Raw genomic sequence first — 56059 nt, forward strand, 5'->3', positions numbered from 1 at the left:
CGGCAGCGATCCTGGTCTTCTGGCTGAATGCAGCCGCCGCACGCCCTGTCGACGCCGGCGGCCGCTGAGCACGGTGGGCGACCGGCCGATGACCCCGAACGACCAGCGTCAGCGCGAGTTCGGGAGGTAGTTGCGCCCGACCGGTCCCGACCACCCGGTTCTGGCAGACTCGCCGGAGTGAGCGAAGACGTTGCCGCCCAGGCGGATACACCGGCACCGCGCCGTAGCCGGTGGCAGCAGTTCGGCGGTGTCGTGCTGCTGATAGCCGGCGCGATGGCCACCGGGCTCGGGTATTACATGCCGCTGGCCACCGTCAACGACGGCCGCCGCGACACCTATTCACTGGCCGACACCGCCCACTACGGCACGCCAGGGGTCTCACTCGTCGGTGGCGGTGCCCCCCTGCTGGGCTTGCTCACCGTGGTGGTGATCGTGGTGGGTGAGACCCGAGCCCGCTTGATGGGCATACTCGCGCTGGCGATCGCCGAAGCGATCGGGATGGCCGTGGTGGCCACTATCGGGGTGTGCATGCTGCCCGTCGCACGCGGCTACCACTACGAGGACGCGGTGTCGTTCGGTCCGGCACTGCTGGTGCTGGTCATTGCGACCGCGGCGGCGCTCACCGGCGCGATCTGGTGGTCACTGCAGACCTGGACAGGCGAATTCCTGGTGTGATCACCGCGTGAGCGCTGGCGACGGTGCCAGCCAGGCCCGCAGGGCCGGGCGCGCCAACAAGAACACCGCGAGCACCTGCAGGACGAAAGCACCCACGGCCAGCGGAAGCACCTGGACCGGCAGCAGCGCCACCGCGACCCACGCGCCGACGATATTCCAATCGATACCCCAGCTGCGCACCACCGGATCACCCGGACTCAGCCAGTTGTAGGCGTCCAGACCCAGACCCAACACCAGCAATGCCCCCGCGATCGCGAGGACAAGAACGAACACGACCACAGTCGGCGGATTCGGCGACGGTGTAACCGATTGATAGACACGCTGATTCGACGGCCTGTTCATGATCCCCTCCCAAAGCCTTCCCGAAAGCTCTACTCACAGTAGTGAACTCCGCCCCCGATTCCGACACCAAGGTCGGTCAGGTGCGAACCCGCCGCAACCGGCCCGGCGCGCACGGTGGGAAGCTGGGCATCAGTGGGAGAGGTCGCCTGTTTGCAGGAAGTGTTCCAGTCGAAGGGAATACGGGGTTGGGTCGATGTTCTGGTCGGCGAGCCAGGCTTCGGAGTAGTACTTGTCGAGGTAGCGCTCGCCTGGGTCGCAGAGGAGGGTGACGACGCTGCCGTGGCGGCCCTGGGCGAGCATTTCGGCGATGAGGCGGAATGCTGCCCAGACGCCGGTGCCGGTGGAGGCGCCGCATTTGCGGCCCAGGAGGCGTTCGAGCAGGTGGATGGTGGCGACCGAGGCGGCGTCGGGGACGCGCATCATGCGGTCGACGGAGCCGGGGATGAAGCTGGGTTCGACGCGTTGGCGGCCGATGCCCTCGATGCGGGAACCGTTGTCGGAGCTGGCGTTCCGGTCGGCGTCGCGCCAGCCGGCGAGGAAGGCCGAGTTTTCGGGGTCGGCGACGCAGATGCCGGTGTTGCGCATGGTGTAGTGCACGTAGCGGGCGATGGTGGCCGAGGTGCCGCCGGTGCCGGCGGTCGCGACGATCCATGCGGGTTCGGGGTAACGCTCCTGGTCCAGCTGGCGGAAGATGGATTCGGCGATATTGTTGTTGCCGCGCCAGTCGGTGGCGCGTTCGGCGTAGGTGAACTGGTCCATGTAGTGGCCGCCCTGCTCGTCGGCCAGGCGTGCGGCCACCTCGTATACCTCGCACGGGTTGTCGACCAGATGACATCGGCCGCCGTGGAATTCGATCAGGTCGATCTTGGACTGCACGGTGGAACGCGCCATGACCGCGATGAACGGCACCCCGATGAGCTTGGCGAAGTACGCCTCCGATACCGCCGTCGAACCGCTCGACGCCTCGATGACCGGACGTCCCGGCCGCAGCCAGCCATTGCACAGCGCGTACAGGAACAGCGAGCGCGCCAGCCGGTGCTTGAGACTGCCGGTGGGATGGGTGGATTCGTCCTTGAGGTAGAGGTCGATGCCCCACTCCGGCGGCAGCGGAATCGTCAGCAGATGGGTGTCCGCTGACCGGTTGCCGTCGGCCTGCACCTTGCGCACGGCCTCGCGCAACCACGCGCGGTACTCGGGGTCGTAACGGTCGATATCGGTCTCATCGACGACGGGCAGGTCGGACGCCGTGGTCATTTCGTTTCCCTCCAATTCATCGGAATTCAAACCTATCCGATGCATAGGCCCAGGAAATGTGACCTCGGGCGGTTGACCCCAACAGTCTCTAATGGGGGCTGAAACTATCGATAATGGGTGCACACCCGGCTAGCGTGCGGCGGCGGCCTCGATCAGCGGGGCGGTTGCCCGCAATTGGCGGATGACCGCGTCCACCGCGGGCACCGCCTCCAGTTTGGGCAGCGTCACCGCCAAGATGCGGCGCTCCATCGCGGGTTCCAGGGGCAGGGAACGCACCACCCCGGCGGCCGGGAGACCCGAAATGGCCAGTTCGGTTGCCAGCGCCACGCCCAGCCCCTCCGCGACCAGACCGACGACGGCTGCGAAATTCTCTGTCGTGTAATCGATTTCGGGGTGGAAGTCGGCTTCCTTGCACACGTCGATGAGATGGGCGCGGCACTGTGGGCAGCCGGCGATCCACCGCTCCCCCGCCAGTTCGGCGAGGTTCAACGGCTGGGTGCGCGCGGTGCCCGCCAGGCGGTGGCGCGGGGGCAGCAGGACGCGCAGCCGCTCGGTGAAGAGGGTGTGCACACTCAGGTCGGCGTAGTCGGGACTGCCTACCTCACCGGCGCTTTCCCCGTCGGGTACCCGGCCGGCGGGATAGTCGAAGACCAGGGCGATCTCGCATTCGCCGGTGCGCAGCATGCTCACCGCTTCCGGCGGTTCGGCCTCGATCAACGTCACGCGCAGTTTCGGTTGTGCCGCTTGCACTCCCGCGATGGTCTTGGGCAGCAGCAACGAATACGCGCTGGGGAAGGCCGCGATTCGCACCCGCCCGGCACGGAGTTCGGTGAGGGCGCGAATCTCGGCCTCGGCCGCGTCCATGGTCCCGAGAATGGTGGCGGCGTAACGGGACAGCGCGTCACCGGCCTCGGTGAGCTGCAGCTGATTGCCGGAGCGCATGACCAGCGCTGTGCCCAGCGTCCGTTCCATGGCCTTGATCTGCTGGCTGATCGCGGGCTGGGTGTAGCCGAGATTGCGGGCGGCGGCGGAGAACGAGCCGCTGCGCGCCACCGCCCGGAAGATCTTCAGCTGCCTGATCTCCAGCATGCGACCATCCTAGTCACGGCAACCGCGCGGCAATTCCACCCAGTATCCGGGCAGAGGGTGAGCCGCGATCGGCGGTGATGAACACGACCTGCTGGTCATCGTCGGGAACGGTGAGCACATCGCAATTGATGTGCAGGGTGCCGTAGACCGGATGGACCGCCGTCTTGACCCGATGTCCGGGCGCTCGCACCGGATTCGTATCCCAGATCTCGGTGAACTCCGCACTACCGGAACGCAACTCGCCCAGCAGGCCGGTCAGCCCGACATCGCGGGGATAGCGATCGGCGGCGGCGCGCAATCGGGCGACCACGATCTCACCGAATTCCTCGAAGCCACTGCCCGCCGCGACGGCATCGCCGCCGCTGATCTCGCCACGCAGGAACCGGCGCCGCGCCAGATTCGGCCGCGGCCCGAGATCGCCGAGCAGCGCCCGCGCCATCGGGTTGCATGCGAGCACGTCATAGGCCGCACTGGTCACCAGCACACCGGTCTCGGGCAGCCGCTCGAGCAGGGCGGTGATATGCGGTCGCACCCCGCGTGCGGGCCCGGCCGGGGCCGCGGGCACCACATTCGCCAGCCGGAACAGGTGGCGGCGTTCGGCCTCCGGCAGCCGCAGCGCGGTCGCGATACCGGTGAGCACGGCCGCCGACGGGCGCGGGCCGCGGGCCTGCTCGAGCCGGGCGTAGTAATCGACCGAGACGGCGGCCCGCTCGGCGACCTCTTCGCGCCGCAGACCCGGTGTGCGGCGGCGGCCGGCGGGCACTCCGAAATCGGCCGGGTGCAGTGCTTCGCGCCGCTCCCGCAGGAAGCGGGCCAATTCGTCCCTAGCCATGAGCAACCTCCGTAGCCAGGTATCGTCGAGTCCTGGATCGTGCCGTCCGTGCGGAGAATGGTCGATCGTATGAACGATTCTGTCTCCCCTCAGGATTCCACCGCTCTGGTGACCGGCGCGAACAAGGGCATCGGCCGGCATATCGCGCAGCAGTTGGCCGACCTCGGCGTCACGGTCTACGTAGGTTCGCGTGATGGCGGGCGCGGGCAGCGCGTGGTCGATGAGATCGGCGGCAAGGCACGATTGCTGGTGCTCGATGTCACCGATTCGCGCAGTACCGCCGCGGCGGTCGAGGAAGTATCGGCACTCGACATTCTGGTCAACAACGCGGGCATCTTCGTCAACGCCGACTCGGTCGCCGAGGTCGCGCTGGATGATGTGCGCCGTACCTTCGAGACCAATCTGTTCGGCGTGCTTGCGGTCACCAATGCGTTTCTGCCGCTGCTGCGCGCGTCGGCCCGGCCGCGCATCGTCAATATCTCCAGCGGCACCGGTTCGCTGACACTGAGTTCCGGCCCGGACGCGCCACACGGTACGGCAGGTGGCGTCGCCTATCGCTCTTCCAAGGCGGCCCTGAACATGGTCACCGTCCTGTACGCCCGCGAACTGACCCCGGCCGGTTTCAAGGTCAATGCGCTGGCCCCGGGTATCCGGGCCACCGATCTCAATGATCGCGCGGGCGAGCTGGGCGGTGATCCGGCCGAGGCCGCCGCCGCGGCAGTGCGCCTCGCGCTACTGCCGGACGACGGCCCGACCGGTGAATTCCATTCCTGGGACGGCACTCTCACGCCGTGGTGAGGCCTCGGAAATCCGTCAGGCGGACAGCTGGGCCTGGAACATCCAGCGGTGCTCCTCGATCTTGGCGGTAATGCCGATGAGCAGGTCCTGGGTGACCGGGTCGGGCGTCTCGGTGGCCGCGATGCCGCGACGTAGTCCGTGCACGGTGGACTCGAGGCGGGCCACGATCAGCCCGACGACGTCGCGGTCGGCGAGGTAGCCCGCGGGAAACGGCTGGGCGGCAGCGGCTACCGCCGCGGCCCGGCCGTCGGGCGAAACCGAGAGCGCCGCAGCCCGTTCCGCGACCGCGTCGGAGAATTCCCGAGCGCTGTCGACGAGTTCGTCCAACTGCAGGTGCAGGGAACGGAAATGCGGGCCGGTGACGTTCCAATGCGCCTGCTTGGCGGTGAGCGAGAGGTCGATGAGGTCGGTGAGCGCTTCCTGCAGGACCACTCCGACGACCTGGGTATCGGCTGCGGCGAGCGGGCTGGTGATGACGCCGCCCTTGGACAGTGTGCTGGTCACGACTACTCCTCTCAAGGGGATCACCCCGGTTTCGTTTTCTGGAATGATTCCAGATTAGTACCGGGTGCTTCGATTGGCCATGTTTCGCTCGCCACACTTGCGGGAACCATGAAAGGATCAGCATTCACCGGCCGCTCGGTTTCGTTCCCTGACCGTTCGGTGCCACGAATCGCTGGCCGCTCAATGTCGCGCGAAATCTCACTGCAGCAGATCACTCACTGAAATCGGTGGTGCACGAGCGTATTCCGGAGAGGGTGCGATGAACGAAACACTCGGAGCCCGCGAGCTGTCGACCGCGGAGGCGCTCCGGTTGCTGAGCGGGGTCCGGTTCGGGCGGGTCGTGTTCACTCGGCACGGTATGCCCACCATCCGCCCGGTCAACCACATCGTGCACAACGGCGCCATCGTCATTCCCGCCAATGCGAGCGCGCTCACCGGCGCGCGGCAGGTCGTGGCCTTCGAGGCGGACACCATCGACCACGACACCCAGACGGGCTGGTGTGTGATCGTGCGCGGCAGCGCCGAGGAGGTCACCTCGCCGGAGGAGATCGCCCGCATGCGGCTACTGCTGCGCGCGGCCATTCCGGGACCGCGCGACCGCATCGTGCGCATCCACCCGGACATCATCACCGGGGTGGAGTACCTGCGCAGCCCCGAGCAGTCGACCTACCGGTTCACACCGGCTCGATCGACGGTGGACCGCTGACCGTCAGCTCCGGAACCGAATCGGTGTACCGCTCGATCTCGACCAGCGACAACTGACCGGTGCAGCCCTGACTCAACCGCGAGGATCCCCGATCCGCGGTGACGGCATTCGGGTTGCCGTGCCGGCAGAACGACGGATCCCTCGGATCCGGGTCGTACCAGGCGCCCGTGGACAATTGCGCCACCCCGGGCCGCACCGCATCGTCGACCAGCAACCCGGCCAGGCAACTGCCCCGGTCATTGAAGATCCGCACGATATCCCCGGTATGCAGGCCACGCGCCGCCGCCTCGTCCGGATGTAGTCGAACCGGTTCGCGCCCCTGGACTTTCGTGGACTGACTGTGCGCGCCGATATCCAATTGACTGTGCAGTTTGGTGCGCGGCTGATTGGCCACCAGCTGGATCGGGAACGCGGCCGCCCGCGCGCTGCCCAGCCACTCCTCGGGCTCGAGCCACACCGGATGGCCGGGGCAGTCGTCGTAGCCGAAACCGGCGATGGTCTCGGAGAAGATCTCGATGCGCCCGCTCGGTGTGCTCAGCGGGTGCGCGGCGGGATCGGCCCGGAAATCGGCGAAGGCGACATGCTCCTCGGCCTCGATGGGCAGTTCGAGGGCCGCACCGGACCAGAACGCCTCGAAATCGGGCAGTTCATGGCCCTTTTCGGCGAGGCGCGCACGCCACTCGTCGTAGAGGTGGCACAGCCATTCCGTGGCCGTGCGGCCCTCGGTGAATTCCTTGCCGAAGCCCAGCCGTTCGGCCAGTTCACCGAACATCCAGTAGTCGTCGCGGGCGTCGGCGTGCGGCGCGGTGAGCGCGGGCATCGGGAAGAAAAACCGATCCCCCTCCCCCGCACCATAATCGTCGCGTTCGATGGTCATGGTCGAGGGCAGCACGATATCGGCATGCCGGGCGGTGGCCGACCAGAACGGATCGTGCACCACGACGGTGTCGGGCCGACCGAACGCGGAACGCAGCCGGGCCAGATTCTGGTGGTGGTGGAAGGGATTCCCGCCGGCCCAATAGACCAGCCGGATATCGGGATACACCCGATGCTCCCCGTTGTACTCGTAGGGCGCACCGGGATCGAGCAGCATATCGGCGATGCGCGCGACGGGAATGAAGTCGTCGACGCCGTTCTCGCCCTGTGGCAGCCGCGGCGGCGAAGTGGCCCGCACGGCCAGGCCGACATTCGCCGCCGAGCCGTAGCCGTGCCCGAATCCGCCACCGGGCAGCCCGATCTGGCCGAGCATGGCCGCGAGCACCACCCCGAGCCACAGCGGCTGTTCACCGTAGCGGGCGCGCTGCAACGACCAGCTCACAGTGATCATTGTGCGGTGCGCGGCCATGTCCCGGGCCAGCTCCCGGATCCGTTGCGCGGCAATACCGGTGATCTGCCCGGCCCACTCCGGATCCTTCACCACACCATCCACGTCACCGCGCAGATACTGCGCGAAGCGCGGGTAGCCGACCGCGTGCGTGTCCAGGAAGTCGTTGTCCGCCAGCCCTTCCGAGTCCAGCACCTGCGCCAGCGCCAGCATGAGGGCGGCGTCGCTGCCGGGCCGTGGCGCGATCCATTCCGCATCGGCCTGCGCCGGAATATCGTCGCGCAGTGGGCTGATGGTGATGAACCGGCAGCCGTTCTCCTGTGCCGTCTCGATCCAGCCGCGCGTATTGTGCCGCGACACCCCGCCCGGTGAGACGGCCGAATTCTTCGGCGACAGCCCGCCGAAGGACACGATGAGCTCCGAATGCCGTGCCAGCACCGATTTCGTGGTCGCTCGCGCCATGAGCGCGCCCATATCAGCCAGCACATGCGGCATCAACACCTGTGAAACGCCGAGGCTGTAGCTGTTGCGATGGGACACGTACCCGCCGAGCCCGTTGAGGAACCGGTGTACCTGGCTCTGCGCGTGATGGAACCGCCCGGCGCTGGCCCACCCGTAGGACCCGCCGTACACCGCCTGCGGCCCGAATTCCCGGTACACCCTGGCCAATTCCCCGGCCAGCAGATCCAGGACGGTATCCCAGGAGACCGGTACGAAGGTGTCGTCACCGCGGGCGGCCGGTCCGGGCCCGTGTTCGAGCCAGCCCTTGCGCACATAGGGCTGATCGATGCGCGCCGGATGATGCTGCGCGGACGCGACATTCTCGATGAGCGGAGTGGGTTCCGGGTCGCCGCGCCAAGGCCGCACCGCCGTCAAGCGAGTGCCGTCGCTGTCCGCCTCGAATGCGCCCCAATGGGTCAGATGCGTGACCATTCGACCAACATACGCCCGCCCTCCGACACCTTTCACCACCCCGATTGTGCTGTGGCCCTTACCTGTGCCGTGGCCTGCAGCCGAGCGCGGGCGTAGTCCCGGAAGGCGGGCAGCAGCGGGTTACGGTCCTCGGTGCGGGTGGCGAGCACGACGTGGCTGGGTTCCACGCCCTCGAGCAGGATCGTGATCAGATCGGGCCGTAGCGTCGTCGGCGCGGCCGCGACGGTGATCGCTTCGCCCGCGGCGACGGCCTCGAATCGGTCCTCGATGTTCTCCACGATGGGCCCGGCCGGGGCGGGCTGTCCGTCGGGCCGTGGTTCGAGGCGCCAGAAGGCACACCAGTCCGGATCGGCCTGCCGCACCCGGACCAGCGGTTCGTCCGCGATATCGGCCAGCGTGACCGATTCCTTGCCCGCCAGCCGATGATCCGCCGCGACCACGACCACCCGTGGTTCGTCATAAAGCGCAGTCACCTGCAGCTGGTCGGCGGGGAAGGGCATCCGCGACACCACCGCGTCCACTCGATGCTCGAGCAGCGCGACGCGCGGTTCACACGAATCCAGATGCTGTGTGCGCACTTCCGCCTCGGGAAACCGCTGACGCAATGCGCGTACGGCCGGGGTGATGATCAGCCCGGTGGTGAAACCGACGGTGAGGCGGCCGGGCGTGCCCGCGGCCCGGACCCGGGCCACCGCCCGGTCCGCACCGCGCAGCAACTCCTCGGCGAGCGGCAGGAAGACCGCGCCCGCCTCGGTGAGCTGCACGCGCTGCGGGGTGCGATCGAGCAGCCGCACCCCCAGATCCCTTTCCAGCCGGGCGATCTGGCGACTGAGCGAGGACTGGGTGAGGAACACCGAGTCGGCGGCGCGGCCGAAGTTCCGGTGCTCTGCCACGGCGAGGAAGCAGCGCACCAGCCGCAGATCGAGATCCGCCGCGGGAGCAGATACAGACGTCATATCCCGAGAGTAGCCGGATTTCATCGTAATGAGCTGCGACGATGCATATTCCGGGATGTGCCTTGCGGAACATTCATTGGACCGGGACCGCACCGCGGGGACAGAGTCGAGTCATGGGAATCTACGACAGCAAACGAGTGGTCATCACGGGCGGCACGACCGGAATGGGGCTGGCGACCGCCGAACTGCTGCTCGGGCAGGGCGCGCGCGTCCTGGTCACCGGCCGCACCGAGGCCACCCTCGACGCGGCCCGGAAACAACTGGGCGACAACGCCATCGTGGTGCACAGCGATGCCGCGTCGCTCACCGACATCGATGCGCTCGCCGATCGGGTGAAGACCGAATTCGGCACGGTGGACCTGCTTTTCGTGAACGCCGGCATCGGGCGCTTCGTCGCGTTCGAGGACACCGACGAGGCGACCTACGACGAGGTGCTCGGCATCAATGCCAAGGGCCCGTTCTTCACCGTGCAGAAGCTCGCCCCGCTGATCGAGGACGGCGGCGCGGTGGTGCTCACCACCTCGATCGTGAACGTGGCAGGCTTCCCGCTGGTCAGCGCGTATGCGGCCAGCAAGGCCGCATTGCGTTCGCTCACCCGCTCGCTGGCTCGCGAGCTGCTGCCCCGCAATATCCGGGTCAATGCCGTGAGCCCCGGCCCGATCACCACGCCGATCCTCGGCAAGACCAAGTTGGCGCCCGAGGCGGCCGAGGCCCTCACGAACAATCTGCGCGACAGCAATCCGATGCAGCGCTTCGGTACCGCCGAGGAGATCGCCAAGGCGGTGCGCTTCCTCGGCTTCGAGGCGACCTTCACCACGGGCGCCGAACTCGCCGTCGATGGTGGCGCTTCCCAGCTCTGAGACCGGTCAGGAATCGAGAAGCCCCGGACCCATGGCCGAATCTAGCGTTCAAACCATGGACATCAGCATTCACTGGATCTTCCTCCCGCACACCGATCCCGAGGCGTCCCTGCTCTTCTACCGGGACGCCCTGGGTTTCGAGGTCCGCAAGGATGTCGGCAACGGGACCAAGCGCTGGATCACGGTCGGTTCGGCCGATCAGCCCGGCACCTCGATCGTGTTGCATCCGGCCACCATCGAGCCGGGCATCACCGCGGACGAGCGGCGCGTCATCACCGAGATGATGGCCAAGGGCACCTATGCCCGCGTCGTGCTGGCCAGCAAGGATATCGACGATGCCTTCGCCCGGGCGCGGGCCGGCGGTGCGCCGGTGGTCCAGGAGCCGATGGTGCATCCCTACGGAATCCGCGATTGCGCCGTCACCGATCCCGCGGGCAATCAGATCCGCATCCAAGAACTGCTCTGAACCCCCGCCGACCCGAGGAAGGAACGATCATGTCGAACAAGCAGCAGACGAACAACAACGCGGGACGCAAGAGCGGTACGCCCGGAGCGTTTTCGCGGTGGATGCAGCGGAAGATGAACTCCCGCATGAATTCCCGCATCCGCCGCGGTGACGGCAAGTTCATGGGTATGGAGGTGCTGATCCTGCACACCATCGGCCGGCGCAGCGGTGCGCCGCGGCAGTCGCCGGTGACGTGGTTCGCCGATGGTGAGCGGGCCTGGCTGCTCGTCGCTTCCGGTGGCGGCAGCCAGAATCCGGATTGGTACGCGAATCTGGTGGCGCATCCGGAGCAGGCGTCGGTCCAATTGCCGGGTCGCGACCAGGTGGCGGTGACGCCGCACCGGCTCGAGGGCGCCGATCGGGCCGAGGCGTGGCAGCGTATTACCGCCGCCCAGCCTCGATACGGGAAGTACCAGAGCAAGTCCGAGCGCGAATACCCGGTGGTCCGGCTCAGCGCCCGGTGATCGCGCTCAGTCGACGGTCGGCCAGTCCCAGCCCAGCTGCAGGAACATGCCGAGACGGTCGCTGACGGCACGGATTTCGGCGATGCGGCCCGCGGCGAGGGTGAAGATCCAGATCTGCTCGACATCGCAGCTGCGGCCGGTGGGCTCGGGCATGCGGACGTGGTAGCCGGTGTGGGTGCCGACCACGCGCAGGCGCGCCACGATGCGGTCGTCCTCACCGATGAGTTCCTGCACCAGGATTCCGGAGTGCTCGGCCTCGGTGCGGCTGAACGCGGCGAGCTGCTGCCGGAAGCCCTCGATGGCGGCGCCGGGCTCGTCCTCCTCGCCGAAGATGATCTTGTTGTGGTCGATCACCTGCGGCGACAGGAACTTCACCCAGTCTTCGTCGCCGTCCACGCCGTGGTTGAGCGCCTCGATGAACGCGGTGATGGTGGCCTTGTTGTCGGTGACGGTGCTGCTCATCGGTCTCTCCCGTGAATCACACTCTTACGTCGTAAGAGCCGCTGTGGAGTACTATCCACTTACGACGTAAGAGTGTCAACCGTGGAGAGGGAAATCGGTGCCGCCCAAACGAACCCGAGCCGAACGAGCAGGGCTGTCCCGCGAGCAGGTGCTCGACGCCGCCCTCGCCATGGCCGACCGCGATGGTCTCGCGGCCCTGTCCATGCGCAAACTCGGCGCGGACCTGGGCGTCGAGGCCATGACCCTCTACCACTACGTCCCCAACAAGGACGCCCTGTTCGACGGCATCGTGGAACGCATCATGTCCGCGGCCGAAATCCGCGTCGCCGACGGCGACTGGCAGACCTCGCTCACCGATTACGCCCGCGCACTGCGCCTGACCCTGCTATGCCACCCCGGCGCCCTGCCCTTGGTCGCCACCCGGATCGCCGTCACACCACAAACCCTGCGCACGGCCGAACGCGGCTTATCCGTGCTCCGCACAGCCGGATTCGAGGTGGGCCGCGCCCTGGACATCGTGAATGCGCTGACCCTGTTCGTCATCGCGCACGCCACCTCCGAAGCGCACACGACACCCGTCAACGAGGCCCGCGGACCGGGCTCGGTCGACTACCTGAACACGCTGGACCCCGCAGAGTTCCCGCTCCTCACCGAAGCGGCCCGCACCGGCGCGGGCACCGACGACGAGACCCGCTTCGAATTCGCCGTGGCCGCCATGCTGCACGGCTTCGACGCCCTGCGCTGACCGCGCCGGCGGCTACACCCCCAGCGCCGCCGCGAACACCGGCCAGGAGTCGTGCAGATCGTCCTGCCAGTACGGCCAGGCGTGAGTTCCATTGCGGTACACCACGGTTGCCGGAATACCGAGCGCGCCCAGCCGATCGACCAGCGCGGTGGTGCAGCCGTGGACCACCGATTCCATGGCGCCGCCGACCGCCATGCGATTCGCAAGATCGCCGACGTTTCCGGCGATGGACGGATCGTTGAGCGCCTCGTGCACCCCGGGCACCCCGTTGCCGGCCGAAATGTAGAGCGCCGCACCGCGCAGCCGGTCGGCATTGAGGACCGGATCGTGCGCGGCCCAGGCCGGATCGCCGGGCCCGCCCCACATATTGCCCGCGTTCGCGCCGAACAGCTGCAGTTCCGAGTACACCATGGTGCGGGCGGCGGTGTCGGCCGTCTGCGGGCAACCGCTGTAGGAGCCGACCGCCTGGAATCGGCCGGGCTCCTGAATGGCCAGATCCAGCGCCGAGGTCGCCGACATCGATGTTCCCGCAACCGCATTGCGCCCGGTGAACTGGAAGCGATCCGCCAGCAGCGGCGGCAACTCGTCGAGCAGGAACGTCGCCCACTTATTGCGGCCGAGCACCGGATCGTCGGACACCCAATCGGTATAGAAGGAGGCGCGGCCGCCGATCGGCTGGATCACATTGACCTGCTTGTCGGCGAAGAACTGCGCCGCATCGGTGCGCGTGGTCCACGGCCCGCCGTCCTCGCCGCCGTCGACCGCATTGAGCAGGTAGAAGGCCGGGGCCGGGCCGTCGGGATGGGAAATCCACACCGGGACCATCCGGTTCATGGCCGCCGAATAGACATCGACCTCGAACTGGCGGCCACCGAGCGGGCGCACGCCGACGATGCCGGGTGCGGGATCGGCCGTTGCCACGGCCGGCATCACGGCCGCGAATACTGAAACGACGACGATCAGAGCGCGCAGAAGCCGGTGCATTACTGAAGTATCCCCCGCAACGGCAGCGTTTTCGGTGATCAGCGCGCGTGTTCATCCGCCGAATGCACGCGCAGCGCCGTGATCTCCGCCGCCGCCGGACCCATGATTCGCATTCGCTCCGAGATTGCCCAGCGCAATCTGCGCGGCAGATCCGGTGCGAAGCGGGTGAAATACGCGTACAGCCAATCGGTCCGGGCCACCAGGAACGGGAAATCGGTGCTCATCATGGGCCGCAGCACCAGCATCGGCACCGGGGCGTCGAGCGGGTGGAAGGCACTGTTCCACAGACCGGGCACCGCGCAGCCCGGATAGAACTGGCCGAGCATCAGTCCTTCGCCGACCACCTGGGTCTTGCGGGCGGCGTGCACGTCCTCGATGAGGTCGTAGCGGGTCATCCCGGGAAAGAGCGTGATCAGCGCCAAACCCCGTGCGTCGGCCGGGTTCTCCCGCAGCAGCCCACGGTAGGCCTCGAACGCGTCGTCCACGATCGCATGCAGCCGCTCCCCCGCGATCGCATCGCCACCGGTGACGGATCCGGCCCAGATCAGCCGCCTGGTCACACTGTGCCGCATGAAAGGGCACACCGGTCCGGGTCGTCCGAGCTCCGGATGTGGCTTCAGCACATGCTCGTCCACCCACCGCAGCAGCGCTCGCTCCGCGACGCCCTGACAGATCCATCGCTCCGGGTCCTCGTACACGCTCCACCACTGCACGCCCGTCCGCGGACCGGTGATCATCGGCTCTCCGAGCGATCCAGGTGGGCGGCGAGCAGCGGGCCGATGACTGCGACGACCTCGGCATTGGTGAGCTGAGCGTGGGTGGCCTCGACCGGATGCTCGATCAGCGTGCCGGTGACATAGGGCCGCCACATCTCGGCGCCCACCGATTCGGTCACGCCCCGGGTGGCCGAGAAGTAGAGCAGATCACCGTCGAATACCCCGGGCTCGTAGCCGTGCGAGAGTCGCACTCCGTCCACATAGCCGCGATGCAACCGGTCCAGCTGGTCGGCGGTGAGCCCGGTGCCGAACGAGGCCGCGGCCGAAGCCAATTCGGCGGCCGCCTCCGCGGCGGTCAGATCCGGCAGCTCATCGGCGTTCTCGGGCTCCTCACCGAGCAGGTGGGTGAGCAGATCCCGCATGCGCGGCACCGGCGGTGGCGGCATATCGTCGGGAAAGACGATGCTGTCGAGCATGGCGAGGGTCTCGACTGCCGCGCCGCGCGCCCGCAGCCGCAGCGCGATGGCGTGCGCGATCTGCCCGCCCAGCGACCAGCCCAGCAGATGATAGGGACCCGCGGGCTGCACCCGCAGGATCTCGGCGACATAGCCATCGGCGAGATCGTCGATGGTGACACCGGATTGCGGCTCACCCGCCAGCGTCAGCGCCTGTAGCCCGTACACCGGCCGATCCGGAATCTGGCGGGCCAGACCGGAGTAGCACCACGCCAGCGGAACGGCCGAATGCACGCAGAACAGCGGCGGCCGGGTTCCCTTGCGGCGCAGGGTGAGTACGACGCCGAGCGCGTCGTCCCCGGCGGTGGCGCCGTCGTACCCGGCCAGCCGGGCGGCCAGCTCTCCCACCGTCGGTGCGGTGTAGAGCCAGCGCACCGTCACCGGCAGTCCGGTCTCGGCGGCCAGTTCGGCCGAAAGCGCCACGCCCAGCAGCGAATTGCCGCCGAGTTCGAAGAAGTCGTCGTCGAGTCCGGCGCGTTCGCGCCCGGTGGCCGCCGCGAACCGGGCGGCAACCAGTTGTTCCAGCCCGGATTCGGGTGCCCGATAGGGCCGTTGCACGGTCGGCGCCGCGGGCAGCGCGGCGCGATCGACCTTGCCGTGCGCGGTGACCGGCAGCCGGTCGAGGTCCACCAGCTGCGCGGGCACCAATGCGGCGGGCAGCCGTTCGCGCAGTTGCCGGATGAGATCGGCGTGATCGAGCCGGATCCCCTGCGCGGCAACGATATACCCGACCAGCCGGATACCGTGCGGACCGTCGTCGGTGGTCACGGTGGCGGCGGCGACCCCGGGCAGCGCGAGCAGCGCGGCCTCCACCTCGGCGGGTTCGGCGCGACGGCCGCGCACACTGACCTGATCGTCGGCGCGGCCGAGGAATTCGAGGACGCCGTCCGGCGCCGACCGCACGAGGTCACCGGTGCGGTACACCCGGCCTCCGCTACCGGACGGGTCGGCGACGAAACGCTCCGCCGTCGCACCCGGCCGTCCGCGGTACCCCTGCGCCACTCCCGGCCCACCCACGTACAACTCACCGCAGCCGCACGGCGCCACCGGCCGCAGCTCGGCGTCGAGCACCATCGCCCGGATCCCGGGCAGCGGCGGTCCGATCGGCACCGGGCCGCCGGGTATCAGCGCCTCGGATTGTGTTGCCATGACCGTGGTTTCCGTCGGTCCGTAGCCGTTGAACAGACGCAGGTGCGGCGCCCAGCGACGGACCAGATCGGCGGGGCAGGCCTCACCGCCCACCACGGCGACCTCGAGATCCGGCACGCCGACCGGATCCAGCGTTGCCAATACCGCCGGGGTGGTGAGGAAATGGGTGATGCCGGTCGTCTTCAGCAGCCCGGCCAGCTCGGCTCCGGCCACGATCGCCGGCGGCTCGACGACCAGCCGCGCCCCGGCAGCGAAGGCGGCCAGCAACTCCAGCAGATGCGCGTCGAACGAGGGGGCATGCGCATGCAGGACACGCGAATTTCCCTCCACCTCATAGTGTTCGACGAGGTAGTCGGTGAGCGGACCGAGTCCGCGATGGGTGACCACCACACCCTTCGGAGTACCGGTGGTACCCGATGTGTAGATGAGATAGGCCGGATGCTCCGGAGCCGGTGTTCGCAGCAGCTCCGCGGCGCGGATCGGCGCAGCGGATCGTTGGTGCACCCGGGCCCGCGTACGCGCGTCATCGAGCACCAGCCACTCCACCTCGGCAGGCAGTCCAGTACGGACCGCCGTCACGGTCAGGCCGTGCAACGCACCGGAATCCGCGGCCACGGCGGCCAGTCGCCGGGCCGGGTCCGCGGGATCCACCGGGACGAACGCGGCGCCCGTCTTCGCCACCGCCCACACCGCGAGCACCGACTCGGCCGACCTGGGCACCGCGACCAGCACAAATGCGCCCGGCCCCACGCCCGATTCGATCAGTTCGCGCGCCCATCGCGTCGACGTCTCGTCCAGCTCCCGATAGCTCCAGCGGCGCGCACCGTCCTCGAGCGCCACGGCGTCGGCAAACCCGGCCCCGCCACCGTCGATGAGCTTGGCACGCAAGAGATCCGGCAGCAGCCGGTCGGTGCCCGGCGCCTCGGCGCTTCGCGCCACCGGTTCCGGGTCCAGGCTCCGCACGGTCTGCCGTGGATCGGCCACGAATCGCTCGAAGTACTCGAGGAACCGCCGATGATGCAGTTGCAGCATGTCCGCGGAGTACAGGCCGGGATTGGCCTGCATCCCGATGATGATCGAGTGCTCGTCGGGCCCGAATTGGTAGGCGTTCACCAGCAGGTCTTCCACCGGCCCCAAGGCCAGCAGATGCGCTTGCACGGAGCTGGATCCCGTATACGGGGTCTCGGGTATGCGGATGGCATTCACGACGGGCCCGAAACCGCCTCGCACGGTGTGATTCTCGCCGAGGCCGCGTCGAATGTCCTCATAGCGGCAGCGCTGATGCCGCAGCGCCCCGACCACCCGCGCCCGGACCTGCGCGATCACCTCGGACACCGTCGCCTCGCGAATCCCGCGCAGCCGCAGCGGAACCACATTCGACATCGATCCGGCCGAGGCTCGCAGCGCGGCCGTAGGCCGGGCGGTCACCGGCAGCGACAGCACGATGTCGGCGGCGCCGGTCATGGCGGCCAGATAGCAGGCGAAGGCCGCGACGACGAGTTCCGGAAAGGTGCTCGCCGAGTCGTGCCGCAGCGCCGCCAGCCCGGCCGCGGTCCGGGCCGAGGGCCGAGCCCACACCCGATGCGGGCGGGCGCCGGCGGCCAGTCGCCCGGCCAGCCGCGCCGGTTCGCCCATCCCGGCCAGCTCGCGCGCCCAGTACTCGCGATCCGATTGCGCGCGTGGCGAATCGGCGTACGCGCGTTCCTCATCCAGTAATTGCGCAATGGTCAGCGGCCCGTTCGAGGTGGCGGGAGCGCTCCTGCCGATCGGCCGCCAGCCCGAATCCTGTGCACGGGCGTACAACTCGACGGTGCGCCGCAGCACGCCCGCGGCGCCGACGCCGTCCACCACGATGTGATGGCTGCGCAGATACAGCAGATGATGTTCCGCCGCGATCCGGAACAGTGTTGCCACGGTCAGCCGATCGGTGAGCAGATCCAGCGGTGATTCGTGATCGCGGTCCATGGCCTCCACCGCGACCGCTACCGAATCCGCGCACCCGCTGAGGTCCGCCCACCCCATCGCTTCGAACGCATCGGGATCCAGATACTGCCGCGGATACCCGTCGATCACCCGGAAGCGAACATGTGGCGACTGCAATTCCCAGGCCGCGCGCGCGGCGCACGATCCCAGCAGTCGCACATCCACCGGCCCGCGCAGATCGAGATACATGGCGACCGTGTTCGGCACTCCCGGATACAGCTGCTGGGCCACCCACCATCGCATCTGGGCGTCGGACAGCGGTAGATCCCCACTCGTTACCGGCTCGGCGCGTACAGTGGCGGCCCCCGGACCACCGACCTCCAGGTCTCCGTCGACCCGCGCCAAGATGCCTCCTCACGGCCCGCACCACATCGATACAGTGTCCAGTGAGCAAACTTACGGCATCCATCAGGCCGGTTCCGTGCGAACCGCCGACATCCGCCCGCCCGGCACAGATCGATGACGGTCAGGCGAACGACACCCGAACATCGAATCCGGCGCGCCCGGATCACGCACCGATCATCCGGGCATCGGTACCGTGGGGATGGATCGAGCGCGAATACTCCCCAACGACTGGCCACATCGACACGGTTTCCGGGTCGGCGACCCGGCGCGAAAGGTGGAGCGGTGAGCACTACCAGTGACACGGCGGCGGACAACATCACCTCCGGCTCCGGGGAGACGGTCGCGCCTCCCGGCTACCGGCTCGGGGAGGCGCCGGGTCCGCTCGCGCCGGAGGAACTGGTCGCCGTCGACGCCTGGTGGCGGGCCGCGAATTATCTTGCAGTGGGCCAGATCTACCTCATGGACAACGCCCTCGTTCAGGAGCCCCTGGTCCCCGAGCACATCAAACCGCGGCTGCTCGGCCACTTCGGCACGGTGCCGGGCTTGAATCTGGTGTGGGCGCATGCCAATCGGGCCATTCTGGCGCGCGACCTGGATGCGGTGTTCGTGGCAGGGCCGGGTCACGGCGGGCCGGGACCGAATGCGTGTGCGTGGCTGGAGGGTACGTACTCCGAGCTGTACAGCCACATTCCGCAGAACGGCGACGGTATGCGGGCGTTGTTCGCGCAGTTCTCGTTTCCCGGAGGCGTGCCCAGCCACTGTGCGCCCGAGACGCCCGGATCCTTCCATGAGGGCGGTGAGCTGGGTTATTCGCTGCTGCACGCCTTCGGCGCGGCCCTGGACAAGCCCGATCTGACGGTGTTCTGCGTGATCGGTGACGGTGAGGCCGAGACCGGGCCGCTGGCGGGCAGCTGGCATGCCAACAAGTTCCTCAGCCCCGTCCGCGACGGCGCGGTACTGCCGATCCTGGCGTTGAACCAGTACAAGATCGCGAATCCGACCATCCTGGCGCGCATACCGGAATCGGAGCTGATATCGCTGCTGCGCGGATACGGATACGAGCCGATCGTGGTCTCGGGCCACGATCCCGGCGTGGTGCATCAAGCCATGGCCACGGCCCTCGACACCTGCCTGGACCGGATCGCGGCCATCCATACCGCGGCGCGGGAACATGGCGCCGACGAGCGCCCGTGCTGGCCGATGATCGTGCTGCGCACCCCGAAGGGCTGGACCTGCCCGCCCATCGTGGACGGCGAACAGGTGGAAGGCACCTTCCGCGCCCATCAGGTGCCGCTGCCCGGTGCACGAGACAATGCCGTGCATCGCCGCGTGCTCGAAGCCTGGCTGAAGTCGTACCGGCCCGAGGAACTGTTCGACGAAAAGGGCCACCCCGTCGAGGAACTGCTGCGCCGCAATCCCGCCGGTGTGCGGCGCATGAGCGCGAACCCGATCACCAATGGCGGCGTCACCCGCGACCTCACCATCCCCGACTGGCGCGACTTCGGCGTCGAGGTGACGTCGCCCGGCGCGACCAAGAACGAGGCGACCCGGGTGCTGGGCGGCTGGCTGCGCGAGGTCACCCGCAATAACCCGGACAACTTCCTCACCTTCGCCCCCGACGAACTGGCCAGCAATCGCCTGCAGGACATCCTCGAAGTCACCGGCCGCGACTGGCAGGCCGAAATCGGTGAATACGACGAGAAACTCGATCGCACCGGCCGCGTCATCGAGGTGCTGTCCGAGCACATGTGCCAGGGCCTGCTCGAGGGCTATCTGCTCACCGGCCGGCACGGCGTGTTCACCTGCTACGAGGCGTTCATCCACATCATCGACGCCATGTTCAACCAGCACGCCAAATGGCTGGACGCCAGTTCCGCGGTGCCGTGGCGGCAGCCGATCGCGAGCCTCAATTACCTGCTGTCCTCGCATGTCTGGCGGCAGGACCACAATGGCTTCACCCATCAGGACCCCGGCTTCCTCGATGTCGTGCTGAACAAGAAGCCCGAGATCATTCGCGTCTACCTGCCGCCGGACGCCAATACCCTGCTCTCGGTCTACGATCACTGCCTGCGGTCACGCCACTATGTGAACGTCGTGGTGGCCGGCAAACAGCCACAGGAGAATTGGCTGTCCGTCGAGGAGGCCGCCGTGCACTGCGCGCGCGGCATCGGCATCTGGCCGTGGGCGGGCAACAAGGATGTCGAGGGCGTGTCCCCCGATGTGGTGCTGGCCTGTGCCGGGGATGTGCCGACATTGGAAACCCTTGCCGCGGCCTCGATTCTGCGGCAGCGGCTACCGGAGCTGCGGGTGCGCGTCGTCAATGTGGTGGACCTGATGCGCCTGGTCCCGCACGACGAGCATCCGCACGGACTGCCCTCCCGCGAGTTCGACACCCTGTTCACCCAGGACAAGCCGATCATCTTCGCCTTCCACGGCTATCCGTGGCTGGTGCACCGGCTCACCTACCGCCGCACCAACCACAATGGCCTGCACGTGCGCGGATACAAGGAACGCGGTACCACCACAACGCCTTTCGACATGGTGATGCTCAATGACCTGGACCGCTACCACCTGGTCATGGATGTCATCGACCGGGTTCCGGAGCTGGGTGAGAAGGCGGCCGGGCTGCGGCAGGAGATGGTGGACGCACGCTGGCAGGCCCGCCTCTGGACCCGCGAGCACGGCGAGGACATTCCGGCCGTCGCCGACTGGACGTGGTCCTAGCCGCGGTCAGGAGGGCCGGATCCGCAACTCGTTGTGGATGATCCGGGCCACCTTCGCCATGATCGCCTCCGCGCCCGGCTGCACGGCCGCGGAGACCCGTGATTCGGTGAAGGCGGCCACGGCCAGCACCTGACCATCGGCGTGCTCGACCACCCCGGCCTCGTGGCGCAGGTTGAGCAGGGTGCCGGTCTTGGACGACCAGCGCGAGGCATCGGAGCTGAAATCCGGCGCCAGGCGCTGGCGGATCAGGTTGTCCGCCATGATGTCTCGCACCCGCGCCGCGACCCCCGGCTCGATACGGGTCGGGCGCCACAGTCCGTGCAGCAGGTCGACGAACGCCCGTGCGCTCGCGATATTGGCCTGGCTGATATCGAGTTGCGGTAGCGAATGCCCGCGGTCGGCGGTGGCGCCGGCAATCGCGAGGGTGTGCGCGAGATGCTTGCGGTCGGGCTCGAACCATTCCACCGGCGTCTCGGAGAGATCGTGCATGAGGTGGCGGACTACGAAGCCCTCATAGCCGAGCCGGCGCAGCTCGGCGGTCACCGCGGCGGGTGAGGTGAGCTCGAACAGGGCATCGGCGGCGCCGTTATCGCTGATGGCGAGGCACAGGTACAGCAGATCGTCCAGCGCGATGGTGGCGGGATAGCGGAACTTCGCGGTGCCCGTCGGGCCGGGGGTGGAGAGGCCGCCGGGCGCCACCGTGATCGGCGCGCCCGGATCGAGTTCGCCGCGCGCGACGCGTTCCAGGGTGGCCACGGCCAGCGGCACCTTCACCAAGGAGGCGATGGGCCATTCGGTTTCGGTGTCGATGCCCAGTTCGTCGCCGGTGTCCAGGTCGCGGACCAGGAACGAGCCACGCAGTCCGGCATCCTCCAGTTCCCGCCGGGCCGCGTGCAGGGCGGCGGTCATTCCCACGGCTGTCGTCCACCTTCCGATCCGGATCCATTGGCGCCGAGACAGTTTCCTATCGCCTCCGGCGGTAAGGCGCGCAGGCGCTCGGCGTCCGAATGCTGACCCGCGGCAATGTCATAGCCCCGGGCGAGTGCGAGTTCCCCGATCTCGCGCCAGTGCAGGCCGAGACCGTGGGACTGGGCGGGCGAGCAGAGCAGCAGATCTCCGGAGCCCAGCACCTCCGCCACCGCTGTCACCAGCGAGGACGCGAGCACGACCTGGGTGGGCTGCAAACCGAGCGCATCGCGCAGCCGGTGGACGCGGTCCCGAATGTGCGGGACATCGTCTTCGGGTTGCAGCCAGATCCGGCGGCGGCGGGTGTCCCGGTCGGCGCGGCCGGCCCGCAGTGTTTCCAGGTATATCGGCAGGGCGTGCGGCCCGCCGGTGTCGGCCAGTCCCAAAGGGATTCGCCAGCTGCCTTGGTCGGCGGGGACGGCGATCAGGGCCGCCCGCACCTCCTGAGTGCGGACCAGTTCCGCGCGCTCGCGCGGTGCGGCCTGGCAGAGGTCGAGATTGACGTGCTGTTCCTGTCCGGTCGCGACGAGACGGGCCAGTCGCAGCGGGGCGCAGATATCCGGCACCGCCATGCGGAGCGGGCGCAGTTTGGCGCGTTCGGCCTCGTATTCCATGGCCTCGGCGAGCTCCACGAGCCGCCGTGCCGTGGGCAGCATGTCGCGGCCGAATGCGGTGAGGGTCGCGGTGCGCGAGGTGCGGTCGAGCAGCCTGGCGCCGAAATGCTGCTCCAAGGCGGCGATCCGGCGGCTGGCCACGGACTGCGGAATCCGCGCGGCGGCCGCGCCCACGGTGAAACTACCGTGGCCACTGACCGCCACGAAGGCTCTGCACGCCGCCACCACATCCACAGCGCCGGATTGTATGCCAATTCGGCATTGTTTCCCATACTTCTGTCTTGGACAGCATGCACGCACGAATGTGAAGCTCCCTCTCGCGAACCGCCGCACCCAGCGGCACCCGACGGATGGAAAGCGACGATGATGCCCCGCTCGACCCGCTCCATTGCCCGCCGCTCCGCCTTGACCGCGGCCGCGGCCGCGCTGCTCGTTCCCCTCGCGGCCTGCGCCGGCCACCAGGCCGCCACACCCGCGACCGGTACGACGACCACCGCGCCCGTGGTGCACCTGGACAGTGAATTCCAGCGCCTGGAAACCCAATTCGGCGCCCACCTGGGCGTCTATGCCCTCGACACCGGATCCGGCCGCACCGTCGAGTACAAGGCCGATGACCGAATCGCCTTCTGCTCCACCTTCAAAGCCATCGCCGCGGCCGCACTGCTGAAACGCACCACACCCGCCGACCTCGACGCGAAGGTCACCTACGCCCAGGCTGACCTGGTGACCTACTCACCGATCACCGAAAAGCACGTCGCCGACGGTATGCCGTTGCGCGATGTCATCGACGCGGCCGTCCGCTACAGCGACAACACCGCCGCCAACCTCATGCTCGAGCATCTCGGTGGCCCGAAGGGACTCGAACAGGACCTGCGTGCCCTCGGCGACCAGGTGTCGAACGTGGATCGCTTCGAAACCGAACTCAGTACCGGCACACCCGGCGACCTCCGAGACACCAGCACCCCGCGCGCCCTCGCCACCGACCTCCGCGCCTACGTCCTGGGTACCGCCCTGCCCGATGACGACCGAGCCACGCTCACCGACCTGATGCGCCGCAACACCACCGGCGATGCCCTCATCCGCGCCGGGGTACCCCAGGGCTGGGTGGTCGGCGACAAGACCGGCAATGGCGGCTACGGCATCCGCAATGACATAGCGGTAATCTGGCCGCCCAATCGCGCCCCGCTGGTCCTCGCGATCCTGTCCGCCAAGGATCAGCAGGATGCTCCCTACGACAACGCCCTGATTGCCGCGGCCGCGAAAACCGCTGTCACGGCATTGAACTGAGGCCTGGCGAGCGGGCGCCGAGCCACTGCGCGCGGCGCCGCTCGCGGGCGTGCCAGACGTAGGCGACACCGATCCCCAGCATCACCCATATCCCGGAGGCGAGCCCGACGCCCGTGCCGATCCCTTGCAGCACAGCCGCATCCGGCGGTGCGGGCGGGTCGGTGGGGCGGCCGTCCGGCGTGAGCCACACGTGGATCCGCGCGCCGCGACCCACGAAATTCGGGACCGGCGCGAGCCCGCTACGAGTCTGCTCGCCGTCCGGCCAGCTCACTTGCGCCTGCCGATGGCCGGCGCCGACCGCCGGATCATCGATGATCGTCGCCGCCACCACGGTCTTCGAGGCATCGTTCGCCTGAATACGCGCGGCCGCATCGGTGTAGACGACGGTGCCGGCCGTCAGCGCGAGCGGGACCGCCAGCAGCGCGATCACCACCGCGATCAGCACGACGCTCGCCCACACTCGATCACCGGCCCGCATCAGGGGATTGCGATTCCACGGCCCCAGCCGCACCCACCGAGTCAGCGCCGAGGGCAGCGCCTGTTCGTGAAGTACCGATTGCACACGACTATCCAGTCCCTCCGCTCGTTCTCCGACGGCGGGATTAACGACCTCCTAGCGCCCCCGGCCCGCGCCTTGACGAAATCCGTACGGCTATCGCGCGTCCGGGATATGCCAGAGATCGGTGTAGACGGCTTTGCCTTCGGCGCGGGCCTGCGCGACCATGCGATCGGCTCCTTCCGAGGGGCCGCCGATGCGCAGGACCGCGTCGCAGCGGGCGAGCAGCCGTTCGGCGATGGGATGAAAGATCTCCTCGTACACCGGATCTCCGGGCCGGGTATTGCCCGCGATCTCCAGCAGCGGCAGCGCCAGCGCCTCGCCGGTGACGGGCAGATGTCCCGCCCGGAACAGGACCAGTGCGGTGTCGTTCATCGCCCGCACATTGGCCGCGAGCTTGTCCGGATCATCGCCCGTTCCCGAGCGGTAGGGACCGGCGACCAAGATCATCTGCGGACCGGAATTCGTAGTCATGACGAGCACTCCTCTGTGAACTGGCTTTCCGAAATAGGTTCAGGCAAAAAGAATTTCGACTTCCGCGTCGCGCAGCGCCTCCAGCGTGCGCGGTCCGCTGGGATGGGTGTCGGTATCAGCGGCGCTCTCGTCGGTGACGAAGGTGTCCACCACCCCCAGCGGTGCCACCTGGCTGAAGGCCCGCACGCCGAGCTTGGTCGCATCCGCCACCGCGATCGTCGTCGCGGCCTGTGCCAGCCCGGCCTGTTTGACCGCCGCATCATCGAGTGAGAATTCGGACCACCCATGCTCGGCGTGCACCCCGCCGATGGACATGACGAAGCAGTCGAAGGCGAGCGATTCCAGCGCCCGCAAGGTCAACGGCCCCACCAGTGATCTCTCCCCCACCCGCGACCGCCCACCGGCGACGATCAATTCGATCCCGTCCCGATCGGCCAGACACGCCGCCGCCTGCAGACTCAACGCCACTACGGTCAAGGGCCCCCGCCCGGCCAGATGCTCCGCGACATGCACGGTCGTGGTCCCCGCATCCAACAGCACCAGCGACCCCGGCTCGATCCGCGCCGCCACCGCCGCCCCGAGCCGTTCCTTGGTAGCCGCCTGCCACTCCGCCCGCGGAGCGAATCCACTGTCCAGGTTGCGCGGCCGGTTCGCGACAGCGCCGCCGTGCACCCGCCGCACCAGCCCCCGGCTCTCCAGCGTGTCCAGGTCCCGGCGCACGGTCATCTCCGAAACCCCCAGCCGCCCGGCCAGTTCCGCCACCGAGACCCGCTCACCGCCCTGTACCAGTCGCAGAGTCACATCCAGCCGATTCGCTACACCCACCCCCCATTTCTAACACATAGATGTTCGAATGAACATGACGATGTTTGATCCAGCCTCTTCGAGTGCCGTCGGTAACAAGTCGATACACCGGTTCGATCAGCAGGGAAGTCCGGTCGTAACGACAAGTGCACCAATAACATCCGAGGGGAAGTCGTGGGGAGACAACTCACCCAGCTGGAACTGCTCAGAGAGCTGGAGCCGGTTGCCGAACAGAATCTGAATCGGCATCTGTCGCTGGCGAAGGAGTGGCATCCGCACGACTATGTCCCGTGGGACGAGGGCCGCAACTTCGCGGCGATGGGCGGCATCGACTGGGCCCCTGAGCAGTCGCAACTGTCCGACGTGGCCAAGGCGGCGATGATCACGAATCTGCTGACCGAGGACAATCTCCCGTCCTATCACCGGGTGATCGCGCAGCACTTCTCCCAGGACGGCGCCTGGGGTACCTGGGTCGGGCGGTGGACCGCCGAGGAGAACCGGCACGGCATCGTGATGCGGGACTATCTGGTCGTCACCCGCGGCGTCGATCCGGTGGAACTCGAGCAGGCGCGGATGCTGTCGATGACCCGCGGATTCGATCCGATGTCCGCGGTGAGCCTGGCCGATATCCATCCCGACGATGTGCCCGGCGAGAGCTTCCTGCACGCGGTCGCCTATGTGACGTTCCAGGAACTCGCCACCCGGCTCAGCCATCGCAATACCGGAGCCGTGTGCAACGACCCCGTGGCCGACCGGATGCTGCAGCGCATCGCCGCGGACGAGAACCTGCACATGATCTTCTACCGGAACATGTGTGAAGCCGCGCTGAATCTGGCCCCGGATCAAGCGATCCAGGCCATTGCGGTGATGGTGATGAACTTCCAGATGCCGGGTACCGAGAACCCGAACTTCCGGCGGTACGGCGCATTGATGGCCAAACATGGCATCTACGACTTGCGCCAGCACCTCGAATCCGTGGTCATGCCCGTGCTCCGCACCTGGAAGATCTTCGAGCGCAACGACTTCACCGCCCCGGGCGAGCAGACCCGGGAGCAGCTGGCCGAATATCTGGAAAGCTTCGAGAAGGACGTACTCCGGTTCGAGGAGCGGCGCGACCGCATCGCGGCCCGCTTGGCCGGGAAGCGCGAGCCTCAGTCGGTCTGATCGTCGCGGATCGACTGCAGAATGTCGGCGGCGCGGTCCACGAACAGCAGATGACCTGCGCCGCTGACAATTTCGAGGTGGCTCGTCGGCAGGGCCGCCGCCAGGTGACGGCCATCGGACAACGGGACGTTCTGGTCGGCATCACCGTGCCAGATCCGGATCGGCACGGTGATGTCGCCGAGGCGGAAACCCCACGGCCGGGCCACCAGGATCTGCAGGTCGATCGCGAAGCCGCGGCTGCCTTGCCGGAACGCCTCGCGCAGATTGGCTTCCAGCTTGGCGGTCAGCTCCGGGTCGGAGAGGACGCGTTCCCGATCGAGGGGTGACATCTGCGCGATCAAGCCTTCGACGCCACCGGGCTTGCGGGCATACGCGGCCATCTGTGCGGCGGCGGGGCGAGCCAGGATCGGGAAGCGGCGCAGCATGGTCAGGCCGCGGTGGCGTTTCTTCGCGGCATCGTCGAGTTCGCCGGTAGAGCCGAGTTCATCGAGCGGAGCGGGCGAGCTCACCAGCACCGCGGTAGTCACCCGTTCGGGCAGGGCCGCGGCGCAGGCCAGCGCATACGGTCCGCCACCCGACACACCGATGATGCCGAAGCGGTCGAGACCGAGTGAATCCGCCAGGGCGGCAACGGTATCGGCCCAGTCGAGCACGCGGCGCGGGAATACCGGTGCGGACGCGCCCATTCCGGCCCGGTCGACGGCGATGATCCGCATCCCCCGCGTGGTCGCCGCCTGATCGAAGGCGACGGCCTCGATGTGCGAGCCGGGAATGCCGTGGCAGTACAGGACGGGACGGCCCGACCGATCCCCGTACTCGGCGACGCCTACCTCATTACCGGACACCGAGATCGCTCGAACATCGGAGGAGGTCACCCAAGCAGGTTAAGGGCTGACGGGCGCGAACGGGGCGGCAGGGTTCGATTCGCTACCGGCCAGGAACACCACGAGACCGCTCATCTCTTCCGGACTGCTGTTCGGCGGGTGCGGTCAGTCCGGCCAGCACGAATTCGCGCAGGGCCAGCACCGTGGCCGCCGACATCTGGCGGCCCGCGGTGCCCGCGCCGCCGAAGCGCATGATGATCAGGTCGAAGGCCAGGCTCCAGCGCCGCCGGCTCTCCCGCTCGCTGAGGTCGGGCAGCAGTCCGACCCAGGAGTCCATCCGGAACCAGGGCTGCTGCCACAGCGCCGCGTGCCGGCCGAGCACGAATTGGGCCAGCAGGCGAAGATGCAAGCGGCCCACGGGATCATCGGACAGTTCGACGAAGGGTGCCAGTACGGCGTCGACCACGGTCGCGATGGATCGTTCCCCGGTGGTGGCCACCGCCAGCCGATCCGCCCACATCGGTCCGAGCCGATCCTCGAGCAGCGCGGCGACCAGTTCTTCCTTGGACCCGAAGTGATAGTGCACCGCAGCCGGATTCGCGCCGGCCGCGGCGCAGATCGCACGCACCGACACCTCGTCGTAGCGTTCGGTGAGCAACAGCCGCTCGGCGGCGGCGAGCAATCGGGTGCGAGTGCCCGCGGAGACCTTGCCTGTCACATGCGGAGCCAATCACGACCCGGCCGGTTTTTCAATCACTGACTGAATCGATGATGCAACCCCGCATGCGGCGCGAAGCTCTGTCAGTCCTCTTCGGGACCGAGGTTGATGCCGCGGCTGGCCAGCCAGGGCAGCGGGTCGACCTTGTCGGCGCCATTGAGCCACACCTCGAAATGGCAGTGCGGACCGGTGGAGAAGCCGCGATTGCCGACCGTGGCGATCTGATCGCCGGCCGTCACCCGCTGACCCACCGAGACCGTCGCGGTGTCCACGTGGCCGTAGACGGTGATGGTGCCGTCGTCGTGCTGCAACCGCACCCACATGCCGAAGCCGGAGGCCGCACCCGCACTGATCACGGTGCCGTCGGCGACCGCGTAGATGGGCGTGCCGATGGGTGCGGCCACATCCACACCGAGATGTTCCGCGCCCCAGCGGGTTCCGAAACCCGAGGTGAACACGCCCGACGCGAACTTCACCCAGAGCGGGCGCAGATGCTGATCGTTCTCGGCGGCGGCATCTTCTTCGTACTGTTTGCCGTTCTGCAGGATGTCCTGGAACTGGCTGGGATCCTCCACCGGGTTGGCGTCGAGAATCTCCGGGAAGTGCGCATCGGTGCCGGTGAGCGGCGGGCCCTTGGGATCCGCCTTCGTCATCGCGGCCAGTTCCTGCGTATCGGCGGCGCCCTTGTGCTCGCGCACCGAATCCTGGAACGCGCACTGGGTGGCGGCGACGGCCGCACCGGCGGCGACGGCGGCGATCACCGCACGCCCCTTGAGCGTGGTCAGCGACGGCCGGCGATGCGCGCCCGGGTCACGCGGCGCGCTCTTCGGAGTGGCCCGCCAGGCCTGCCGGGCGGCGAGACCGCCGACGGTGGCCTGCTTGGGCCAGCCGTCCCGGCTGGGACTTCCGGGCTCCTGCCACGCGTCCCATCCGGCATCGGGCGACTCGTCTGTGCCCCAGGACATCCCGGGCGAATCGTCCACCGGATAGGCCGGCGCATCCTGATACGGATCCCAGCGATCATCGGATTCGTACCTGCGACCATCCCAGGAAGTATTGCCCTGCAACAGAACTGAACCCTCCTACGCGGAACCGACGGTAGCAGTCCGTTGCGGAGCGCCTCATGAGCACAGCCGACCACGCGTCCTGCTTCGATGCAGAACCGTAACACTTTCAGCTGTGGATGCCCTGCCAGAGAGCGAATTCGCTGCTGGCGCTATTGTGCCGCAGCGCTTCCGGTTGCCAGCCGGGCGTGGATCCGGGTGAGCAGGTCACCGGTGCGAAAGGGTTTTCGCAGGTAGTCGGAGGCACCCGCGGCCATGGCGAGATCGATGACGGCGGCATCGGTTTCGGTCGAGATGATCAGAATCGGCGCCGAGGTGCTCAGCCGCAACCGGCGGCACACCTCCGAACCATCCAGATCGGGCAGCACCAGATCCAATAACACCAGATCCGGATGCCAGAGCGGGATGGCGGCGACCGCCTGCGCTCCGGTAGGCACCCGTAGTGAGTCGTAACCGGCGTGCGCCAGTACGAGCACGGCCATCTCCGCGTTCGCGGGATTACCCTCGACGATCAGCACCTTGGCCGGTGCGGGCGAGCATTCGTGTCGTTGCGCGGGCGAAAGTTGATTTCGAGTCATGACTGTTCTCTTCACTGGCTGGTCCCCGACCCTTGCCATCCGCGTCACGTCATGCGATCAACGGAACTCGACGCTATGCCCTCCCGCAACCATCCAGCAATAGCACCGTGAGAAAAACCCGCCGGAAAAGACGATTGCGGCCGTTTCTTGATCATTGGTTATCCTCCCGGCAATTTTCGGGTCTCGGTGACACCCGAAACGAGATCCGATGCTTACCCCGGGTTTACCCGACGAGCGGCCGGGCGAAACGTCGCCCGGCCGCCCCGCGCCGATCAGCTACCGATGGACTGGACGATCTTCACCACGACCAGCACGGCGGCGATGGCGAGATAACCGCGCAGCGCGATCATGCCCGCCAATCGGCCGGTGGAGAATTCCGGGCGTTCGAGGGTGTCGAGTGCGGGGGTCCGCCAGATGTCACGGTCCGCATTCCGGATGACCTTGCGCTCGGCCCGGCTCAGCGGCGTCGAATCCAGTTCTTCCACCTGATCGGGATCCAGGCCGCCGAGTTCGGCGGCCGTGCGCTCGAACTGCTTGCGCTCGTCGCGATTACGCGCCAGCAACATCACCACGCCGCCGAGAATGCCGACCAGCGCGCCGACACCGAACCCGATTTCGAGCGTGCCGGTGCTCAGGGTCGGATAGAAGGTGGTGGCGGTCAGCGCCAGCGACAACAGCACCAGCGTCCACACGATGACACCGGCGACAATGTTCTGCCGCACCGTATTCACCCAGGGCCCCAGCACCGCCTTGTCATTGCACAACAGCACCAGGAATACCGTCGCCGACGGCAACAGCACACCCGCGAGAGCCTGCACACCCTGGGTCAATAGGCCCAGCACATGATCGGGGCTGAAGGACACCGCCGCGGCAATGGCGAGCAGCAGTGCGTAACCGGCGTAGAACACCGGCGCCTCGGTGATTTTCCAATGCAGCGAATGCCGCCTGCCCAGGGTGTCACCGAGCGCGTAAGTGGTTGCCAGGCCGACCGCATTCGCACCGATGAGCGAGGCATCCAGCAACAGGATCGCGAACAACGCACCGACGGTCGGCCCCAGATGGTCGTGCAGCCCCTGCGCCACCGCACCCGCATCGGTGAAATTGCCCATCGCCGCGGGCGCGAGACCGAAGGCCGCTGCCGCCATGAGCGCGACCGCGCCCACCATCACGACCACGATTCCGGCGATCAGGTCGTAGCGTTCGAACTTGATCCAGCGCGGGGTGATGCGCTTGTCGACGATATTGGACTGCTGGAAGAACAACTGCCACGGCGCGACGGTGGTGCCGACGATCGACACGATGAGCAGCAACAGCGTCGAATCCAGCCCGCCCGGTAGCGACGGAATGATGCCCTTCGCCGTGGCCGAGACGCTCGGGTGCACCATCATCGCCAGCGGGAACAGCACGATATTCACCGCGATCAATCCGAAAAGGAAACGCTCCCAACGCCGGAACGAGCCCCCGGCCACCACCGCGAACAACAGCACCGCCGCCAGCGGCACCGAAATGCCCTTGGGCAATCCGAAGTAGTTCAAAGCCATGGAGACGCCGATGAATTCGGTGACGATGGTCAGCGCGTTGACGATGAACAGATCGCCCACGCTGAACGCGCCCCAGAACTTGCCGAAGCGATCGAAGATGAGCCGCGCGTGCCCGACACCGGCGACCGCGCCGAGCCGGACCACCATCTCCTGATTCACGTACAACACCGGAATGAGCAGCACCAGGGTCCAGACCAGGGCCATGCCGTAGTTCTGACCGGCCTGCGAATAGGTGGTCACGGCCCCCGCGTCGTTATCGCCCACCATGACGATCAGCCCGGGGCCGAGCACGGCCAGCGCCATCCGGAAGCGCTGCCAACGGGTCCGGCCCTCGGCGGTCTCATGCTGTCCGATGCGGCCCAGCGCGCCGACGATATCGCCGACGTGGGCGCTGTCCATGACGGCGCCGCCCGGCGCCGAATCGTCCGTGACGGCGGAGGTATCGCGGCGGTTCCCGCCGGCGGAGAACAAGGCCATGACCGTTTCTCCCTCTCTGAAAGCAGTTGGGGCACTGATTGATCGAAAACAGCCGACGGCCCGGACCGCGGGGGTATGCGCATGCCCGCCGCGATCCGGGAACGCCGGCCGCTACCCGCTACCAGTGGTAGGGGTGACCGCCCAGGGAGGCGGTGTAGAGGGCGGCCCTAGGCCGGGCGGCCCGCATATTGACTCGCTCCTGCTCGGTGAGCCGGGCGCGGGTCCAGAAGCGGCGGAGGATACCGCCGAGCACCACCGGCGCCGAAACGGTGTCGCGCGCCGGGAAAGCGATGACTGCCATGACTTGCTCCTTGGCGTGAAGCCAACTGCCGCAACGTTTTCCGGGCACACCGAAGGCACGCGGGAGCCCGCCATCGGCCCCCTCATTCGGGCAGGCCGAAATCGGCCGATGGGTGATTCCGCGGTGGGTCAGGCGTTCGGAAAGCCGCAGCAAGCTGGGTACGAAATGTGTCGAGTCCTACTCGGATACGGGTCATCACCGTTCACTTCTCGTCCCTCACCTCCTTGCTGCCGTGACGTACGGGGACGTCGCTACCGGTATGCCAGTACGCAGGGGGTGAACCCGCCGGATCGGCGGGCGAGCACCCCTCTCGTCAGAGCTTCGGCACTGCACGACGTATCCCACTACGCGGGAAGCCACCTGGGGTAACCCCTTAATCCGGGGAAACCTGTCCTGATCCTGGGCGTCTCTCGACGTCGTCGGATCAGTGGCCTGTGTTCGTACAGGAGCCTCGCCTAGCGAGGTGCTGACAACACATAGTGAACCGGCTATGTATTGTTCGTCAAGTCGGGCAACGGGTTCGGACCCCGGTTGAACAACCGTGTTTCGTTGGCCTGTCGGATACCCCCTGTTGGGACAGAATTCGAGAGATGGCACCAGCCGGGGTGCAGGGTGTGGCCGTGGTCGCCGGTTTTCCGGGGACGCCGAGACAGGAGCTCATATGACCGAACCCACCTCGCAGCCGAGTTCGACGACGGTTGCGACCATCCATCTGTCGCAGCTGCTGAAATCCCCGGTCATCGCGGGGTCCGGCGAGCCCGTGGGCCGCGTGGACGATCTGATCGTGCGCCTGCCCGGCGGGGACGCCTATCCGCCCGTCACCGGTGTGGTCGTCGGCGTCGGCGGACGCGAGGTCTTCGTTTCCGCCGAGCGCATCGGGGAGTTCGGCGCGGATCGAATCGTGTTGTCGGTCAACAAGGTCGACCTACGTTCGTTCGAACGCCGCGACGGTGAAGTACTCCTGAAGGCCGATATCCTCGGCCACCGGCTCATCGATGTCGCGGCCGCCGAACTGGTGCGCGCCTACGATGTCGAACTCGACGAGACCCCCGAAGGCTGGGTGCTGGCCCGCCTCGATACCCGCCGCCCGGCCCGCTTCTTCGGGCTGCTCAAGTCCTCCGGCGGCCATGCCTCCCGGGATTGGAAGGCCTTCGAACCACTGATCGGGCACAGTCAGTCGCTGACCATCCGCGGGGTGAGCGCACGTGTGCGCGGGCTGAAGCCCGCCCAGATCGCCGATCTGCTCGAGGACGCCGACAAGCACGAGCGCGGCGAGATCCTCGACCAGGTGCACGGCGATCCCGAGCTGGAAGCCGATGTCTTCGAGGAACTGGACTCCGACAAGTCCAGCCGCCTGCTCGACGCCATGTCCGATTCCGAGGTCGCCGCCCTGCTCGGCCGCATGCGCGCCGACGACGCCGCCGACTCCATCATGGAACTGCGGCAGGCCCGCCGCCGCCGGGTGCTGGACCTCATGCCGGCCGGGCAGCGGGTCAAGGTCGTCACGCTGATGGGCTTCAACCCCGACAGCGCGGGCGGCCTGATGAATGTGGACGTCGTCTCCTGCGCTCCCGATTCGACTGTGGCGCAGGCTCTCTCGATCATCCGTTCGGCGCACGCGCTGCAGCCCGAGGCGCTGCTCAAGGTGCACGTGCTCGATGCCGGGCGGCTGGCGGGCGTGGTCTCGGTCATCGCCCTGCTGCAGGCCGAACCGGACAGTGCCGTCACCGACATCATGGACGCCGATCCGGTGCGCATCGCGCCCGACGCGGACCTCACCGATATCGCGCTGCTGATGGCCGATTTCAACCTCTACATGCTGCCCGTCGTGGACGACGAGGATCGCGTGCTCGGCGTGGTCACCGTGGACGATGTCCTGGAGGACATCATTCCCGATGACTGGCGCCGCCGTGAGCCCGCACCGCGACCGGCGCGCGAACCGGCCCCGACCGTCAAGAACACCACCCAGAACTCGGACGGCACGGCACAGCTATGACGAATACTTCCGAAAACCGCTCCGTCCCAGCAGAATCCGAACCGAGAACCGAGAGACCCGCCGCCACTGCACCCGACGCGGCCGCCCCCGCCGAGACCGCGCCGGTCTCCCCTGCCCCGGAGGCCGCCCCGAATCGCCGGTCGGCCGTGCTGGATTCGGCGCATCTCGGCGATATCGAGGGCGCCTTCGGGCGGATCAAGGTCGGCGATACCGAGCATTCCCGCACCTTCAAGACCCGCATGCTGACCCTGCTGGCCATTGTCGGGCCGGGCCTGATCGTCATGGTCGGCGACAATGACGCCGGTGGCGTCGCCACCTACGCCCAGGCCGGGCAGAACTACGGCTACAGCCTGCTGTGGGTGCTGCTGCTGCTCATTCCGGTGCTGATCGTCAATCAGGAGATGGTGGTCCGGCTCGGCGCGGTCACCGGTGTGGGCCATGCGCGGCTGATCAACGAGCGCTTCGGCCGCGGCTGGGGCTGGTTCTCGGTGGGCGATCTGTTCGTCCTGAACTTCCTCACCATCGTCACCGAGTTCATCGGTGTCAGCCTGGCCGCCGGCTATTTCGGCATCTCGAAGTACCTCGTGGTGCCCGTCGCGGCGGTCGCGCTGGTCGCCATCATGGCCAGTGGCAGCTTCCGGCGCTGGGAGCGGGCGATGTTCATCTTCATCGCCATCAGCGCGCTGCAGATTCCGATGCTGCTGCTCTCGCATCCCGATTGGGGCCGTGCGGCAAAGGATTTCGTGGTGCCGGGCGTCTCCGGCGGCATCAGCTCCGATGCCGTGCTGCTGATCATCGCCATCGTGGGCACCACGGTGGCGCCCTGGCAGCTGTTCTTCCAGCAGTCCAATGTGGTCGACAAGCGCATCACGCCGCGTTTCATCGGCTACGAGCGCGCCGACACCACCCTCGGCGCCTTCGTGGTGGTGATCGGCGCGACCGCGATCGTCATGACCGCCGATTTCGGTGCGCGCGCGACCGATTCGGTCGGCAAGTTCGTCGACGCGGGCGATATCGCCCGCGTCCTCGGCGATGCGCACCACGCCCTGGGCTCGATCTTCGCGATCGTGCTGCTGGACGCGTCGATCATCGGTGCGGCCGCGGTGACGCTGGCGACCAGCTACGCCTTCGGTGATGTGTTCGGTATCAAGCACTCGCTGCACCGCGGTTTCCGCGATGCCAAACAGTTCTACCTGTCCTACATCGCCATGGTGGTCGTGGCGGCGGCGATCGTCCTGATCCCCGGCGCGCCACTGGGTTTGATCACCACCGCCGTGCAGGCGCTGGCCGGGCTGCTGCTGCCGAGCGCGAGCGTGTTCCTGTTGCTGCTGTGCAACGATCCGCAGGTGCTGGGCCCGTGGGTGAACAAGACCTGGCTCAATGTGGTGGCCGGGTTCATCGTGGGTGTGCTGCTGCTGCTCTCGGGCATTCTGATGGCCACCACGCTGTTCCCCGGCCTGAACGTGATCAGCACCGGCGAGTATCTGGCCCTGGCGTTGGTCGTGCTGGCGGCCGTCGCCGTCGGCGTCCTGAAGTTCCTGCAACGGCGAGCGCCGGCGCCACCGGCCGCACCGAAGTTCGATGCGGCCGAGCGGGACTCGTGGCGTATGCCGCCGCTGGCCCTGCTCGAACCGGTGACCTGGTCCTCCGGGACGAAACTGGGCATGCTGGCCCTGCGCGGCTATCTGGTGGTCGGCGCGGTCCTGTTGGTGGTCAAGGCCGTTCAGCTAGGCCGGGGCTGAATCCTTACCCGCGAACAGGGTATTGAACAGCCAGCCGTACTTGGTGTTGTGGAAGGCGGCGAATTCCCATTCGCCGTCGCGGCGCACCGCCACGTAGACGTTCACCTTGGTGTTGAACCGGCCGCGCCGGCGCTTGCCCTTGACCAGCGCCCCGCGGCCGTGCGCCACCGCGACATCCGGTGTGAGGAAGCGCAATCCGGTGAGCTCACCGTCCATGCGCGTGCCCCTCAGGTACTTCTCGAACAGCGGCACATGCGACGCCTCGATCGCCGCCCGCCCCTTCAGATGCTGACCGAACCACGTCACGTAGTCCGCATCGGATGCGAAGACCGCGGCGTAGGCCACCGCATCCCCCGCTTCCCAGGCTTGGTTGGACCGGTCGAACAGGGCCCGGACGGCGGCTTCATCGGTGAGCTGCTGAGTGGTCATGTCATCCCTCGAACAATCTGAATGGTTCATCAAGTGAATCAGGAAGTAGTTGAATGAGTAAGATATTGTCCCGCTCAGACTAGGATGTCAAGCGATGACCACGACACACGACCAGCTCGGCGCCGCCCTCACCGCCGCCGCCCAGCGCAGCGCCACCGACGCCGTCATGCTGCACGGCGCCATGGCCGACAAGCTCGGCCTGCACGTGACCGATCTGCGCTGCCTGAACCTGCTGCGGGTGGGCGGACCCGCGACCGCCGGGGAACTCGCCCAGCGCACCGGACTCACCACCGGCGCCATCACCCGCATGATCGACCGCCTGCTGGCCGGCGGATTCGTCCGCCGCGAGCACGATTCCAAGGATCGGCGCCGGGTCATCATCACCGCGCAGGCCGAGCGCATCGACGAGATCGCACCCCACTACGAGGTGCTGGCGAGGGAATTCGCCAAGATCGCCGATGATTACACCGACGAACAGCTGGCGCTGCTGCTGGAAATCTTCCACCGGCTGCACGAGACTTCCGTGCACGTCACCGCACTACTGCGCGAAAGAGGCTGAACTGCTTTTCAATTCACCCGGTTGTAGGTGAATCGGCCGCTGCTCTGATCGAGTGAGGTGAACGACGTGACAATCGTGCCCGGAGCGGCGCAGTAGAAGGTCGTGGTTTTCACCATTCCGGTCGCGTTGGCCGGGGCGCCGGGCCCTTTGGCGTCCATTCGCAGACTGGCCGTGAAGCCGCCCGAGGGAATGACCGCGTAGATCCCGCTGCCGTTGCCGTGCTGCGCGCTACGGAAGGTTATGCCGCCGGCGCCGTCGAATTGCAGGACATTGCCGGACTCCTCCTGTGCCGCGAACTCCCCGCGGTAATCACCCAGGTCGGCGCCGCATAATCCGGCAGCATTCCCGGCGGGCGCCAGCGCCGATATCCCCGCGCCGAGCGCGGTTCCGGCCGTCACCACCGCCGCGATCCTCGACACCCTACCCACGGCCATACCTGACCTCCCTTTCGGCACCTCGCAACCTACTGAACAGCACGGATCACCATGTCAGTGGTAGACACGCCGGATCGTTATGTGAAAACAGTGCGTTCCGGCTAAATGTGAAAACGATTTATTCCTTCCGGCTACAACCTTGCACCACAAGCGATTTCATTGGCTCCCATACCTCCGACCCGGCCGCGACATTCCGAGAATCCCGCATTACCGCGAAATACGTTGAGCTGGTTGTACCGTCGTAGCTCATGACGCAAAAGAAGCTCATCGGCCTGCTTGTCGGTGCGTTCGTTTGTGCCGCCGTGTTCGTGCTGAATCCATCAGCCGCGTGGGGTTCGGGCGACATCGGAGGCGGTCCCGCAAACGGTCCCGGAGCCTCCCCCGGCGTCCCTTCGCCCGCTGGAAACGGTCCGGCAGGACCGGGCGGCGTGGGTCCGGCGCCGGAGAGGATCGTTCCCGTTCCGCCGCCGGCCGGAGGATTGCTCTGCCCTACCCTCTGAAATCGATATCCCGCCAACCGACCATCCATCCGAAACAGCGAATTCCGACGACGCAATCGCTACCGAACCCGAAGCGCCCCCGCATGATTCCACGCGGGGGCGTATTTCTTTACCGCGGATGCACCGCACCGGCCGTCACCACCGCACCGATCCGCGGCCGGTAGCCGCGGCCGCGACCCCGGCGTGACCTCGCTCACCTCTTCGGCGACTTTTCCGGATTCCTTACGCCCATGGAACTTTGGGCTATTACGCAGCGTAGTAGCTTCTGGCATCATGGACGGATGGCAACCTGTGCACCCACCGAGGAGAGGGAAAGGCTCATGGACGACATCGACTGCGCCGTCCCGCTGTCCGCGATCCACGTCCAGTGGTCCGATCCGGAGGACGCCTACATCGCGCGCACCGAGCAATTTCCCGGGCTGATCAACACCGACCATTGGTCTTCCCTCGCAGCCATCAACGGCCTGCTCGACAAGATCCACGAGCGGGTCGGCGACACGCGCCTTCAGCACAGGGCGAGCCACCCCTAGAGCCGTTACCGTGCGCCCATGACCTCGGGCGGCGAGAGCGGCAACGCAGAGCACGGGAACGCGGCGCCGGAGCACCCCGCTCCGGCCACCGACCTGCGCAAGCGGGTACGGATGTGGGTGGCGCCCATGGTGGTCATCACCCTGCTCATGTCACTGCTGGGCACCATGTACCTGGCGTACGTGGTGGATCCGGCGTCGCATCTGCACCGCTTCCCGATCGCCCTCGTCGACCAGGACGACGGCGACACCATCGGCGGCAAGCCGATGAACGTCGGCAAGCAGATCTCGGATGCCCTGCTCGCGCAGATCCCCTCCGACAAGGTCGATCTGCGGGTCATGGGCATCAACTCCGCCCAGCACGACCTGGGCAACGCGAAGATCTACGGCGCCATCATCATTCCGACCGACTTCACCAAGCGGCTCGGCATCTTCGCCACCGCCAGCGTGGTGCCCGGCGATATCACGCAGCCGACCATCACCGTGAACACCAGCCCGCGCATGGGCTCGTTCTCGGTTTCCCTCGTGCAGGCCATCACGAGCACCGCCTTGAGCAAGGTCGACGAGACCGTCGGGAAACAGCTCGGCGACACGGTGAATGCCCAATTGCGGCGCCCCGACGGCAGCACCACCGAACTCGTGGGGCTCAGCCGCCTGATGCTGGCCCAGCCGATCGAGGTGATCACCACCGCCTACCATCCGCTGCCCGCCGGCACCGGCGGCGGACTGGTGGCCTTCTTCTACGCCATGATGGTGCTGCTCGCGGGCTTCACCGGGGCGATGGTCATCAATGGCATGGTCGATTCCGCACTCGGCTTCGCGCCCACCGAATTCGGGCCCTGGTATGTGCACTATCCGGCGGCCTCGGTGTCGCGGCTGAAGACGCTGCTCATCAAGTGGGGCATCATCACCTGCACGGCGCCGATCGTCGCCGCCGTCTATATGGGATTGGCGACCTGGCTGGGCATGCCCATCGATCGCGCACCGGCGCTGTGGCTCTACACCACCTTCGCCATCATCGCGGTCGGCGTCACCGCGTTGTCGGTGGTCGCCGCCTTCGGCACCGCGGGCCTGCTGATCAATCTCATCTTGTTCATCGTGCTGGGCCTGCCGTCCTCGGGCGGGACCATTCCGGTCGAGGCGATACCGAAATCGCTTGCCTGGCTTGCCGGTTTCGAACCGATGCACCAGGTCTTCCTCGGGATTCGCGCGATCCTCTACTTCGATGCGGGCGCCGATGCGGGCCTGGCCCGGGCGGTGTGGATGACGCTGCTCGGTCTCGGCATCGGACTGCTGCTCGGCGCGGTCGTCACCCGGTACTACGACCGCAAGGGCCTGCATCGCAAGCCCGCGACCGCGCGGTCATGAACGGATGAGGATCGGCACGATGTAGTCGCGCGCGAACGCGGCGAGTGCGGCCTCGGAGTCGGTGTCGATGGCGCCGACGGGTTGCAGGATGAGCGAATGCACCAGCCGCCCGGCGACCTCCACCCGGGCAGCCAGGTCGGGAATGTCCGGAATTCCCTTGTCGCGCACCACGTCCCGCAGAATGCCGGTGGCGGCCGCGATGGACAGGGTGAAGAACGGCCCGCCCTCGATGGTGAGCTGCGGCAGCAGCCGTTCGGGTTCGAGCGTGAGCAGCTGCTCGACCAGCGGATGGCTGCGCCACCGCATGATCACGGTGACGAAGGTCGCGACCACCGTGTCCTCGAAAGTCTCGTGCCGCGACGGGATCTCGCCGAGTTCGGCGAGCAGTCGGCGCACCTCGCGATCGGTCACCGCACGCACCACGTCATCGCGGGAGCCGATGCGCCGGTAGACGGTGACCCGGTCCACCTCGGCCTGGCGGGCGATGTCCTCGATGGTGGTCTTCTTGACTCCCACTCGCCCGAATCGAAGCAGGGCGGCATCGAGGATGCGCTCTTCGATGGCCGGATCGGCGTTGGAGTTCGCCGAGGTGGCGGCGGTGGAGGGCACGCCTCGACGCTAGCAGCCGACCACTCGTTTGCAACAATTTCGGCCATTCTGTAGCTGCAACATTGCAATCCATGTTGTTGCATCGTACGGTCTGGGCATGGCTGATACCGGTGCAAAGGCGCGCTCCTATCAGGACGAGGAGCACGCGATCCAGGCACGCGACGTCCACTTCGACTTCTCGTCGGTTCCCCTGCACTACATCCCCGGCGAAGTGCTCGCGACCCACGTCACCAATGTCATGCACCTGGTACTGCCCGAGGGCGAACGGGCCATGGCCGCCTGCCTCGCCGAAGCACTGCCGTTCATCGACGACGAACGCCTGCGCGAGGAGGTCACCGGATTCATCGGCCAGGAATCCATGCACGCCAGTAGCCATGAAGGCGCCCGCCGGCATCTGCAGGACATCGGCCTGGAGGTCGAATCCTATGTCGAGAAGATCGCCTGGCTCATCGACCGGGTGCTCGGCGACCACGGCCTGTCCGGGCGAGCCAGACAGGAATGGCTCAAGGAACGCCTCGGAATGTTCGCGGGCATGGAACATTTCACCGCCGTCATCGGCGAATGGATGCTCGAATCACAGCGGCTCGAGGAACTGGGCATGGATCCGACCATGCTGGACCTGGTGCGCTGGCACGGGGCCGAAGAGGTCGAGCATCGCAACGTGGTGTTCGACGCCTACATGCACCTCGACGGCGGATACGCGCGGCGCATGCGCACCGGGCTGCTGGCGAGCGGAATGTTGTTGCCGCTGTTCGTGATATCGACCGCCTACCTGTATCGCAAGGATCGCAGCGCCGACAAGGGGCGGTTCTGGGGGCTGCAGTTCGTGAGCGCCACCGCGCGCGGGGTGATCCCGAGCTTCACCACCTTCTTCACCGAGATGCCCCGCTATCTGCGGCCGGGATTCCATCCCTCGCAACTGGGTTCGATGGACAATGCGCTGCGGTACCTGGCGCACTCGCCGGCGGCGCGGGCATGAGCAGAGCTGTCGAGATGAACCGCACCGACCCCGCCATGACCGGACTACGGGTGCTGGGTGCGGCCATGGATGTCTACAAGCGGGTGTTCACCACGCCCGCGCTGGCCCGCCCGCATCCGGTGCGGCTGCGGGGCTTCGATCTCGACATGGTCGTCGAGGAGGTGTTCGACGAGGCCGAGGAGGTGGTGAGCCTGCACCTGAAACGCCCCGGCGGGGAAGAACTGCCGTCCTGGCGGCCCGGATCGCACCTCGATGTGTTCCTGCCCTCGGGCCGGCAGCGGCAGTATTCGCTGTGCGGTGATCCCCGGGATCGGCGGCGCTATCGCATTGCGGTGCGGCGCATTCCGGGCGGGGACGGCGGATCGCTGGAGATGCACGCACTGCGGCCCGGTGACGAACTGGTCATCCGGGGGCCGCGCAATGCCTTCACGTTCATCGAGACCGCACCGTCGTATCTGTTTCTCGCCGCGGGCATCGGCATCACCCCGATCCTGCCGATGGTCCGGGCCGCGGGGACGCGCGGACGGCTGGTGTATCTGGGCCGGTCCCGGTCGAGCATGCCGTTCCTCGACGAGTTGCCCGAGCATGCCGACATCCGGCCCGACACCGAGTTCGGGACACCGGATATTCCGGCTCTGCTCGCGGCCGCGGAACCCGGTGCGGCCGTCTATGTCTGCGGTCCCCCACCGGTGCTCGCGGCCGCACAGCGGTGCCACTTCGCCCTCAATCCCACGGGTTCACTGCACACGGAACGGTTCTCGCCGCTGCCCGTGCTCGACGGTCATGCCTTCGATCTCACCCTGGCGCGCACCGGCCGCACCGTGCACGTGAGTGAGCGGGAGACCACGCTCGAGGCCATCCGCCGGACGCTGCCCGACGTGGCGTACTCCTGCCGGCAAGGGTTCTGCCGCACCTGCAAGACCCGCGTGCTCGCCGGGGAGGTCGATCACCGCGATCGGCTGCTGACGCCCGCCGAACGCGCCGGCCACCTGCTCACCTGCGTCTCCCGCTCGACCGGCGGACCGCTGACCCTCGATCTCTGATCTCGAAAGGCTTTCGGTCCCATGACGGACGGTTCCCCGACACTGCGCGCTGCGCCGACCACTCCCGAACACCGGCAGATCGTGATCCTGGGTGCGGGTTTCGGCGGCATCGGCCTGGCCATCAAGCTGCGCGAGGCCGGATTCGACGACCTCGTCCTGCTCGAACGCGCCGACGGGCTGGGCGGCACCTGGCAGGCCAATACCTATCCCGGTTGCGCCTGCGATGTGCCCTCACAGCTGTACAGCTATTCCTTCGCACCCAACCCGGACTGGTCGCGCACCTACGGGCGGCAGCGCGAAATCCTCGGCTATCTGCGGTCGGTAGCCGCGGAACACGATGTCGAGCGCCACATTCGCACGGGCACCGAACTACTCGACGCGCGCTGGGACGACGCGGCGGGCCTGTGGCGCATCGAGACCTCGCGCGGAAAACTCACCGCCGACTACTTCCTTTCGGCGGCAGGTATTTTCGCGGAGGCGAAGTATCCTGAACTGCCCGGGATGGAGACCTTCGAGGGCACCGCATTTCACTCCCTGCACTGGGATCATGGGCACGATCTGCGCGGCGCGCGCGTCGCGGTCATCGGCACCGGCGCCTCGGCGGTGCAGTTCATTCCCGAGATCCAGCCCGAAGTTGCCGCGCTGACGGTCTTCCAGCGCTCCGCACCCTGGATCGTGCCGCGCTTGGACCGCCCGACACTCGGTCTGGAGCGGCTGCTGTTGCGGCGAATTCCGCTGACGCAGCGGGCAGTTCGCGCGACCTGGTACGGCCTCATCGAGAGTTTCGGCCTGGTCGGCTTCGTGGACAACCGTTTCCGCCATCCCTTTGAGCTGCTCGGCCGGCTGCAGTTGCGGCGGCAGATCCGCGATGCGGGCCTGCGTGCGAAGGTGACGCCGGACTACGTGATCGGCTGCAAGCGCGCCATCTTCTCCGATGCCTATCTGCCCGCGCTGGACCGGGACAATGTCGATGTCGTCACCGAGGCCATCGCCGAGGTGCGACCGCACTCGATCCGCACCCGGGCCGGGGCCGAGATCCCGGTGGACACCATTATCTTCGGCACCGGCTTCGAGTCGATTCCCACCGCTTTCGAGCGCATCATCGGCCGCGACGGCCTGTCGATCGCCGACCTGTATCACAAGCAGCCCCGCACCTACCTCGGCGCGACCGTCGCCGGATTCCCCAACTTCTTCTGCACCCTGGGCCCTTTCGGCGCCGCGGGTAATCAGTCCGCCATCTACATGATCGAATCCCAGATCGCCTATATCGTCGACGCGCTGACCACCGTGCGGGCACAGGGCGCGCGGCGGGTGGAGGTGCGGCCCGAAGCGCAGGATGCCTTCCTCGAGGAGATGCGGCAGCGCAGTGCGTCCACCGTGTGGCTCACCGGCGGCTGCCGCAGCTACTACACCACTCCCGAGGGCGCCAATGCCGGGCTCTATCCGGGCTGGAGCTTCGAATACCGCAGGCGTACAAGCAGATTCGATACCAACTCCTACGAGGTGACAGCCCGATGATCCGCACGGCACTCAATCCCGCGAGCTGGTTCGCCCCTGCCTACGACGTGACCGGCAAGGTCGTGTTCATCACCGGTGCGGGGCAGGGCATCGGCCTCGCGCTGGCGCGGCTGCTGCATGCGCGCGGTGCCCGGGTGATCCTCGCCGATATCGACGAATTCCTGGCCCAGCGCGCCGCCACGGAACTCGGCTCGCGCGCCTACGCGATCGGTGCGGACGTCGCCGATCGCGAACAGATGGAACGGGCCATCGACACCATGGCCGAGCACTGTGGACGGCTCGATGTGGTGGTGGCCAATGCCGGGGTGACGCCCGTACCCGCCACCCTGCGCACCATGGACCCGCGCGATTTCGACCGGGTCATGCGCGTCAACCTCACCGGCGTGTTCAATACCGTGCATCCCGCACTGGATCACATCGTGTGGTCGAAAGGTCATGTGGTGGTGGTGTCCTCGTGCGCGGCCTTCGCTCCCGGGGCGGGCGGTGCGCCGTACATGATGAGCAAGGCCGCGGTCGAGCAGCTCGGCCGGGCCCTGCGCGTCGAACTGTCCGGCGCGGGAGCCAGCGCCGGGGTCGCCTACTTCGGCATCGTCGATACCCCGATGACCCATGAGATGCTCGACGCCGACGAGCTCGGCCATCGCATCGACGACCTGCTCCCCTGGCCGCTGAACGTGCGGATCACCGCCGAACATGCGGCTCGCACCATCGCCGACGGGATTGCCCGCCGCGCCCCGCGCACCATCGCACCCCGCAGCTGGGAGCCGTACGCGTTGTTCCGCGGCGTGATCAATGTATTGCTCGACAGCCGGCTCGCTGCCGATTCGTCGGTGCACGAACTGATGCGTGCGATCGAACAGCGCCGACTTACCGGCAAGCCCTTGACTTAGAGCGCGCTCGAAATCCTAACGTCGAGGGATGACAACGACACTGATCACCGGAGCCAACAAGGGGCTCGGATTCGAAACCGCTCGCCGGCTCGTCGCGGCGGGCCATACCGTCTATGTCGGCAGTCGCGATGCCGGACTCGGTGCGCGTGCCGCCGAGGAGATCGGCGCGCGGCCGATACAGCTCGATATCACCGATGATGCCTCCGTGGCGGCCGCGGCGGACACCATCGCCGCCGACGGAGGGCTCGACGTGCTGGTCAACAATGCCGGCATCGCTGGGGAATGGGGCCCCGACAACAATGTGGTCGGCGCGGCGGATCTAACGGTGGACCTCATGCGGAATACGTTCGAGACCAACGTCTTCGGGCTGGTGCGGGTGACGCACGCTTTCCTGCCGCTGTTGCAGAAGTCCGCCGCGCCGGTGGTGGTGAATGTCAGCAGTGGGCTGGCTTCGCTGAGCCGGATGAGCACGCCCGGCGGTCCGGGCTACAACTATCCGGGTGTGGCGTACCCGGCGTCCAAGACCACCGTCAATGCACTGACCATTCAGTACGCGAAGGCGTTCCCGCACATGCGGATCAATGCGGTGGAACCCGGGTTCACCGCGACGGATCTGAACCGCAACAGCGGCGCGCAGACCGTCGAACAGGGCGCCGAGATCATCGTGCGCATGGCGCAGGTCGCGCCGGACGGCCCGACCGGCGGGTACTTCGGCAACCAGGGCCCGCTGCCCTGGTAGGCCGAAGATGAAGAATCCTTATATCGCGGCGCCCACGGCGGCGATCAAGGCATCGCCCGTGTAGGCGAGTCCGCCTATCCCCCAGGCGCCTTCGGGCGCGTTGAGGATATTGACCCAGGTGTCGGCGCGGTCGTGCCCGGCGATGGTGAGGCGGTCGACGATATCGGTGGCCGCGTGGATGAAGGCCGCGCGGCTGTCCGGATCGGGCAGTCCGATATTCGGGAGCTTCAGCTCGACCATGACGACGGGCCGGTTGCCGCCGCCCGCGTAGACGTGGGCGGGGTCGAGCAGGTGCACGGTCCCGCCGACGATCGAGGTGAAGAACGGATTCCCGGTCGCGCCACTGACTTCGAGGAGTGCGGCGGTCAGCTGCGGCAGGATGTCGTGCTCGCCGAGGTCGGTGAGCACGCCGCGGGGAGCGGTGACGGTGATGGGCATGGCTTCTCCTGTTCGAATCACTAGTACGCACGTACTAGCTAGTCGAAGTATGCGTTAGGATGGACGTACTAGTCAACGGGTCGACAGTTGGAGGACACGTGACCGGCGAGACTCGCTCCCGGATGATCGACGCCGCCGTCGCCGCGCTGCAGCGCCGCGGCGTTGCCGGGATGTCGTTCACCGAGATCCTCGATGAGTCCGGCGCCGCCCGCGGCGCGATCTACCACCACTTCCCCGGCGGCAAGGGCGAACTCGTCGCCGAAGCGGCCACCCGCAACGGCGCGGACGTGCGCACGGTCATGGCCGCCATCCCCGGAGACACTCCCGTCGCGGTCGTCGAGAACTTCCTGGCGACGGTGCGGCCGGTGGTCGAGGCGTCCGCGGCGGGCGGCGGCTGCGCGGTCGCTGCCGTCACCGTCGCACCCGACGGAGATGCCCTGCGCCGCATCGCGGATGGCGCCTTCTCCGCCTGGACCACCGAACTGGCCGCCCGGCTCTCCGCCGCCGGACTCGAAACCCCCACGGCTGCAGAGAATCTCGCCACCATGCTGATCAGCCTGCTCGAAGGCGCACACGTCCTGTGCCGCGCCTCTGGCACCATCGACCCCTTCGACCGCACCGCCGAGGCCGCCATCGCCATGGTCGCAGCCGGCTACCCGGCGGCCGGCTGATCGCGAGAGCAGCCCGGCGCCGATATCGAATACCCCCTTGCGTTGACATCAGGGTCAATGTTTACGTTCTGCTCATGAGGATCGGCGAACTGGCCAAGCAGGCGGGAACGACGACCCGCGCCCTGCGCTTCTACGAATCACAAGGCCTGCTCAGCGCCCACCGCGAGGCGAACGGTTATCGCGATTACAGCGACGGAGATGCCCGCCTGGTGGAGGAGATCCGCACCCTGCAGGCCGTCGGGTTCAGCCTGGAGGACACCCGCCCGTTCGTGGAATGCCTGCGGGCCGGGCACGAAACGGGCGACTCCTGCACGGACTCGATCGACGTCTATCGCCGGCGCCTCGCCGAAATCGACGCGCTGCTCGACCAGCTCACGGCGGTCCGTGCGAGCCTGGCCGAGCGGCTGACCACCGCCCAGGCCAAACAAGGCGATTCCTGCTGCTAGAGCCGGAAGACGCGGCGGGCGTTGGCATCCAGGTAGAGGTCACGGGTCTCGTCGTCGAGGCCCAGCTCGTCCAGCCCGGCGAGGGCGTGCTGGGGGAAGATCATCGGATAGTTGGTGCCGAACAAGACCTTTCGCCGTCCGCTGCGGGACTTCATGTATGCCACGAGTTCCGGAGGAATGCGCTTGGTGGTGTAGGCGGAGGTGTCGATGACGACATTCTCGTGCTTGCGGGCGACCGCGATCATCTCCTCCGTCCACGGGTAGCCGATGTGGCCGCAGACGATGGTGAGTTCCGGAAAGTCCAGCGCCACCTGATCGATGTACGGGATCGGGCGCCCGGTCTCCGAGGGGCGCAGCGGGCCGGTGTGACCGACCTGGGTGCAGAAGGGAATCCCGAGATCCACGCAGGCGGCGAAGAGCGGGTAGAAGCGGCGGTCCGTGGGCGGCGCCTCCCACAGCCACGGCAGCACGCGCAGCGCCTTGAAGCCCTGGTCCTGCACGCGGTGGCGCAGTTCGCGCACCGACGCCATGGGCCGCCGCAGGTCCACCGAGGCAATGCCGAAGAGGCGGTCCGGGGCTTCCGAGACCCATTCCGCCACTTCGTCATTGGAGATGAGCACGCCCTCGGGCGCATGCCAGGCGGAGATGAGCGCCTGATCCACGCCCGCGGCATCCAGCACCGCGAGCGTGGTCTTCAACGGAATCTGTTCGTCCGGAACGACATCCCCGGTCCAGCGCCGGAGCGAGGCGAACATCTCGTGGGCGAGCATACGGGCGGTGGGATGCTGCGCCCAGGCATCGACGGTCATGGTCGAATCATCCGCTCATGCGGGCGTGAATCGCACCTGCAGTGACTCCAGGCCGCGGATCACCACATTGGGCTTGAACGGCGGGTTCTCCGAGAGCAGCTCCAGGTTGCGGACCTTGCGCAGCACCACATCCAGGAGGATCTCCATCTCCAGCAGCGCCAGGGGCGCACCGAGGCAGTAGTGGATGCCGAGACTGAAGCCGAGGTGCTTCTTGGCCGGATTCATGGGATCGGAGTAGCGGGCCACATCGGTACGGTCCGGGTCGGGGAACACGCGCTCGTCGTGATTGGCCGAATTGATCAGCACCACCACGCCTTCGCCCTTCTCGAAGTGATGCCCGGCCACGTCGATCGGCCGGGTCGCGGCACGGGTGGTGATCTGCACCGAGGGCTCGAGCCGCAGCAGTTCATCGGGGGCCGAGGCGGTCAGTTCGGGCCGTTCGCGCAGGGCCTGGATCTGATCGGGTGCGCGCAGCAGCCGCAGCATGCCGGTGCCGACGAGGTTGGCGGTGGTCTCGTGTCCGGCCACGAAGGTGGTGATGCAGGTGGCCAGCAGTTCCTGCTCGGTGAGCACATCGCCGCGGTCCTCGACCTGCGACAGGGCACTGAGCAGATCGTCGGCCGGGTTGACGCGCCGCTCGTTGAGCAGTTCGCGGAAGTAGCCCATGAATCCGCGCGAGGCCGCGCTGCGCGCCTTCAGCGACTCCTCGGGCAGCGTGTAGTCGTGGTCGAAGCCGCGGGCGAGGTCCGAGGACCACTGGTGCACCTGCCCGTACGCCTCCTTGGGCACGCCGATGAGCTCGCAGGCGATGATGAGCGGCAGCGGGTAGGCGATCATCTCGACCAGATCGAATTCCCCTGCCTCCAGCGCCTTGTCGACGAGCTGCTCGCAGAGTTCCTCGATGCGCGGGCGCAGCCGGGTCACCATGCGCGGGGTGAAGCCCTTGGTGACCAGGTTGCGCAGGCGGGTGTGGTCCGGCGGCTCCATCCACAGGAACGAGGTGGGCAGTTCCTCGGCCGCGTCCTCGGGTTTGACGGTCGGGTGCATCATGCCGGCTTCTTCGGCGTGGCTCCACGCGGTGGTGGACAGCACGGCCGCGCAGTCCTCGTACCGGGTGAGCACGTGATGACCGATGGGGGTCTGATGGATGGGTCCGGCATCGCGCAGCACCTTGGCGGCACGGTACGGGTCGGACCGGCCGTCCGGCCCGAAGAGCTGGGCCATTGCGGTATCGATGGCTGGATCATGTTCTGCTGCAACGGTGTTCACATGCGGGGCGGCCATGACTGTCCTCCTAGCAGGATGCGTCCCGCCGTGGCCGGATGGGCCAGGGCGGCGGGTGGTTCGACCAGGTGCGCGACGCGCATGAAGGTGCGCGCCACCTGGGGATCGTGGTGTGCGGCGCGATGTGCCCGCGCCACATAGGCATTGGTGAGCCGGGTGCGCAGGGTGCGCGGGCCGGTCACCCCCGGATGGCTCAGATCCGAGGAGGCGGCCAGCCGCCAGGCCAGCGCCACCGGTTCGGCGGCGGTGGCGTAGAAGTGTCCGGGCACTGATGCTGGGTCGAGGCCGGCGCGCAGGGTTTCCCGCAGTGCGACCGCTTGCAACGCTGCCACGGTCATGCCCTGTGCGTAGAGGGGATTGAAGGCACACTGGGCATCGCCGAGCACGATCAGGCCCGCCGGGACCGCGGGCAGCCGATCGAAGCGCCGCCGCACCGAGGTCTTGAAGCGGTAGCGCACCGGATCGTCCAAAGGCTCGGAGCCGGTGACGATTTCGTGGATGTCGGGTGCGGAGATGGTGGCGGCGTAGCGGTGGAATCCGTCGTGATCGGCGGGTGGATGATCGCCCAGCATGCCCGCGAGGGTGACCAGCCAGCGGTCGCCCTCGACGTGTACGGCGCCGCCGCCGCGGCCGTTGCGCCCGGTGGAGATGATGACCGAGGCCTGCCCGCCCAGCTGGCCGTCGCGATGCCGGTAGTAGCGGGAGGCGTAGCCGAGATCCACTTCGAGGCATTCCTCCTCGGGCGGCTGGGCGCCGATACTGCGCAGCCACTCCATGATTCGCGAACCGCGCCCGCTGGCGTCGACCACCAGATCCGCCGCCACCACTTCCGGTCCGAGCGCTCCGGTCACGGCGACTCCGGCGATCGAGCGGCTGTCGCCGATCAGCGCCTGGACCGCGATCCGTTCCCGCAGTTCGACATTCGGCAGCGTCCGGGTGCGTTCGCGCAGCACCGCTTCGAGCAGCGGGCGGGTCACGATCACCGAGGTGAGCCCGGTCGAGGTGGGCGTGAGCCGCGCACCGCCCACATACCAGCGGGTTTCGGCGAGCACCTCCGCGGTGTTCGCGCCGCGGCGCACCAGGTCGGCGGTGCAGCCCGGGTAGAGCTCCTCCATGACGGCGCGTCCGCGATCGAGCAGCCCGTGCAGGTGCCGGCCCTGTGGGACGCCGCGGTGCACGCCGTCGTCGAGCTCGTCGCGGTCGAGAATCGTGACCCGGGAACAGAATTCCGACAGCACGGCCGCGGCCAGCAGTCCGGCGATTCCCGCGCCCAGGACGACGGCGTGTGTACCGGGTGCGCTCACATTGTCACCGGCAGGGACAGCAGGCCGCGGTGGATCAGGCTCGGGCGGTATTCGACCGTGTCCGCGCCCGGGCGCAGTTCCGGCGCACGTTCGAGCAGTGTCCGCACGACCGCTTCGGCTTCGATGCGGGCCAGCGGTGCGCCCACGCAGTAGTGGATGCCCAGGCTGAAGCCGAGATGTTTACGCGCGGGCCGGGTTCCGGCGTATCGGGTGACGTCGAAGGTGTCGGCGTCCGGGAAGGCCCGCTCGTCGCGGCCGGCGGAGCCGGTGAGCACCACGACGCCGTCGCCACGCTGAAACTCGCACCCGCCGACCTCGTTGTCCGCCAGGGCGACTCGGATGGTGAACTGGGTGGGCGCGTCGTAGCGCAGCATCTCGTCCAGCGCCGGTGCGATCAGTTCGGGACGGTCCCGCAGCAGTTGCCATTGTCCGGGATTGCGCAGCAGCGCGAGCATGCCGTTGCCGATCAGGTTGATCGAGGTCTCCATGCCCGCGACCAGGAGCAGCAGCGCCATGCCGATGACTTCCGGCTCGGTCAGCATCTCGCCGTCGGCGGCCGCGGTGACGAGTTCGCTGAGCAGATCCGGTGTGGGCGTGTGCTTCTTGCGGGCGATGAGTTCGGCGAAATGCCCCATGCAGGCCATGGCGGCGTGGCCGCGTGCCTCGACCGCGGCGTCGTCCAGCAGCGAGTCGGGATCGCTGCCGCGGGCGATGGCCAGCTGCCATTCCCGGAACCGCGCGCCGTCGGCGGGGTCGGCGCCCAGCAGTCGTACCGGGATCATGGCCACCGCGAGCGGTACGGCCAGATCCTCGAGTACATCGAATTCGCCACGCGCCAGCGCCTTGTCGACCAGATCGTTGACCACCTGCCCGGCAACAGGTGCGAGCTCGCCGACCATGCGCGGCGTGAACGCCTTCGCCACCAGCTTGCGGTAGCGGGCATGCTCGGGCGGATCCATGCGGACGAACGAACCCGGAATCGCGGCGGTGGTATCGCGGAACGGGCTGATCCCGGCCGCATACCCATGGCCCCACAGCGGGCTGGTGAGCACCGTCGCGCATTCCTCGTACCGGGTCACCAGAGTGACCGGCACATCCCCGAATTCGTAAGGGAACAACGCCGCCACATCCCGCACCCGCCGGTAAGCCGGATACGGATCGGCGCGGTTGCTCGGATCGAAAGCATCGAAAGTGACTTCAGGGACAGCGGTGCTCATTTGCCCTCCAGACGGACACGCAGCTCGGACATGCCGCGCACGACCACATTCGGCCGATAGGGCGGCTCCTCCAGCAGGCTCAGTTTCGTGACGCGCACGCCGATGGCATGCAGCACCGTGCTCATCTCCAGTCGCGCCAGCGGCGCGCCCAGGCAGTAGTGCAGGCCCAGCCCGAAGGACAGGTGCCGTTCGGTGCGGCGGCCGGGCAGATACCGGCCGATATCGAAGCGGGTGGGTTCGGGGAAGGCGGCCGGGTCGCGATTGGCGGCGGCCATCAGCACGATGACCGACTCACCGGGCGCGAAGGTCCGCTCGCCGACCTCGATCACGGCGTGCGCGGTGCGGGTGGTCAGGTGTACGGGTGCGTCGTAGCGCAGCACCTCGTCGACCGCGGGGCCGGCGAGGCCCGGATCCTCACGCAGCCGCCGGAATTCGTCCTCGTGGCGGATGAGCGCCAGGACGCCGTTGCCGATCAGGTTCACCGTGGTCTCGTGGCCCGCGACCACCAGAATGAGCAGGGTCCCGATCAATTCGGTCTGGGTGAGGCGAACACCGGCCTCCTCGGCCTGCACCAGCGCGGTGATCAGATCCGCGCGCGGTGAGCGCCGCCGCTGTTCGACCAGATCGCCGAAGAATTCGGTGAATTCGTGCACGGCCGCGCTGCGCGCCGCCAGTTCTTCGGGTGTGAGCAGCAGATCGGGGTCCAGGCCGCGGGCAATGCCCGCCGACATGACGCGCACCTGCTCATGCGCGTCGGCCGGGACGCCGAGCAGTTCGCAGATCAGGGTCAGCGGCACCGGATAGGCCAGGGCCTCCAGCAGATCCACCTCGCCGGCCGCCAGCATGCGGGTGAGCAGTTCGTCGACCAGTTGCCGGGCCCGCTCGCGCAGACCGCTGATGGTGCGCGCGGTGAATGCCTTGCCGACCAGTCCGCGCAGCCGGGTGTGGTCGGGCGGTTCCATCCACAGGAACGAGCCGGGCAGTTCGACATCGCTGTCGCCGTGCAGGATTTCGGGTTCCTCGGCGTGACTCCAGCGCGGGTCCAGCAGAATGGTCTGTGCCTCGGCATGCCGGGTGACCAGGTGGGTGTCGTGCGGTCCGGGTACGAAGGGCCCGGCGCCGCGCAGCACCGTGTAACTGTCGTACGGGTTGTGCCGCATATGCGGCGCCACGCTGTCGATGACCGCCAGTTGCACCGGGGTCACGTCCTGGGAAGTCACGGCACGATCGTGGCGCGCTTCGGATACCGCGGCGGCCCTCGATCGCGGGAAGCTATCGGCCGATCGCAGTATCGCCTTATCGGCCAACGTAATTGGTTGATCGAGGCTGTTTATCGGCGCCCGCGATTAACAGCGAATTCAGCGCCCGGACATACTCCACTGTTGTCGTGGCCGGTATGAATTCCTCGAATTCGGATGGCACGCTGCCGGATCGGCTCGCCGAAATCGCGGCCGCACATCCCCGGGTGTCCACGACATTCTGGTCGACCGCCGAAAGCATGGAATACGCCGAATTGCACCGCACGGCACGGGCTGCCGCCGCGGCACTGGTGCGGGGCGGGCTGCGCCGCGGCGAACCGGTGGGGATCCTGTGTCCCAATACGCCGGAATTCCTGGTGAGTTTCTTCGGGATCGCCGCCGCCGGGGGCGCGGCCACTCCCCTGCCGCTGCCCGCGGGGGCGCGGCGGGCGGGCGGGTATCCGCAACAGCTGGCGGCCATCACCGCGGCGGCAGGCATGCGCACCATGCTGGTGTCACCGCGCTTCGCCGAGCTGGTGCCGCTGCTGCACGGTGTCGTGGATGTCGAATTCGTCGATACGACAGCCCTTTCCGCGGACGCCGAGGACGCGGACGCCGAACTGCCCGCCGTGCATCCCGATGATCTCGCGGTCGTCCAGTTCACCTCCGGCAGTACGGCGCTGCCCAAGGGCGTGCGCCTGACGCATCGCAATGTGCTGGCCGGCCTGGCCGCCATCCGGCGCGGCATCGAGCTGGATCTCGGTGACCAGGGCGGCTTCTGGCTGCCGCTGTTCCACGATATGGGCCTGTTCGGCACGCTCTCGGCGATCCTGCGCGGTATTCCCTCGCACATCTGGTCACCGCTGGCGTTCGTCAAGGATCCGGCGCGCTGGCTGCGGGAATTCGCCGCCAGCGGCACCACCATCACCGCCATGCCGAATTTCGGTTACGAGGCGCTGCTGGCGGCGGTGCCGCCGGAGCAGGTGGCCGAATACGATCTGCGGCACTGGCGTATCGCCTTCAACGGGGCGGAACCCATCTCCCGCGAGGTGGTCACGCGTTTCATCGAGCGTTTCCGCCCCGCGGGTTTCGCGCCGAGCACCATGTTCGGTGTGTACGGCATGGCCGAAGCCACACTGGCGGTGGCCTTTCCGCCGCTGGGTCGCGAGCCGCTGTTCGAATGGGTCGATCGCGCCCAGCTGGCGGACGCCGGGATCGCGGAACCGGTGTCGCGCAGTGCCGCCGGCGCGCGGGCGGTGGCCGGGGTCGGCGCGCCCGTCGAGGGCCTGCAGCTGCGCATCGTCGCTCTCGATGACGGGGTCTCCCCCGCCGCCGGTGGGATCGACGTGCCCGAGGGCCACGTCGGCGAGATCCTCATTCGCGGGGCCTCGGTCACCGGCGCCTACCTCACCGCCGACAACGATTCGGCCGCCGACCGTTTCCTCGACGGCTGGCTGCGCACCGGCGATCTGGGCTATGTCCGTGGCGCCGAGCTGTTCGTGACCGGCCGCTGCAAGGACATGATCACGGTGCGCGGCGTGAACCACTATGCCCAGGACGTCGAGGCGGCGGTGCGCGATCTCGACGGCATCTACAAGGGTCGCTGCACCGCGGCCATCGATCCCGAAGGCGCGGACGTCATCGTGCTCATCGCCGAATCCGAGCGGGTCGGCGAGGCCGCCGCGGCGCTGACCCGGCTGATCGAGGACCGCATCGCCGCGGAGCTCGGATTGGCCGCCGTCGAGGTGTATCTGGTGGCGCCGCGCACCATTCCGCGCACCAGCAGCGGCAAGTTGCAGCGGCTCGCGGCCCGCGACCTCATCACCCCGCGGCGATGACGCCCGGTGGTGCCGCCCCTTCGATCCGCCCTTCTCGACCTGGAGGTCCCCGTGCACAGTTATGACGTCTTCCGCCACTACGAGCGCCTGCATTGGAAGCTGAGCGATCTGGACTTCGACAGCGTCGACCCGGAGCTGGTGCGGCCGGAGTACGTGACCCTGGCCAAGAGCGCCGCCATGGGCGAGTCCAATGTCATTGCGGCCGTGCACGGTTTCCTCGAGGAGTTCGTGGACGACTACGACTTCTCCACCTTCGCGGTGGTGTGGGGCTATCAGGAGGTGCAGCACCACTACGCCTTCCGCTCCTGGCTGCGCGCCATCGGCGAGGACGTGCAGGAGCAGGCGGTGGACGCCATGCGCGAGCCCTACGCCCCGGGCACCACGCCGTCGGCCACGCTGGCCACCAATATCATCTCCGAGCTCACCGTGAACCACGTCTACCGCGCGGTCTCGACCTGGGTGCAGGAGCCGGTGCTGAAGTCCCTGCTGCTCAATGCGAGTCGCGATGAGGCCGGGCATGCGCGCGAGTTCATCCACTACGCCACCGAGCGGCTGCGGCGCCGCCCGGAGGAACTGCCGTCGGTGCTGGAGACCCTGTACGTGTACAGCTCCGAGGCCAAGATCAAGCATCCGGTCAGCACCTTCAAGTCCGGGATCGCGGAGATGGGCGATCACGAGACCATCGATACCGGTTTCGACCTGTTCCTCGAGCAGGTGGCGGCCGACGGCGAGCTGGAGGTGCTGCACGACAAGGTGCGCCGCACCTTCGCGAGCATGACCGGCCTGAATCTGTCCAGCAATGCCAAGGTCCGGCACGCGCTGGCCGAGGCCATCGCGTAGCGCCGGCCGTGACCACCTTCGCCGCCGATCCGGCCGCCGTGCGCGTGCCCTGGTCGGTCATTCCCGACTATCACTGCTTCGGCTGTTCCCCGCACAATCGGTCGGGGCTGCAGCTGAGCTTCACCCCGCATCCGGATGGTTTGCAGGCGCGTTTCCGGCTGGGCCGGTCCTTCGAGTCCTATCCGGGCATCCTGCACGGCGGGCTCACCGGCGTCATCTGTGACGAGGTGATGGGCAATCTCATCGTGCTGGCCCGGCACGTGCCCGCGTTCACCGTCTCCCAGCGCACCCGCTTCCTCGCCCCGCTGCGGATCGACCGCGAATACCGCTGCGTGGCAACGCTGTCCGCGGGCGGCGGCGAGCTCATCCAGGCCACCGCCGAGATCCTGGACCGCGACGACGCCGTCT

57 protein-coding genes and 1 riboswitch (2 of these 58 cut by a window edge) are annotated in these 56059 nt (G+C 67.6%); of the genes, 26 read left to right on the forward strand and 31 right to left on the reverse strand.

The features are described 5' to 3' along the window. Positions 1-68, forward strand: partial view of a hypothetical protein gene (locus ACIP5Y_RS47365; RefSeq protein WP_400360405.1) — the 3' portion only. 667 nt of this gene lie to the left of the window's left edge; the window shows 68 of its 735 coding nt (coding positions 668-735); its start codon lies off the left edge, out of view; its stop codon occupies positions 66-68. Between the two features lie 109 nt (positions 69-177). After that, positions 178-675: a hypothetical protein gene (locus tag ACIP5Y_RS47370; RefSeq protein WP_400360406.1), complete on the forward strand. Its 498-nt coding sequence runs from the start codon at positions 178-180 to the stop codon at positions 673-675. On the opposite strand, the gene ACIP5Y_RS47375 is transcribed toward ACIP5Y_RS47370, so the two are convergent. From ACIP5Y_RS47375 to ACIP5Y_RS47390, 4 genes are all read right to left on the reverse strand, one after another. After that, entirely contained in the window at positions 676-948 is a 273-nt protein-coding gene (locus tag ACIP5Y_RS47375) for a hypothetical protein (protein WP_400360407.1), read from the reverse strand. A 198-nt stretch (positions 949-1146) separates the two neighbouring features. Then, complete coding sequence (locus ACIP5Y_RS47380) at positions 1147-2271, reverse strand: PLP-dependent cysteine synthase family protein (RefSeq protein WP_400360408.1); 1125 nt, start codon at positions 2269-2271, stop codon at positions 1147-1149. Positions 2272-2400: 129 nt separating this feature from the next. After that, positions 2401-3360: a LysR family transcriptional regulator gene (locus tag ACIP5Y_RS47385; RefSeq protein ID WP_400360409.1), complete on the reverse strand. Its 960-nt coding sequence runs from the start codon at positions 3358-3360 to the stop codon at positions 2401-2403. Between the two features lie 13 nt (positions 3361-3373). Next, on the reverse strand, positions 3374-4192 hold the full coding sequence (locus ACIP5Y_RS47390) for a helix-turn-helix transcriptional regulator (RefSeq protein ID WP_400360410.1): 819 nt from the start codon (positions 4190-4192) through the stop codon (positions 3374-3376). A 69-nt stretch (positions 4193-4261) separates the two neighbouring features. On the opposite strand from ACIP5Y_RS47390, the gene ACIP5Y_RS47395 reads away from it, so the two are divergent. Continuing rightward, positions 4262-4990, forward strand: a complete 729-nt coding sequence (locus tag ACIP5Y_RS47395; RefSeq protein WP_400360411.1) for an SDR family NAD(P)-dependent oxidoreductase — start codon at positions 4262-4264, stop codon at positions 4988-4990. Positions 4991-5005: 15 nt separating this feature from the next. Here ACIP5Y_RS47395 and ACIP5Y_RS47400 read toward each other — a convergent pair whose 3' ends face one another. Then, entirely contained in the window at positions 5006-5494 is a 489-nt protein-coding gene (locus ACIP5Y_RS47400) for a Dps family protein (RefSeq protein ID WP_400360412.1), read from the reverse strand. Between the two features lie 259 nt (positions 5495-5753). Here ACIP5Y_RS47400 and ACIP5Y_RS47405 point away from each other — a divergent pair, with 259 nt between their 5' ends. Next, positions 5754-6200, forward strand: a complete 447-nt coding sequence (locus tag ACIP5Y_RS47405; protein WP_400360413.1) for a pyridoxamine 5'-phosphate oxidase family protein — start codon at positions 5754-5756, stop codon at positions 6198-6200. Here the strand turns inward: ACIP5Y_RS47405 and ACIP5Y_RS47410 are convergent. Together ACIP5Y_RS47410 and ACIP5Y_RS47415 are read right to left on the reverse strand one after the other, a co-directional pair. Next, positions 6169-8457, reverse strand: a complete 2289-nt coding sequence (locus ACIP5Y_RS47410) for a molybdopterin-dependent oxidoreductase (protein ID WP_400360414.1) — start codon at positions 8455-8457, stop codon at positions 6169-6171. The genes ACIP5Y_RS47405 and ACIP5Y_RS47410 overlap by 32 nt on opposite strands. A gap of 32 nt (positions 8458-8489) precedes the next feature. Then, complete coding sequence (locus tag ACIP5Y_RS47415) at positions 8490-9413, reverse strand: LysR family transcriptional regulator (protein WP_400360415.1); 924 nt, start codon at positions 9411-9413, stop codon at positions 8490-8492. 113 nt (positions 9414-9526) lie between these two features. Between ACIP5Y_RS47415 and ACIP5Y_RS47420 the strand changes: the two genes are divergently transcribed. Genes ACIP5Y_RS47420 through ACIP5Y_RS47430 form a run of 3 tightly spaced genes read left to right on the forward strand, consistent with a single transcriptional unit; the run spans position 9527 to position 11242 of the window. Further along, entirely contained in the window at positions 9527-10273 is a 747-nt protein-coding gene (locus ACIP5Y_RS47420) for an SDR family oxidoreductase (protein WP_400360416.1), read from the forward strand. 55 nt (positions 10274-10328) lie between these two features. After that, positions 10329-10739 (forward strand): VOC family protein, encoded by a 411-nt coding sequence (locus ACIP5Y_RS47425; RefSeq protein ID WP_400360417.1) that lies wholly within the window; start codon positions 10329-10331, stop codon positions 10737-10739. A 29-nt stretch (positions 10740-10768) separates the two neighbouring features. Then, complete coding sequence (locus tag ACIP5Y_RS47430; protein WP_400360418.1) at positions 10769-11242, forward strand: nitroreductase family deazaflavin-dependent oxidoreductase; 474 nt, start codon at positions 10769-10771, stop codon at positions 11240-11242. 6 nt (positions 11243-11248) lie between these two features. Here ACIP5Y_RS47430 and ACIP5Y_RS47435 read toward each other — a convergent pair whose 3' ends face one another. Next, positions 11249-11704 carry an ester cyclase gene (locus ACIP5Y_RS47435; protein WP_400360419.1) on the reverse strand — a complete coding sequence of 152 codons (456 nt, stop codon included), beginning with the start codon at positions 11702-11704 and terminating at the stop codon, positions 11249-11251. Between the two features lie 97 nt (positions 11705-11801). Here ACIP5Y_RS47435 and ACIP5Y_RS47440 point away from each other — a divergent pair, with 97 nt between their 5' ends. Next, positions 11802-12449, forward strand: a complete 648-nt coding sequence (locus tag ACIP5Y_RS47440) for a TetR/AcrR family transcriptional regulator C-terminal domain-containing protein (protein ID WP_400360420.1) — start codon at positions 11802-11804, stop codon at positions 12447-12449. Between the two features lie 12 nt (positions 12450-12461). On the opposite strand, the gene ACIP5Y_RS47445 is transcribed toward ACIP5Y_RS47440, so the two are convergent. From ACIP5Y_RS47445 to ACIP5Y_RS47455, 3 genes are read right to left on the reverse strand one after another with little or no spacing between them, the layout of a single operon-like run. Continuing rightward, a complete protein-coding gene (locus ACIP5Y_RS47445; protein WP_400360421.1) occupies positions 12462-13433 on the reverse strand; it encodes an alpha/beta hydrolase in 972 nt (323 codons plus the stop codon). 38 nt (positions 13434-13471) lie between these two features. Beyond that, on the reverse strand, positions 13472-14170 hold the full coding sequence (locus ACIP5Y_RS47450) for a DUF6875 domain-containing protein (protein ID WP_400360422.1): 699 nt from the start codon (positions 14168-14170) through the stop codon (positions 13472-13474). After that, the gene (locus ACIP5Y_RS47455; RefSeq protein ID WP_400360423.1) at positions 14167-18141 is read right to left on the reverse strand and encodes an amino acid adenylation domain-containing protein; all 3975 of its coding nucleotides are present in this window, start codon (positions 18139-18141) and stop codon (positions 14167-14169) included. The genes ACIP5Y_RS47450 and ACIP5Y_RS47455 overlap by 4 nt, the downstream gene beginning before the upstream one ends. A gap of 282 nt (positions 18142-18423) precedes the next feature. On the opposite strand from ACIP5Y_RS47455, the gene ACIP5Y_RS47460 reads away from it, so the two are divergent. Continuing rightward, positions 18424-20865: a phosphoketolase gene (locus ACIP5Y_RS47460; protein ID WP_400360424.1), complete on the forward strand. Its 2442-nt coding sequence runs from the start codon at positions 18424-18426 to the stop codon at positions 20863-20865. A gap of 6 nt (positions 20866-20871) precedes the next feature. Here ACIP5Y_RS47460 and ACIP5Y_RS47465 read toward each other — a convergent pair whose 3' ends face one another. After that, positions 20872-21774 (reverse strand): serine hydrolase, encoded by a 903-nt coding sequence (locus ACIP5Y_RS47465; RefSeq protein ID WP_400360498.1) that lies wholly within the window; start codon positions 21772-21774, stop codon positions 20872-20874. Next, positions 21771-22679: a LysR family transcriptional regulator gene (locus tag ACIP5Y_RS47470; RefSeq protein ID WP_400360425.1), complete on the reverse strand. Its 909-nt coding sequence runs from the start codon at positions 22677-22679 to the stop codon at positions 21771-21773. Before ACIP5Y_RS47470 ends, ACIP5Y_RS47465 begins: the two co-directional genes overlap by 4 nt. Positions 22680-22811: 132 nt before the next feature. Here ACIP5Y_RS47470 and bla point away from each other — a divergent pair, with 132 nt between their 5' ends. After that, a complete protein-coding gene (gene bla, locus ACIP5Y_RS47475; RefSeq protein WP_400360499.1) occupies positions 22812-23732 on the forward strand; it encodes a class A beta-lactamase in 921 nt (306 codons plus the stop codon). Here bla and ACIP5Y_RS47480 read toward each other — a convergent pair. The 3 genes from ACIP5Y_RS47480 to ACIP5Y_RS47490 form a co-directional block, all read right to left on the reverse strand. Further along, a complete protein-coding gene (locus ACIP5Y_RS47480; RefSeq protein ID WP_400360426.1) occupies positions 23716-24294 on the reverse strand; it encodes a hypothetical protein in 579 nt (192 codons plus the stop codon). The two genes, bla and ACIP5Y_RS47480, sit on opposite strands and share 17 nt — an antisense overlap. A 90-nt stretch (positions 24295-24384) precedes the next feature. Further along, entirely contained in the window at positions 24385-24762 is a 378-nt protein-coding gene (locus ACIP5Y_RS47485; protein ID WP_400360427.1) for a hypothetical protein, read from the reverse strand. Between the two features lie 39 nt (positions 24763-24801). Further along, positions 24802-25587 carry a DeoR/GlpR family DNA-binding transcription regulator gene (locus ACIP5Y_RS47490; RefSeq protein WP_400360428.1) on the reverse strand — a complete coding sequence of 262 codons (786 nt, stop codon included), beginning with the start codon at positions 25585-25587 and terminating at the stop codon, positions 24802-24804. A gap of 153 nt (positions 25588-25740) precedes the next feature. Between ACIP5Y_RS47490 and ACIP5Y_RS47495 the strand changes: the two genes are divergently transcribed. After that, positions 25741-26730 (forward strand): acyl-ACP desaturase, encoded by a 990-nt coding sequence (locus ACIP5Y_RS47495; RefSeq protein WP_400360429.1) that lies wholly within the window; start codon positions 25741-25743, stop codon positions 26728-26730. Here the strand turns inward: ACIP5Y_RS47495 and ACIP5Y_RS47500 are convergent. The 6 genes from ACIP5Y_RS47500 to ACIP5Y_RS47525 form a co-directional block, all read right to left on the reverse strand. Next, positions 26718-27605, reverse strand: a complete 888-nt coding sequence (locus tag ACIP5Y_RS47500; RefSeq protein ID WP_400360430.1) for an alpha/beta fold hydrolase — start codon at positions 27603-27605, stop codon at positions 26718-26720. The genes ACIP5Y_RS47495 and ACIP5Y_RS47500 overlap by 13 nt on opposite strands. Before the next feature lie 52 nt (positions 27606-27657). Further along, complete coding sequence (locus ACIP5Y_RS47505) at positions 27658-28272, reverse strand: TetR family transcriptional regulator (RefSeq protein ID WP_400360431.1); 615 nt, start codon at positions 28270-28272, stop codon at positions 27658-27660. Positions 28273-28355: 83 nt separating this feature from the next. Beyond that, the gene (locus tag ACIP5Y_RS47510) at positions 28356-29339 is read right to left on the reverse strand and encodes a M23 family metallopeptidase (RefSeq protein ID WP_400360432.1); all 984 of its coding nucleotides are present in this window, start codon (positions 29337-29339) and stop codon (positions 28356-28358) included. A gap of 149 nt (positions 29340-29488) precedes the next feature. Further along, the gene (locus ACIP5Y_RS47515) at positions 29489-29914 is read right to left on the reverse strand and encodes a response regulator (protein ID WP_400360433.1); all 426 of its coding nucleotides are present in this window, start codon (positions 29912-29914) and stop codon (positions 29489-29491) included. A 272-nt stretch (positions 29915-30186) separates the two neighbouring features. After that, positions 30187-31932 (reverse strand): NRAMP family divalent metal transporter, encoded by a 1746-nt coding sequence (locus ACIP5Y_RS47520; RefSeq protein ID WP_400360434.1) that lies wholly within the window; start codon positions 31930-31932, stop codon positions 30187-30189. 118 nt (positions 31933-32050) lie between these two features. Further along, the gene (locus ACIP5Y_RS47525; RefSeq protein ID WP_400360435.1) at positions 32051-32233 is read right to left on the reverse strand and encodes a hypothetical protein; all 183 of its coding nucleotides are present in this window, start codon (positions 32231-32233) and stop codon (positions 32051-32053) included. A 298-nt stretch (positions 32234-32531) separates the two neighbouring features. Beyond that, positions 32532-32703: riboswitch (M-box (ykoK) riboswitch) on the reverse strand. 191 nt (positions 32704-32894) lie between these two features. Here ACIP5Y_RS47525 and ACIP5Y_RS47530 point away from each other — a divergent pair. Together ACIP5Y_RS47530 and ACIP5Y_RS47535 are read left to right on the forward strand one after the other, a co-directional pair. After that, the gene (locus ACIP5Y_RS47530) at positions 32895-34229 is read left to right on the forward strand and encodes a magnesium transporter MgtE N-terminal domain-containing protein (RefSeq protein ID WP_400360436.1); all 1335 of its coding nucleotides are present in this window, start codon (positions 32895-32897) and stop codon (positions 34227-34229) included. A 146-nt stretch (positions 34230-34375) separates the two neighbouring features. Next, entirely contained in the window at positions 34376-35971 is a 1596-nt protein-coding gene (locus ACIP5Y_RS47535) for an NRAMP family divalent metal transporter (RefSeq protein WP_400360500.1), read from the forward strand. On the opposite strand, the gene ACIP5Y_RS47540 is transcribed toward ACIP5Y_RS47535, so the two are convergent. After that, a complete protein-coding gene (locus ACIP5Y_RS47540; RefSeq protein WP_400360437.1) occupies positions 35957-36400 on the reverse strand; it encodes an SgcJ/EcaC family oxidoreductase in 444 nt (147 codons plus the stop codon). The genes ACIP5Y_RS47535 and ACIP5Y_RS47540 overlap by 15 nt on opposite strands. A gap of 94 nt (positions 36401-36494) precedes the next feature. Here ACIP5Y_RS47540 and ACIP5Y_RS47545 point away from each other — a divergent pair, with 94 nt between their 5' ends. Then, on the forward strand, positions 36495-36959 hold the full coding sequence (locus tag ACIP5Y_RS47545; protein WP_400360438.1) for a MarR family winged helix-turn-helix transcriptional regulator: 465 nt from the start codon (positions 36495-36497) through the stop codon (positions 36957-36959). 8 nt (positions 36960-36967) lie between these two features. Here ACIP5Y_RS47545 and ACIP5Y_RS47550 read toward each other — a convergent pair whose 3' ends face one another. Then, positions 36968-37393, reverse strand: coding sequence for a hypothetical protein (locus ACIP5Y_RS47550; protein ID WP_400360439.1), 426 nt, complete (start codon positions 37391-37393; stop codon positions 36968-36970). 820 nt (positions 37394-38213) lie between these two features. Here ACIP5Y_RS47550 and ACIP5Y_RS47555 point away from each other — a divergent pair. Together ACIP5Y_RS47555 and ACIP5Y_RS47560 are read left to right on the forward strand one after the other, a co-directional pair. After that, positions 38214-38423 carry a hypothetical protein gene (locus ACIP5Y_RS47555; protein WP_400360440.1) on the forward strand — a complete coding sequence of 70 codons (210 nt, stop codon included), beginning with the start codon at positions 38214-38216 and terminating at the stop codon, positions 38421-38423. A gap of 18 nt (positions 38424-38441) precedes the next feature. Then, the gene (locus ACIP5Y_RS47560) at positions 38442-39788 is read left to right on the forward strand and encodes a YhgE/Pip domain-containing protein (RefSeq protein WP_400360441.1); all 1347 of its coding nucleotides are present in this window, start codon (positions 38442-38444) and stop codon (positions 39786-39788) included. Here ACIP5Y_RS47560 and ACIP5Y_RS47565 read toward each other — a convergent pair. Then, complete coding sequence (locus tag ACIP5Y_RS47565; RefSeq protein ID WP_400360442.1) at positions 39783-40397, reverse strand: TetR/AcrR family transcriptional regulator; 615 nt, start codon at positions 40395-40397, stop codon at positions 39783-39785. The two genes, ACIP5Y_RS47560 and ACIP5Y_RS47565, sit on opposite strands and share 6 nt — an antisense overlap. Positions 40398-40494: 97 nt before the next feature. On the opposite strand from ACIP5Y_RS47565, the gene ACIP5Y_RS47570 reads away from it, so the two are divergent. The 5 genes from ACIP5Y_RS47570 to ACIP5Y_RS47590 are packed head-to-tail and all read left to right on the forward strand — an operon-like array spanning position 40495 to position 45566. After that, positions 40495-41376: a metal-dependent hydrolase gene (locus ACIP5Y_RS47570; RefSeq protein WP_400360443.1), complete on the forward strand. Its 882-nt coding sequence runs from the start codon at positions 40495-40497 to the stop codon at positions 41374-41376. After that, positions 41373-42419 carry a PDR/VanB family oxidoreductase gene (locus ACIP5Y_RS47575; RefSeq protein ID WP_400360444.1) on the forward strand — a complete coding sequence of 349 codons (1047 nt, stop codon included), beginning with the start codon at positions 41373-41375 and terminating at the stop codon, positions 42417-42419. Before ACIP5Y_RS47570 ends, ACIP5Y_RS47575 begins: the two co-directional genes overlap by 4 nt. A gap of 21 nt (positions 42420-42440) precedes the next feature. After that, entirely contained in the window at positions 42441-43937 is a 1497-nt protein-coding gene (locus ACIP5Y_RS47580) for a flavin-containing monooxygenase (protein WP_400360445.1), read from the forward strand. Beyond that, positions 43934-44827 (forward strand): short-chain dehydrogenase/reductase, encoded by an 894-nt coding sequence (locus ACIP5Y_RS47585; RefSeq protein WP_400360446.1) that lies wholly within the window; start codon positions 43934-43936, stop codon positions 44825-44827. The genes ACIP5Y_RS47580 and ACIP5Y_RS47585 overlap by 4 nt, the downstream gene beginning before the upstream one ends. A gap of 28 nt (positions 44828-44855) precedes the next feature. Continuing rightward, positions 44856-45566: an SDR family NAD(P)-dependent oxidoreductase gene (locus ACIP5Y_RS47590; RefSeq protein ID WP_400360447.1), complete on the forward strand. Its 711-nt coding sequence runs from the start codon at positions 44856-44858 to the stop codon at positions 45564-45566. 18 nt (positions 45567-45584) lie between these two features. Here the strand turns inward: ACIP5Y_RS47590 and ACIP5Y_RS47595 are convergent, their stop codons facing one another. Further along, the gene (locus ACIP5Y_RS47595; RefSeq protein ID WP_400360448.1) at positions 45585-46004 is read right to left on the reverse strand and encodes a 4-oxalocrotonate tautomerase family protein; all 420 of its coding nucleotides are present in this window, start codon (positions 46002-46004) and stop codon (positions 45585-45587) included. A 98-nt stretch (positions 46005-46102) separates the two neighbouring features. Here ACIP5Y_RS47595 and ACIP5Y_RS47600 point away from each other — a divergent pair, with 98 nt between their 5' ends. Together ACIP5Y_RS47600 and ACIP5Y_RS47605 are read left to right on the forward strand one after the other, a co-directional pair. Next, positions 46103-46675: a TetR/AcrR family transcriptional regulator gene (locus ACIP5Y_RS47600; RefSeq protein ID WP_400360449.1), complete on the forward strand. Its 573-nt coding sequence runs from the start codon at positions 46103-46105 to the stop codon at positions 46673-46675. 74 nt (positions 46676-46749) lie between these two features. Beyond that, positions 46750-47121 carry a MerR family transcriptional regulator gene (locus ACIP5Y_RS47605; protein WP_400360450.1) on the forward strand — a complete coding sequence of 124 codons (372 nt, stop codon included), beginning with the start codon at positions 46750-46752 and terminating at the stop codon, positions 47119-47121. On the opposite strand, the gene ACIP5Y_RS47610 is transcribed toward ACIP5Y_RS47605, so the two are convergent. The 5 genes from ACIP5Y_RS47610 to ACIP5Y_RS47630 are packed head-to-tail and all read right to left on the reverse strand — an operon-like array spanning position 47118 to position 52955. Further along, positions 47118-47930: an amidohydrolase family protein gene (locus tag ACIP5Y_RS47610; protein WP_400360451.1), complete on the reverse strand. Its 813-nt coding sequence runs from the start codon at positions 47928-47930 to the stop codon at positions 47118-47120. The genes ACIP5Y_RS47605 and ACIP5Y_RS47610 overlap by 4 nt on opposite strands. A gap of 15 nt (positions 47931-47945) precedes the next feature. Next, complete coding sequence (locus ACIP5Y_RS47615) at positions 47946-49214, reverse strand: cytochrome P450 (RefSeq protein WP_400360452.1); 1269 nt, start codon at positions 49212-49214, stop codon at positions 47946-47948. Then, the gene (locus ACIP5Y_RS47620) at positions 49196-50518 is read right to left on the reverse strand and encodes an NAD(P)/FAD-dependent oxidoreductase (RefSeq protein WP_400360453.1); all 1323 of its coding nucleotides are present in this window, start codon (positions 50516-50518) and stop codon (positions 49196-49198) included. The genes ACIP5Y_RS47615 and ACIP5Y_RS47620 overlap by 19 nt, the downstream gene beginning before the upstream one ends. Beyond that, positions 50515-51735: a cytochrome P450 gene (locus ACIP5Y_RS47625; RefSeq protein WP_400360454.1), complete on the reverse strand. Its 1221-nt coding sequence runs from the start codon at positions 51733-51735 to the stop codon at positions 50515-50517. Before ACIP5Y_RS47625 ends, ACIP5Y_RS47620 begins: the two co-directional genes overlap by 4 nt. After that, the gene (locus tag ACIP5Y_RS47630) at positions 51732-52955 is read right to left on the reverse strand and encodes a cytochrome P450 (RefSeq protein ID WP_400360455.1); all 1224 of its coding nucleotides are present in this window, start codon (positions 52953-52955) and stop codon (positions 51732-51734) included. Before ACIP5Y_RS47630 ends, ACIP5Y_RS47625 begins: the two co-directional genes overlap by 4 nt. A gap of 176 nt (positions 52956-53131) precedes the next feature. Between ACIP5Y_RS47630 and ACIP5Y_RS47635 the strand changes: the two genes are divergently transcribed. The 3 genes in view from ACIP5Y_RS47635 to ACIP5Y_RS47645 are tightly spaced (at most 51 nt apart) and all read left to right on the forward strand, a layout consistent with a single transcriptional unit that may run on beyond the window. Then, positions 53132-54811 carry an AMP-binding protein gene (locus tag ACIP5Y_RS47635; protein WP_400360501.1) on the forward strand — a complete coding sequence of 560 codons (1680 nt, stop codon included), beginning with the start codon at positions 53132-53134 and terminating at the stop codon, positions 54809-54811. A 51-nt stretch (positions 54812-54862) separates the two neighbouring features. Then, positions 54863-55651, forward strand: coding sequence for a ferritin-like domain-containing protein (locus tag ACIP5Y_RS47640; RefSeq protein WP_400360456.1), 789 nt, complete (start codon positions 54863-54865; stop codon positions 55649-55651). Positions 55652-55659: 8 nt separating this feature from the next. Further along, a protein-coding gene (locus tag ACIP5Y_RS47645; RefSeq protein ID WP_400360457.1) for a PaaI family thioesterase crosses the window boundary here: on the forward strand, positions 55660-56059 show its 5' portion. 161 nt of this gene lie beyond the right edge of the window; the window shows 400 of its 561 coding nt (coding positions 1-400); its start codon is at positions 55660-55662; its stop codon lies beyond the right edge, outside the window.

Origin of the sequence: Nocardia sp. NPDC088792, assembly GCF_044750615.1 — a bacterium.
Lineage (GTDB): Bacteria > Actinomycetota > Actinomycetes > Mycobacteriales > Mycobacteriaceae > Nocardia.

Bases quoted from the DNA above. Each gene is read 5' to 3' on its own strand.
- ACIP5Y_RS47635 (WP_400360501.1), top strand. From the start codon at position 53,132: ATGAATTCCTCGAATTCGGATGGCACGCTGCCGGATCGGCTCGCCGAA.
- ACIP5Y_RS47605 (WP_400360450.1), top strand. From the start codon at position 46,750: ATGAGGATCGGCGAACTGGCCAAGCAGGCGGGAACGACGACCCGCGCC.
- ACIP5Y_RS47550 (WP_400360439.1), bottom strand. From the start codon at position 37,393: ATGGCCGTGGGTAGGGTGTCGAGGATCGCGGCGGTGGTGACGGCCGGA.
- ACIP5Y_RS47395 (WP_400360411.1), top strand. From the start codon at position 4,262: ATGAACGATTCTGTCTCCCCTCAGGATTCCACCGCTCTGGTGACCGGC.
- ACIP5Y_RS47520 (WP_400360434.1), bottom strand. From the start codon at position 31,932: ATGGCCTTGTTCTCCGCCGGCGGGAACCGCCGCGATACCTCCGCCGTC.
- ACIP5Y_RS47450 (WP_400360422.1), bottom strand. From the start codon at position 14,170: ATGATCACCGGTCCGCGGACGGGCGTGCAGTGGTGGAGCGTGTACGAG.
- ACIP5Y_RS47465 (WP_400360498.1), bottom strand. From the start codon at position 21,774: ATGACCGCCGCCCTGCACGCGGCCCGGCGGGAACTGGAGGATGCCGGA.
- ACIP5Y_RS47585 (WP_400360446.1), top strand. From the start codon at position 43,934: ATGATCCGCACGGCACTCAATCCCGCGAGCTGGTTCGCCCCTGCCTAC.
- ACIP5Y_RS47390 (WP_400360410.1), bottom strand. From the start codon at position 4,192: ATGGCTAGGGACGAATTGGCCCGCTTCCTGCGGGAGCGGCGCGAAGCA.
- ACIP5Y_RS47485 (WP_400360427.1), bottom strand. From the start codon at position 24,762: ATGACTACGAATTCCGGTCCGCAGATGATCTTGGTCGCCGGTCCCTAC.
- ACIP5Y_RS47420 (WP_400360416.1), top strand. From the start codon at position 9,527: ATGGGAATCTACGACAGCAAACGAGTGGTCATCACGGGCGGCACGACC.
- ACIP5Y_RS47595 (WP_400360448.1), bottom strand. From the start codon at position 46,004: ATGCCCATCACCGTCACCGCTCCCCGCGGCGTGCTCACCGACCTCGGC.
- ACIP5Y_RS47545 (WP_400360438.1), top strand. From the start codon at position 36,495: ATGACCACGACACACGACCAGCTCGGCGCCGCCCTCACCGCCGCCGCC.
- ACIP5Y_RS47530 (WP_400360436.1), top strand. From the start codon at position 32,895: ATGACCGAACCCACCTCGCAGCCGAGTTCGACGACGGTTGCGACCATC.
- ACIP5Y_RS47615 (WP_400360452.1), bottom strand. From the start codon at position 49,214: ATGGCCGCCCCGCATGTGAACACCGTTGCAGCAGAACATGATCCAGCC.
- ACIP5Y_RS47415 (WP_400360415.1), bottom strand. From the start codon at position 9,413: ATGACGTCTGTATCTGCTCCCGCGGCGGATCTCGATCTGCGGCTGGTG.
- ACIP5Y_RS47445 (WP_400360421.1), bottom strand. From the start codon at position 13,433: ATGCACCGGCTTCTGCGCGCTCTGATCGTCGTCGTTTCAGTATTCGCG.
- ACIP5Y_RS47570 (WP_400360443.1), top strand. From the start codon at position 40,495: ATGGCTGATACCGGTGCAAAGGCGCGCTCCTATCAGGACGAGGAGCAC.
- ACIP5Y_RS47580 (WP_400360445.1), top strand. From the start codon at position 42,441: ATGACGGACGGTTCCCCGACACTGCGCGCTGCGCCGACCACTCCCGAA.
- ACIP5Y_RS47385 (WP_400360409.1), bottom strand. From the start codon at position 3,360: ATGCTGGAGATCAGGCAGCTGAAGATCTTCCGGGCGGTGGCGCGCAGC.
- bla (WP_400360499.1), top strand. From the start codon at position 22,812: ATGCCCCGCTCGACCCGCTCCATTGCCCGCCGCTCCGCCTTGACCGCG.
- ACIP5Y_RS47405 (WP_400360413.1), top strand. From the start codon at position 5,754: ATGAACGAAACACTCGGAGCCCGCGAGCTGTCGACCGCGGAGGCGCTC.
- ACIP5Y_RS47575 (WP_400360444.1), top strand. From the start codon at position 41,373: ATGAGCAGAGCTGTCGAGATGAACCGCACCGACCCCGCCATGACCGGA.
- ACIP5Y_RS47525 (WP_400360435.1), bottom strand. From the start codon at position 32,233: ATGGCAGTCATCGCTTTCCCGGCGCGCGACACCGTTTCGGCGCCGGTG.
- ACIP5Y_RS47425 (WP_400360417.1), top strand. From the start codon at position 10,329: ATGGACATCAGCATTCACTGGATCTTCCTCCCGCACACCGATCCCGAG.
- ACIP5Y_RS47430 (WP_400360418.1), top strand. From the start codon at position 10,769: ATGTCGAACAAGCAGCAGACGAACAACAACGCGGGACGCAAGAGCGGT.
- ACIP5Y_RS47515 (WP_400360433.1), bottom strand. From the start codon at position 29,914: ATGACTCGAAATCAACTTTCGCCCGCGCAACGACACGAATGCTCGCCC.
- ACIP5Y_RS47410 (WP_400360414.1), bottom strand. From the start codon at position 8,457: ATGGTCACGCATCTGACCCATTGGGGCGCATTCGAGGCGGACAGCGAC.
- ACIP5Y_RS47555 (WP_400360440.1), top strand. From the start codon at position 38,214: ATGGACGACATCGACTGCGCCGTCCCGCTGTCCGCGATCCACGTCCAG.
- ACIP5Y_RS47380 (WP_400360408.1), bottom strand. From the start codon at position 2,271: ATGACCACGGCGTCCGACCTGCCCGTCGTCGATGAGACCGATATCGAC.
- ACIP5Y_RS47435 (WP_400360419.1), bottom strand. From the start codon at position 11,704: ATGAGCAGCACCGTCACCGACAACAAGGCCACCATCACCGCGTTCATC.
- ACIP5Y_RS47610 (WP_400360451.1), bottom strand. From the start codon at position 47,930: ATGACCGTCGATGCCTGGGCGCAGCATCCCACCGCCCGTATGCTCGCC.
- ACIP5Y_RS47540 (WP_400360437.1), bottom strand. From the start codon at position 36,400: ATGACCACTCAGCAGCTCACCGATGAAGCCGCCGTCCGGGCCCTGTTC.
- ACIP5Y_RS47625 (WP_400360454.1), bottom strand. From the start codon at position 51,735: ATGAGCACCGCTGTCCCTGAAGTCACTTTCGATGCTTTCGATCCGAGC.
- ACIP5Y_RS47560 (WP_400360441.1), top strand. From the start codon at position 38,442: ATGACCTCGGGCGGCGAGAGCGGCAACGCAGAGCACGGGAACGCGGCG.
- ACIP5Y_RS47590 (WP_400360447.1), top strand. From the start codon at position 44,856: ATGACAACGACACTGATCACCGGAGCCAACAAGGGGCTCGGATTCGAA.